The following is a 54,310-nucleotide window of genomic DNA, read 5'->3' on the forward strand; positions in this document are numbered from 1 at the left end:
ATCACGGGGAGGGCCATCCTCTCTTGGCCGGAGTACAGGGACTTCAGAGGGGAAGAGGGGAGATGCCGCTTCGTTGGCTGCTGTCTGCGGTAGGGGATACGCGATGGCTCCCGGCAGAGGGACGATGCCGGCGGGGCCGGGAAATTTTTAGATGGCCTGCATGGGTGCAGGATGCAGGACGTAAAAAAAGAGGAACGCTGCGGAGCGTCCCTCTTTTTTTATGCCTCATGCGCGGGCAGGGAAAGGTGGTTTCCCGCACGGCCCGCAGGCGTTGCGGTCAGGGCCGGATGACCTTGTCGGCCAGGGAAAGACTGGTCACCACGTCCATCATGTTGGTGGTCTCGCCCACCTGCTTGGCTTCCAGCAGGTTGAAGAAGTTCAGGCAGGTACCGCAGACAAGGATGCTGACGCCGTTGCTTTCCAGCTGCTTCAGGGTATCCAGGCACTTGCCTTCCGTGGCCGCCAGTTTGACGCCGCCGTTGAGCAGCACGATGCGCCACAGGGACGCCCCCAGTTCGGGCAGGCTGGCCAGGAAGTTTTCCATCAGGCGGGCGCCCAGTTCATCATCGCCGCGGCCCAGGGTATCGGTGGTGATGAGGACCAGGGTCTTGCGGCTTTCCGTGTCCGCTGCCGGGGCGGTGGCCGGGGCCTGTTCCGGAGCTTCCACCTGCGTGGCGCTGCTCAGGCCGTGCACTTCCCACAGTGCGCTTTCGGGCTGGCTGACGCTGACTTCAAAGCCGCTGCGGCGCAGGAAGCGGCTCACGTTCTCGCTGGCGGCGGCGTTGTCCACCAGGACGATCAGCTCCTGCGGCCGTCCCTGTTCCAGGGCGTCGCGGGTGCGCATCACAGGCTGGGGGCAGGCAAGGCCCCGACAATCCAGGGTTTTCATCTGTAACCTCCTATATTTTCGTTCCGGCATCGTGCCGGTGGTGCCAGTATGCCAGATGCGGCAGGCCGGGTCGAGAGGGGGGCGTACCGGGCGGACACCGCATGGCGGGGGACGGGGAGCGTCCGGGTTCTGCATCGCACAGGAGGCTTTTGGCAGGCTCCGTGCGGCATCTCCCGAGGCTGGCTTGGCCGGGCGGCCTTTCCTTTGCCTGTTTGGGGAAGGACCGGTGCGGTGCCTCCGGAGGAGGGGGAAAAGAAAAATTTTTTCCAGTGCCGGCGGGCGATCATGCGGTCGCGGGGGCCCTGTCCACTGCCGGAAAACTTCCGGGGCGGTTGACCTGATGCCGGTGGCAGGGTAGGATGGCGGCCAATGGCGGAATTCTCCGCCGCAAGGAGGCATCATGTTCATTGTCCGTTTGTGAAGTAGCCGGCTGAGGACGCGGGTTCGCGTCATTTCCGGCTGCGGCGCGGGCAATGGATGGCATGCCCACGCATAATCCCTCCCATTCCTTCCCCTCGCCGCATACTCCCCATTCGACCATGCATGGCCTTGGTCGTCCTTTGCTGTGGCATGCACCTCATGCAGTGGACGGCAGTCGGGGGAAGGCTCCGTGGCTGGAGCCTTCCATTTCATCTTGTGCGGTCTTTATGTTCGTTTATCTCATCCTGCAGACAGGAGGCACGTATGCGTATTGCCGTTGGTCTGGGCAAAAAAGGTGGGGAGGAGCGTCTGGCGCAACAGGGCGTCAGCCGTCGTGATTTTTTGAAATTCTGCACGGCCGTGGCCGTGACCATGGGCCTTGGGCCCAGCATGGCCACGGAAGTGGCCGCGGCGCTGACCAATCGCCGCGCCTCCGTGGTCTATCTGCACTGCGCTGAATGCACGGGCTGTTCCGAGGCCCTGCTGCGCACCTGCAAACCCTTTCTCGACACCCTGATCCTGGACACCATCTCCCTGGATTATCACGAAACCATCATGGCCGCCGCGGGCGAGGCCGCCGAGGCCGCGCTGGAACAGGCCATCAGCAATCCCGAAGGCTTCATCTGCGTGGTGGAAGGCGCCATCCCCACGGCCATGGACGGCAAGTACGGCTATGTGGGCGGCCACACCATGCTGGATCTGTGCAAGCGCGTGCTGCCCAAGGCCAAGGCCGTGGTCACCATGGGCACCTGTGCCGCTTACGGCGGCGTGCAGGCCGCCAAGCCCAACCCCACCGGCTCCGTGGGCGTCAATGACTGCTTCGCCAAGCTGGGCATGGACGTGAAGGCCATCAATATCCCGGGCTGCCCGCCCAACCCCCTGAACCTGGTGGGCACGCTGGTGGCCTTTTTGCAGAACAAGGAGATCAAGCTCGACGATCTGGGCCGTCCGCTCATGTTCTACGGCCAGTCCGTGCACGACCTGTGCGAACGCCGTGTCCATTTCGACGCGGGCGAGTTCGCGCCTTCCTTCGATTCCGAGGAAGCGCGCAAGGGCTGGTGCCTGTACGACCTGGGCTGCAAGGGGCCCAGCACCTACAACAACTGCCCCAAGGCCCTGTTCAACGAGACCAACTGGCCCGTGCGGGCCGGACATCCCTGCATCGGTTGCAGCGAGCCCAATTTCTGGGATGACCTGTCGCCTTTTTACCAGAACTAGGGAGCTGCCAGCATGAGCCAAGTTATGAAAACGCCCCAGAGCAATTTCTCCGGCCCCATCGTCGTTGACCCGCTGACCCGTATCGAAGGCCATTTGCGCATCGAGGTGGAAGTGGAGAACGGCCGCATCAAGGATGCCCGCAGCTGCGGCACCCTGTATCGCGGTCTGGAAGTGATCCTCAAGGGCCGTGACCCCCGCGATGCCCAGCACTTCACCCAGCGTACCTGCGGCGTGTGCACCTACACCCACGCCCTGGCCTCCACCCGCGCCCTGGAAGACGCCATGGGCCTGACCCTGCCCGCCAATGCCACCTATATCCGCAATCTGGTGCTGGGCCTGCTGTTCATGCACGACCACATGGTGCACTTCTATCATCTGCACGCCCTGGACTTCGTGGACGTGACCGCCGCCCTCAAGGCCGATCCGGCCAAGGCCGCGGCGCTGGCCTCGTCCATCTCGCCCCGCAAGGCTACGGCCGATGACTTCAAGGCCGTGCAGGCCCGCCTGAAGGCCTTTGTGGACAGCGGCCAGCTGGGCCCCTTCACCAACGCCTATTTCCTGGGCGGGCATCCGGCCTATTATCTGGATCCCGAAGCCAACCTCGTGGCCACGGCCCACTATCTGGAAGCCCTGCGCGTGCAGGTCAGCGCCGCCAAGGCCATGGCCGTGTTCGGCGCCAAGAACCCGCATCCCCAGTTCCTGATCCCCGGCGGCGTGACCTGTTACGAATCCCTGACGCCCGAGCGCATCAAGGAATTCCGCGACCTGTACCTGCAGGCCCGCAAATTCATCGAAGAAGTCTACATCCCCGACCTGCTGCTGGTGGCCGGTGCCTACAAGGACTGGGCCGCGCTGGGCTGCGGTTGCCGCAACTTCATGGCCTTTGGCGAATTCCCCGAAGTGGGCGGCGAACGCGACATCACCAAACGCTGGCTCAAGCCCGGCGTGCTGCTGGACGGCAAGCTGGATACCGTGCATCCCTTCGATGCCGGCAAGATCGCCGAGCATGTGCGCCACAGCTGGTATGAAGGCGAGGAGGCCCGCGCCCCCTATGATGGCGAGACCAAGCCCGCCTTCACCCGCATGGGCGATACGGACCGCTACTCCTGGCTCAAGGCGCCGCGTTATGACGGCCTGGCCATGGAGACCGGCCCGCTGGCCCAGATGCTGGTGTCCTATGCCCAGGGCCATGAAGCCGTGAAGCCCGCGGTGGACAAGGTCCTTGCCGCTCTGGGCGTGGGACCGGAAGCCCTGTTCTCCACCCTGGGCCGTACCGCCGCCCGCGGCGTCGAGACCCTGGTCATCGCCCAGCAGGTGGAAAAGTGGCTGGCCGAATACGAAGCCAACATCGCCGGCGGCGACAAGAAGATCGCCATGGAATGCAGCGTGCCCAAGGAAGGACGCGGCGTGGGCTTCGTCAATGCCCCGCGCGGCGGCCTGTCGCACTGGCTGCGCATCGAAGACGGCAAGATCGGCAACTTCCAGCTGGTGGTGCCCACCACCTGGAACCTGGGGCCCCGGGACGCCAAGCATGTGCTGAGCGCTGCCGAACAGGCTCTGGTGGGCACGCCCGTGGCTGATCCCAAGCGACCTGTGGAGATCCTGCGCACCATCCATTCCTTCGACCCCTGCATCGCCTGCGCCGTGCATGTCATCGACGGCGAGACCAATCAGGTGCACGCGTTCAAGGTCCTGTAATCCGTATCGACCGCTGGGGGAAGGGCCGTACGCAAGGGGCCCTTCCCCTTTTTCATGGGCCGTCCGCCGGGACGGCTGCCATCCGAGGAGGCTCCATGAGCGAGACCGTGGCCGCTCCCCGCGTACTGATCATGGGCGTGGGCAATATCCTGCTGCGCGACGAAGGCTTTGGCGTGGCTGCCGTGAACTATCTGGAAAAGGCCTACCACTGGCCGGAGAACGTGTGTTTGCAGGAAGGGGCCACACAGGGGCTTTTGCTCATGTCCGAACTGGAGGAGTGCGACCTGCTGGTGGTGCTGGACGTGGTGCTGGGCGGCAAGGAACCGGGCACGGTCTATCTGCTGGAGAATGAAGACCTGAGCCGCAGCCTGAGCTTTCAGGGCTCCATGCACCAGACGGATCTGCTCCAGACCCTGCAGGTCTGCGAGCTGGCCGGGTGCCGTCCGCAATGCCTGGCCTTTGGTCTCCAGCCCTTTGACTGGCGCACCATGCAGGTGGGCCTTTCGCCCGAGGCCGAGGCCATGCTGCCGGTCTTTGCGGAAAAAGTGGTGGCCGAACTGGCCCGGCGCGGCATCGTGGCCCGCCGGAAAGAAACGGCCTGAGCGGAAGTACCGGGGAAAGTCCCTGCCGCTCCGTCCGGAATCGGCAACATATGAAAAAAGCTCCCTGAAAAGGGAGCTTTTTGCGTTCAGCAGCAGAAAAAGCAGGGTACGGACAGGCGCACAGGGTCCACAGGCGGAACCGCGGCGGAAGGGGGGCAGAGAAGCCTTGTCTGCTGCGCTGTTGCCCTGCCTGTACGTTTGAAGCCTCTTGCCTTTCGCCTGCTCCATCCCAGGGCAGGGCGTGAAGTCCTTCCCAGCACGGCAGCGGCGGGGACCGGCGGAGCGACCGGAAAAAATGTTTTGGGAGAAAGGGCGCCCTTGTTCAAAAGGTGCCCTTTCCCCCGCAACAACAGGCCCGCAGCGGCAGGCGGGCCGGAAAGGGTTAGTCTTCCAGCTCCAGATAGGTGGCGGTCTGCGCGCCCTTTTCGCTGACGCTGACGCTGTGGACGCGCACATGACAGGCGCTCGCATCGGCGGCTAGGCGACGAGCCACGTTCTGGAAGATGTGGCGGGAGATGTTCTCCGACGATGGATTGATGCGGTCGAAGGGCGGCACCTCGTTGATGATCTGATGGTCGAGGAGGGCCAGTTCTTCCTTGAGGGCGCGCTTGAGGACCTTGAAGTCCAGCAGCAGCTCCACGTTCTCGGTGAGCTTGTCGCCTTCCACGGTCAGTTCCACGGCAAAGTTGTGGCCGTGCAGGCGCTCGCACTTGCCTTCGTAATGGCGCAGGGCATGGCCTGCGGAAATCTCATCGCGCACCGTAAGGCGCCAGATTTTCTTGGACATATCCTTTCCTTTGGCTGTTCTGGCCAGCCAGGGTTCATTCGTGATCCTTTCCCGGCGGGACACCGCCCCGGGAAGGCCTGTCGTCTGTCCTCCCTGTCCGGATAAAGCGCATTTGGGGGAGGATAGGGGGCCCGGGGGAAGGAACCCCCTTTGGGCGCTAGTTAAAGGGGGTCCTTCCCCCGGAAACGTTTTTTACCCGGCCCAGGCGGCCAGGGCCCTGTCCAGTTCGGGGCCGGGGCTGACGCGGAACTGCGGCCCCAGCGTGAGGTGGCAGCGCACGCCGTCCAGCAGGACCATGGCTTCGGCCTCCACATTGCCGGGGTGGGCTTCCAGGATGGCCTTGAGGGCCAGGATGTCTTCCTCGCCCAGGCGGTGGGCCGGTATCTGCACGCAGATGGGCGTATCGCTCTGGCCGCAGGCCTCGGAAAGCAGAGTTACGCTCTGGCCCAGCAGCTTGACCTCGCGGCTGGTCTCTTCGCCGTCCTCGTCGCTGTCGCGGGTCTCGTCCACCTGGCTGTCCACCGTGGCGCGCAGGCAAAGGGGCTGTTCGCTCTTGAGCAGCTCGCGGGCCTCGGCATAGGCGCGGGGGAAGAAGGTGACCTCGGCATGGCCGGTAAGGTCTTCCACGCCCACGAAGGCCATGCGCTCGCCCTTGGACTTGGTGATGACTTCCTTGAGGCTGACCACCAGCACGGCGGTGCTCAGTTCGGCCTTGGGGTAGAGGTCGCGGGCGTCTTCCAGCGTGGTCAGGCGCAGGCGGCGCATCTCGCGGCTGAAGGGCTGGAGGGGATGGCTGGTGAGGAAGAAGCCCAGGGCCTCTTTCTCGTTCTTGAGGCGCTGGTCCTCGTCCATCTCGGGGATGCCGGACTCGGGGCAGTCGAAGCCGATGCCGGGCTGGGGCTTGGCTTCCACCTGCGGGGCCATGGCCAGCAGGGATATCTGGTTGGAGTTCTTTTCCTTGGCCTTTTTCTGGGCGCGGGTGACCACCGTGTCCAGAGCGGCCAGCAGGGCCGCGCGCGAAACGCCGAAGCAGTCGCAGGCGCCGCCCTTGATGAGGGCTTCGAGCACGCGCTTGGTGACCTTGCGCAGGTCCACGCGGCAGCACATGTCGAAGAGGGAAACGTATTCGCCGTCCTTGCGGGCGTCCATGATCTCGGTGATGGCGCTGTCGCCCACGTTCTTGATGCCGCCCAGACCGAACACAACCTTGCCCTCGCGGGCCGAGAAGGAACGCTGGCTGGCATTGACCGAGGGCTGCACCACGTCGATGCCCATGTCCTTGCAGCAGGAGATGTACTTGAGCAGCTTTTCCTGGTTGCTCATTTCCGAGGTGAGCAGGGCGGCCATGAACTCCACGGTATGGTGCACCTTGAGGTAGGCCGTGAAGTAGGAGATCTGGGCATAGGCGGCGGAGTGCGACTTGTTGAAGCCGTATTCCGCGAATTTTTCCATCAAGTCGAAGATCTCGTCGGCCTTGGCCTTGTCCACGCCGTTCTTCTGCGCGCCTTCCACGAACTTGACGCGTTCCTTGGCCATGGCTTCGGGCTTTTTCTTGCCCATGGCGCGGCGCAGCAGGTCAGCGCCGCCCAGGGTGTAGCTGGCGATGATCTGGGCGATCTGCATGACCTGTTCCTGATAGACGATGACGCCGTAGGTATCGCGCAGGCAGTCGCTGAGGGACTCGTGCGGATAGACCACGGGCACCTGGCCGTGCTTGCGCTTGATGAATTCGTCCACCATGCCGGAGCCCAGCGGGCCGGGACGGTACAGGGCCAGCATGGCGATGACGTCCTCGAAGCACGAGGGCTTGAGCATGCGCAGGTACTGGCGCATGCCCGAGCTTTCCACCTGGAAGATGCCGTCGGTGTCGCCGCGGGCGTAAAGGTCGTAGGTGGCGGCGTCGGTGAGGGGCAGGTTGTCCAAGTCGGGCGGCGTCTTGCCCTGCAGGGTGATGTTGTCCAGGGTATCCTGGATGAGGGTCATGGTCTTGAGGCCCAGGAAGTCGAACTTCACCAGACCGGATTTTTCGGTCATGGGGCCGTCGAACTGGGTCACGAGTTCGCCGCGTTTGCCGGTATAGAGGGGCAGGAATTCGTCCATGGGCCGGGGCGAGACCACCAGACCGGCGGCGTGGGTGGAGGCGTGGCGCGACAGGCCTTCCAGGCGGCGGGCCGTATCCAGCAGCTTTTTGACCTGCGGGTCGGTATCATACAGGTTCTGGAGGTCGGGCTCGGCTTCCAGGGCCTTGTTGATGGTCATCTTGAGGTCGTCGGGCACCAGCTTGGCGATGCGGTCGGTCTCGGCAAAGCTCATGCCCAGGGCGCGGCCCACGTCACGCACCACGCCCTTGGCCTTCATGGTACCGAAGGTGGTGATCTGGGCCACGCTGTCCTTGCCGTAGGTATCCACCATATGCTGGATGACCTCGGTGCGGCGGCGTTCGCAGAAGTCCACGTCGATATCGGGCAGGGAGACGCGTTCGGCGTTGAGGAAGCGCTCGAAGAGCAGATTGTAGGGCAGGGGGTCCAGGTTGGTGATGCGCAGCGACCAAGCCACCAGCGAACCGGCGGCCGAACCGCGGCCCGGGCCCACGGGGATGCCGTGGTCCTTGGCCCAGTTGATGAACTCCTGCACGATGAGGAAGTAGCCGGGGAAGCCCATCTCGAGGATGACCTTGAGCTCGTACTGCAAGCGGTCGCGGTAGGCCTGCGGGTTGATGTTGGCGCGGTTGGGGTGCTTCTCCAGGCGGCGTTCCAGGCCTTCCTCGGCCAGACGGCGGAACTCGGAATCCAGGCTGGCGCCTTCGGGCAGCTTGTAGACCGGGAAATAGTGGTGGCCCATGTCCAGTTCCACGTTGCAGCGCTCGGCGATCTCGGCCGTGTTGCTCAGGGACTGGGGCAGGTGGCCGAACACGGCCTCCATCTCCTCGCCGGACTTGTAGTAGAGGTCATGGGTGCCGAAGCGCATGCGCTTCGGGTCGTCCATGGTGGTCTGGGTCTGGATGCAGAGCAGCACCTCGTGGGCGTCGGCGTCGTCGGCGTTGAGGTAGTGGCAGTCGTTGGTGGCCACGATGGGCAGCTTGAGGTGGTCGGCGATCTCCAGCAGGCCCTTGTTGGCGATCTCCTGCTCGGGCAGGCTGTTGGACTGCAGCTCCAAATAAAAGCGGTCCGGGTAGATGTCGGCGTATTCGCGGGCCAGGGCGATGGCGCCGTCCATGTCACCGGCGTTGAGGGCGCGCGGGATCTCGCCCGCGATGCAGGCCGAAAGGCAGATGAGGCCCTCGGAATACTGGCGCAGCATGGCCTTGTCCACGCGCGGCTTGTAGTGGAAGCCCTCCAGATAGCTGCGGCTCACCAGCTTGACCAGGTTGTGGTAGCCCTCGATGTTTTCCGAGAGCAGGATCAGGTGGTTACGCTTGCGGGCCAGCTCGGAGGTCTTGTCCAGGTGGTCGTGGCAGACGTAGACCTCGCAGCCGATGATGGGCTTGATGCCGAAGTCCTTGCAGGTCAGGAAGAATTTGGCCGCGCCGAACAGGTTGCCGTGGTCGGTGATGGCGCAGGCGGGCATGCCGAAATCCTTGGCACGGGAGCAGAGATCCTTGACGCGGATGGCGCCGTCGAGAAGGCTGTATTCGGTATGGCAGTGCAAGTGCACGAAATCGGACATGCGGGAACTCCGGGCCGTGGCGGCCGATGAAGGGAAGAGGGGGCCATGCGCGGCCGGGGCGGTACGGGACGACCGTGTCCGGCACCGGGAAGCGGATGCGGACGCAGGGCCCGCACACGGCGGAGCAGAAGTATATCAGGTTCGGGAGTGGGCCTCAAGGCTGCCGCTGACCTGTCCCGCGCAAGGACAGGCGGCATGTTGCCGCAGCATCCGCAAGGCCGGGCGCGGGCAGACGGCAAAGGAAACGGGGCGGCGATCGTCGGATCGTCGCCCCGTGGCGTATGGAAAAAGGTCCGCCCCACAGGCAGGTCGCGGCAGCAGAGGACAGCGCAGCCGCGGCCGGGACAGGGACGGGAGGCGCCTAGATGCGCAGCATGCCGCCCATCAGGGCCGGATCCACGGCGGGCGCTTCCGAGGCATCGGCAGCGGCGTCGCAGGCCAGGCAGCGTTCCTGCCAGTGGGCGGCCACGTTGACGAAATTGCCCACCCAGGTGCCCACATTGGCGTCGGTGAGCGCGGCCAGAGGCAGCGTGCCCTGCAGGGTCACGCCCGTATCTTCGCGGGCGGCCAGGGTGAAGCCCTGGGTCTGGTGGAAGAAGGTGTTGGCGTCCAGCAGCGCGGCGTAGAGCTCGTCACGCTTGCGCGCGGGCAGGGGGGCCACCACGGTGAAGATCATGACCTGGTCCGTAGAGAGGCAGCGCAGGCTGACCTCGAAGTCATCGATGCCCAGCAGGCAGGAGGGATCGTCGTCGCGGGTCTCGATGCCGGGCAGGTCCAGTTCGCGGGCCAGGGCGGCCAGCAGGGAAGAAAAAGCGGGGTTCATGGCAGGGGCTCCTTGTTAGGGAATCAGGCGTCCTGGGGCTGACGGGCCTGCATGCGGCAGGCCGTGAGCACGCCTTGGCCGTCCGGGGTGACAGTGTAGGTGAAGTCCGCATCCAGCGGCGACTGGGGCGGCGTGTGGTAACGCATGGTCACATCGCCGTTGGCCTCGCGGCGGATGTCGAGGTCCATGGGCGAGTGCTCGTCCAGCTGCACGCCGGTCCGGTTGCTGAGGGTGCGCACCAGGAAGACGCCGGACTGGCCCATGCTGAGGAGGACCTGCCGTGCCTGCACGTCATTGTCATCGCAGATCAGCCGGGCCCGGATGGCCAGATTGTGCGACATGGTGGACGGCCGGCCATGCTCGAAGTCGTTCTTGTCCTCGTCGGTCATGTAGGCGATGTCCTGGATATGGACGGTGCCCTCTGCCTCCGCCGGGATGCCCACACCGCCGAAACTGATGGTGGGCCGGTAACCGGGAAGGGCGTTTTGTGTGCCGCGGCGGTTCAGGTCTATGGCCATCTCCTTTTCCACATGGGCCATGTCGTCCAGGAGCGCCAGAGGCGTCAGCCTGGGCGGGAAGGCGAAGTCATTGAGGTCGAAGCGGGCGCCACCTTCGACGGCTTCCAGGGCCTTTTCCAGGCTCACACCGGCACTGAGCAGGAGCATGCCGGTGAAGGGGGCCGCGGGATCCTCCGTGCGGGCCTGGAACATGCCCAGGAGCTTTTCATACATGGCGCTGTTGAAATCGCGCTGGCTCTTGGCAGCCAGATCCTGCGGCATGGGCTCCTGGAAGCAGCCCTGCCACAGGGTCTCGCGGCTGAGGGGGCCCTGGGGCTGCTGGGCGCGCATCTCATCCATGTGCTGCATGGCCACCATGATGAGGGCGATACCGCCGCCCAGGTTCAGCTGGGAAGCCAGGGAGGCCATCTCGCCCACAGACTGACGGGGGGCCAAGTTCATGACATCACGGAGCGTGGCGTCCCTCAGGCCCGGCTTGCCGCAGGCAAAGGCAAAGCATTGCAGGGAGGTCTGGCTGGCCGTGGAAAGATCGCGGAAGAAGTCCGCGGGCGTGCCCTGACGCCCCGCCGCGCTTTCTTCCACCAGCACGCGGTCCATGAGCTGGCCCAGCTGGGCCTTGAGCTCGCCGTCCACACCAAGATGGGTGGCGCAGGCATCCAGGGCGGCGTCGCGGGTCAGCTGCGGATCGATGCCGCAGAGCATGTAGTCCGCGGGCCGGGACTGGAGGGTCTGCATGGTCACGGCATCGGCCATGTCCTGATAGGAGAGCAGCTTCTGGCTGTTGGCCGCCATATCGTTGATGATCCGCTCGAAGGCCTGACGCAGGGCCGGGGTGGGCTGGAGATTGTTCTTCGCATAGAAGTCCTGCAGGGCATGGTCCAGATTGCGGGTATCGCCCGCGCCGTTGTTGCCCAGCAGGAAGCGGCGGGCCATCTCGGCGTTGGCCGGGCCCAGGGCCTGCGACATGTCCGAGGCCTGGGCCAGGATGTCGCGGGCCACGCGGGCCTTGAGCGGCTTGCCCTGCTGGCGCATGGCGCTGAGCTGCGGGGCCAGGGCGTCGGCGATGCCGTCGCCGTACTTGTTGCGGATGGCACCGAGGAAGGCCTCGGCAGTGGCGCGATGGGTGGCCTTGGCGGTGAAGAAGGCACCGACCCTGCCGGACGTCTGGAAGCCGCCTTCGGCAGTAGCGACAAGGCGGTCGTGGTTGCCGGCCACGTCGGCCAGGCGGGTCAGAGAGGCAACGTTGACGCGATCGATATGGGGCATGGGATTCCTCCCGGAAGATGGTCGATAGGTGCGCTACGGGATGTACGGACAAATATTGTCCTGGATAAAGCAAGCTTCATGCCAGTCTCTGCCAGCCTACAGGGGAAAGCCGGAAGTGTCCATTTTTCTTCAGCCGGATGCGCTTGGGGGTGGCCGGGGCTGGAGGCCATGTTTCCTGACTGGCAACGATGTTGTCACCAGAGGCAACGGCAGAGGCTGATATGGGTCAAAAAGTGCCACGGCAGCCCCGAAGGACTGCCGTGATGCGGGCGGAAGGGATCTTTCAGCGCAGTTCCCCGGATGTCCCGGGCAACAGGCGGGATCAGCCTTCATAGATCTTGCGGCTGTCCAGCCACAACCAGCCCAGCAGGCAGGCCGTCCCCACCAGGATGGCCATGAGGGCCTGGGCCGCCACGGGGCCGGGCCAGACGGGCAGGGCGCAAAGCAGCATGGACAGGCTGCCGAACAGCAGGCCGCCGCTGTTGATGAGGGCCGTCAGGCTGCCGGTATCGTTACGCATCTGGTTGAGCATGAGCACCGTGGCCGGGGGGCGCAGGGCGCTGCCGCAAAAGCTGATGGGCGCGCAGAGCAGGGCGAAGATGAAGGGCCCCTGGTCCCCCACCAGCAGCAGGCCCAGTCCGGCCACCACGACGATGCCCAGATAGGCCGAAAAGAAGAGGCGCCGGGGCGCGGTGCGGAAAAAGCGCTCATGCGCCAGCGGGCCCAGCATGCTCATGCCCGCGTTGAAGGCGAAGAACAGGCTGTAGGCCTGGGGCGAGAGCCCGAACAGGCCCTGGAAGATATAGGAGGAAAGGGCCAGATAGGCCATGAACGGCATGCTGGTGGCGGAAAAGAGCAGCAGCAGGCAGCGGAAGCCCCGGTGGCGCAGGACGACCAGCAAACGGCCCAGCGTGCGGAAGGCATTGCCCTGCACCGGATCATGCATGGTCTCGCGCAGCAGCAGCGTCCCGGCACCGGCCAGCAGACCGCAGAGCAGCAGGCAGGCGAAGATGCCGCGCCAGTCGGTGACGGCCAGCAGGGCCCCGCCGATGACCGGGGCCAGCATGGGCGCCAGGATGGTGATGGTCTGGATCCAGGTGATGACTTTTTCCATGGCCCGGCCGCGCAGCACGTCCTTGACGATGGCCAGGGCCATGGCGCTGATGCCGCCGCTGCCGATGGCCTGCACGGCGCGCCAGAACAGCAGGGGCCAGATGGACTGGGCCAGGGCCAGGAACAGGCTGGAGAGCACATAGAGCAGGGCGCCCGCATAGAGCACGGGCTTGCGGCCGTATTTGTCGCTGAGCGGGCCCCAGAAAAGCATGGAGGCCCCGAAGAGCAGCAAAAAGCACGAGATGCTCAGGCTGGAGAGGGCGTCCGTGGTCTGCAGGGCCTGCGTCATGTGCGGCAGGGCGGGCAGGTACATGTCGGTGGAAAGGGGCGCGAAGGCGCTCAGGAAGGCCAGATAGGCAACCAGCCAGCGGTTGCCGGGTGCAAAGACTTTTTTGGGCATACGGGAACTCCATGCCTTCGTGTGAACGAAGACGTGCTCCCGTGCTAACCAAGATCCGTCCGATATGCAATGAAATCCGTTTTCGTCCAGAACAGGGACGTCAGCTTTTCCGCAGAGGACAGGCTTTTGGGTGAGGGCCGCGCCCGCCGTGCCTTTGCCGGAGGGCGGCGGACAGGATGTTGCCGGGACGGCACGGCCCGTAGGGTGGAGAGGACGCTTCGGGAGAAGCGAAGGCGGGCCCCGGTTCGCGTCCGGCAGCAGGCCAAAACAAAGGACGGGTCCCGCAAGCCGGGGCCCGTCCTTCAACATGCGGAACGAAGATGCCTAGCGCAGGGCGGACACGATGTCCGTGGCCGAAGGCGAGGTCAGCACCTTGCCGTCGGCGATGACGGCCGGGATGCGCTTCACGCCGTAATAACGGGAGATCTGCACGGCCTGGTACATGTTCACGTTGCCGGCATTGTAGCAGTAGCGGGCCACGTCCAGCTCCTGGCTGGAGGGCACGGCCGGACGCAGTTTGCCCATGTAGGCATAGTGGATGGGCAGGTCGGTGGGCTTGACCGTGGCGTCGTACTCGTTGGTGAAGGGCACGCTGCGCCCCTGCTTCTTGTGGGCGGCCTTGATGCGGTTCCACTCGCTGAGGGCGTGGCTCATGTAATCCATGGCCTGGCCTTTGCGCTCATAGCTGATCCAGATGCCCATGCCCATGAGGTCGGTACCGTAGTTTTCCGAATTTTTGGCAAAAACGGCGATCTTGGCGTCAGCGGGCGAAAGCTTGGCCGAGGCATCACGCACGGCCTGCCAGACACGGGCGCTGTCGGGCGAGGCAAAGTCCAGCAGCACGATGAGCTCGTGCGGGGCCGTCTTGTTGCCGAAGAACACGGGGTAGATCTCTTCGCGCCAGTGGGGACGGTAGGCGGCCTCGTCCTCGATGCTCTGGCGGTCGGCGCCCATGGCCTGCACCATGGCCATGCCTTCGGCGGACAGGGTACGGGTATTGGGCAGGCTCTTGTTCATCCAGGGGTTGAAGGCATTGGCTTTGGCAGCGGGGGCTGCCTGTGCCGCAGGCGTCAGGTCGGCGCTGCCGTTGCCCCCCATCAGACCACAGGCAGAGATCAGGCCGCAGACCAGCAGGGCCAGCGGCAGGCGCAGGACTTTCTTCACTTTTCCTCATCCTTTTTGACGGTTGGCAAGGCAGCTACGGCGTCTTCCAGATGCCGCAGCCAGATATCGGCAAAAGCGCGGTATTCGGCCGTGCCCCGCACCACGGGCGCACAGGCATGGCCGGCGGTTTCGATGCGGGAACGCCAGGAATCCGGCGCGTCCCCGGCCATGTCTTCCAGGGTATGGCGCCCCACCACGGAGAGCAGGGGCATGAGCCAGACACGGCGGGAGGTGAGGCGCGGCAGCAGGGCATCGAGCTCCAGGGCGCCGCTCATGGTGCCCACATGCACGCGGGCGTCCAGGGCCAGCACGGCCCCGGCAAGGGCCGCATACGCGGTCACGGCCTGTTGGCGGCTGCCGTGACCCATGAGCACCACGTCCTCGTCGGCCCGGCGTTCTTCCGGAAGATGGGCCAGCACGGCCCGTGCGGCGGCCCGGATGTCTTCGTCACAGGCCAGCAGGGGCGTCCCGATGCTCACATGCAGGCCGTCCAGGCGTCCGGCCTCGTCCGCATCGGCGCGCACGTCGGTATGTTCGCTGCCGGGGATGATCTGCAGGGGCTGCACGGCCACATGGGTGAAATTTTCCAGGCACAGGCGGCGCAGGGCCTTGAGCACGGAATCGTTTTTTTGCCGGGCACGTGTCAGACGGGTGCGCAGCAGCTCCGAAGAAAGGGCCCAGCGCACGCAAATGCCGGGAAAACGTTCGCGCACCCAGGCGTCGAACTGGCGCAGCGAGCCACGCCCCTGGGGGCTGCTCGTACCGTAGGCGACCAACAGGATAGCTGTTTTCATCCCTGTTGGTGTACGTCACTTGCCGCACGCTGGCAAGACGGCGGGCCTCACGGTTGACCATGGGCAGAGGGGAGGCTACAGTGCGCTATACTTTGGAGGATTGTTCGTGAAAGCATTGGTTCTGGAGGGCCGCACCGGACTGCTGGGGCAGGCCCTGCGCCATGTCCTGCTGGGGCGCGGCTGGTCGGTGGAATCGCTGGAACGCTCGGACGGTGACATCCTGGATGCAGACTTCCTGCAGGCCCGCCTGGACAGTTGCGCGCCGGATGTGGTGTTCAGCTCCCTTGGCTGGAACACGGTGGATGATGCCGAGGACCATCCCGACGAAGTCCTGCTTTACAACCGCACCCTGCCGCACACGCTGGCCTGCCTGCTCAAGACCCGCGGGCAGGGCCATCTGGTGCACTTCAGTTCCGGGCTGGTCTTCTCGGGCCAGCACGGCAGCCCCTGGCGCGAAGAAGATGCCACGGCCCCTCTCAACGTCTACGGCAAGACCCGTCTGGCCGGGGAGCAGGCCGTATTGCAGACCCTGCCCGAGCGGGCCTGCGTGGTGCGCACGGGCTGGCTGTTCGGGCCCGGCAAGCGCAACTTCGTGGACGACATCCTCAATGCCTGCCACCGGCGCGACAGCATCACCATCGTGGACGACCGCACGGGCTCGCCCACCTATTCGCTGGATCTGGCCCTGTGGAGCATCATGCTGGCCGAACGTCAGGCCACTGGCCTGTGGCATGCCGTCAACAGCGGGCAGGCCACCTGGTGCGAGCTGGCCTGCGAAGCCGTGGGACTGGCGGGCAACGAATGCCGCGTGGAGCCCATCCCTTCGTCGCAATGGCCGCAAAAAGCGCCGCGTCCTCCCTATACGGTACTGGACTGCGGCAAGCTTTCCGAGTATCTGGGGATGCATCCGCGCCCCTGGACCCAAGCCTTGCGGGAGCATTTCTTCTGCGACCCCTTCGATGCCTAAAAAAGCTCTGGAGCGGGGAAGGTCATCGCCAGGGCACGTTCCCGGGCAAAGACGAATCGGGAGCGGAAAGCAAAAAACGATGTTCGGCTGCTGTCTGACGCAGGGCGTCAGGCTTTTGCGGCAAAGATGATACGATGCCCTCCGCCTGTGGCAGAGGGACGACATATTTCCGGACTTGCATGGTTTGGATCTGAGAGGCCGCCTTCGGGCGGCCTTTCTTACAGACAGGGGGCTGCGGCTCCCTGTTTTTTGTTGGTGGGCCGACGATAGGCATGCACCGGGCCCGCCGTCCGGAGATGCCGGGCCATGATCCCGTATGGCAGGACAGGAAGAGCGACGGGGCCGTTCCGGCAGCTGATGGCGGCGGAGGCCGTGTCCGGCTCCCTCCAGCGCATGTATCGGCGGTGGCGTCCGGCTTTCCGCAACAGGGGAGAGGGACGCAGCTCTTTCGGCGGGGCGACCTGCTCCATCCCCCAAATATCAGGGGCGCGTGAGACGTGGTCCGCCTACAGCCGGACAGGGGCCACCCGTATCAGGGCGGCGGCTCCGGCCAGCAGGGTGCGGCGCTGTGCCGCTGCCAGCCCGGCAGCACGCAAACAGCCTTCCAGCCCGCCGCGTCGCAGCCAGATACGGGCGGGCGTCGCGGGCCCCCAGGGCAGGAAGCCGGGCAGGAGGCGCCGCAGCAGGGCCGCAGGCAGGCCCAGATTGCGCTCGGCCAGGATGAAGTCCGCCAGCCAGAGCTGCCGTGCCGCCAGGGCGCAGGCCCGCAGCAGGCTCACGGCATCGGGCCAGGGCAGGGAGAACAGCGCATAGCCCAGGCGCATCCCTTCCAGCGAGCCCGCGGGCAGATCCGGCAGGGCCGCGAAGGGAGCCTGCGCCGTCGTTCCGGGAAGGTCGGGCAGGACATTGCAGGGCAGGGCACGACTCTCGTCCGGCCAGGGCACCCGGCGGCACAGGGCGGCATACAGGCCGGGCGTTGGCGGGGCCGGGCGCAGGGTATGCAGGCGGGTCACGTCGGCAGCGGACAGGAGGTCGCGCAGCAGGGGCGCGCAGCCGGTCGCCGCTGAAGAGATGCAGGGGGCACTAGGACAGGCAGCCATCAGGGGCCTCCGGGATCGTTAGGGCGGCATCCAGACAGTGCAGCAGGTGGTCGCGGGCCGCGGCATAGGCTGGCGTGGCGGGCAGATCCGCCAGCAGGCGGCGGGCATGGCCTTCGGCCACGAAGCGGGCCCGGCTGGCCGGGAAGTGCATGTCGTAGAACCACGTCCCCAGCAGCACGCGGAAGTCGTTGACGCTTTTCAGATCGGCATAGGAAGCGACCCGACCGGCCAGGGCATCGTCCAGGACTTTGTCGCTATGGAGGGCGGGGTCATCGGGCAGGCTCAGGACCACGGTGGGACAGTACGGGCGCGGACCGGAAAGGTGTTCGTCCATGACACGCAGGATGTCCAGCTTGTCGGCATCGCGCACCGCATGGCAAATGCGGGCCATCCCTTCCGGCAGGCCCGCGGGCAGGGCAAAGCGGTTGTGCAGGCCCACGGCGGCGAGCACCAGCTTGCGGACGGCGGGATCTTCGTCCTTCAGGCGCCGCTCGCGTTTGAGGATGCGCACGCCCCACTGGCCGTGATTGCAGGATTCCCGGTCGCGGAAGGTATGCCAGCGCAGGTACTGTTCGAAGCGGGCAACGTCATGGTACAGGGCCGCCAGCAGGCAGGCGCGGTCCAGCGGCGGGGGGAACCCGCCGCCCGCGACGATGGCGCGGGCATGGGCCAGCACCTGCATGGTGTGGTGCAGTTTGAGATCCATGGGCGAGGGATCGCCGCCGTCACGACGGCATTCCTTCTCGCGCTCGCGGGCCGCGTAGGCGGCGAACCAGGCCTCATGGCAGCTGATGTCCGGCAGGACGGGGGATGCGGTGTTCATGTCTCTGGATGTACGCCCCGGCCGGGGACGAAGCAAGGGGCGGCAGTACGGGGCAGCGTCGCCCCTCTTCTTTTGCCCTCAGCGCCGGAATTGTCCGCTGGCCTGACGCCAGGCGGCGGCCTGTTCGGCGGCCTCGGCCACGCGGGCGTCCACGATGGTCTTGCCGATGGGGCACAGGGCCAGGGCCGCCAGCTTGACGTGCTGCCAGGCAAAGGGGATGCCGATGATGGTCACGGCGCAGGCCAGGGCCGAGAGCAGGTGCCCGCAGGCGATCCAGATGCCGCAGAGCAGCAGCCAGACGATGTTGCCCACGGTGCCCAGCGGGCCGGTGCCGATGTCGCCTTCACCGGTGAGGACATCGCGGGAGACCGGCATGCGGCCGAAGGGCATGAAGGCGAAACCGGCCATGACGAAACAGGCCCGGCCCCAGGGGATGCCGATGATGCTGATGAAACAGAGCACGCCCGCGATGCACCAGAGCAGACCGGTGCCCAGACCGAAGGGGAAGAACCAGAGGATATTGCCGAGACAACCCAGAGCTTGCATGGGAAACTCCTGAAAAGACGTGGATGGAGCGTCCATGCTACACGGGGGCGGGATGCCTGTCCATGCGCGGGAGAAAGGAAGGGCGAACCCCGCGGGGAGGTATACGCGCGGTATCCATGCCTCGTCCTCCACAGGGGGAGACCTCACTGAAGGAGAGGCGTCGGACAGGAGGGCAGGCAGGATCAGGCAATGATCCCGCACTGTCCACTCCGCGGCGGGGAAGGGAGGAAAGGACCGGGAGGCTAGAGTTCCGGCAGGAAGAAATGGAACGAGGCCAGCATGACGGCCAGCAGGCAGAGCTGGATCAGGACCACCAGCCAGCAGGTCTTGCGGAAGGCGACCAGACGGTCGCGGGCACGCCCGCACACGGCGCGGGCCTCGTCCCTCACCCGGCAGAGGGCCGTCCGTTCCTGTTCCGGAAGGGCGACGGACGCGGCATCAAGGGCCGTTCCCAGCGCGTCGAGCCGGGCACGGAGCGCGGCCTGTTCCTGCTCCAGCTCCCGCAGCGGCGATGCCGGACGGCGGGAGGCCTTGCGCCTGGCCTTTGCGGGGTCCGGGGCCTTGCGGGACAGGAGGCGCCCCAGCCATGCTTTTACGTTCATGTATGTCCTTTGCTAAGAAAAAAGGGGGAAGGCGACAGCCTTCCCCCTTGAGGATCGGATGCAGGACGAGGCTAGGCCTTGTCGAAGTTGACGACCACCTGTTCGCCGTCGCCGTTGCGGCGGGCGATGGTACCGATGGACCAGGCGGACATGCCGAAGGCCTGGATGCGGTTGATGGTCTCTTCCACCTGCTCTTCGGGCAGCACCAGCACGTAACCGATACCACCGTTGAAGATCTGCAGGATCTCGGGCCAGGAAAGTTCGCCCACTTCGTGCAGCCACTTGAAGACCGGGGGCATTTCCCAGCTGCCGAAGTCGATGTGGGCTTCCACCTGATTGGGCAGCACGCGCGGGATGTTGTCGTAGAAGCCGCCGCCGGTGATGTGGGCCATGCCGCGCACGTCCAGGTCGCGCAGCAGGGAGCGGACCACTTCCACATAGATCTGGGTGGGGGCCAGCAGCACGTCACGCACGGTGGCGCCGTCGGCACCCGGGAAGGGATCGTCCGGGCCCAGGCCGCTCTTGTCCAGGATCTTGCGGGCCAGCGAGAAGCCGTTGGAGTGCAGGCCCGTGGAGGCCAGACCCACGATCTTGTCGCCCACGCGGATTCCGGAACCGTCCACCAGCTTGGCGTTGTCCACGATGCCCACGCAGAAGCCGGCCAGGTCGTATTCGCCATCGCCGTACATGTCGGGCATCTCGGCGGTCTCGCCGCCCAGCAGGGCACAGGCGGACTGGCGACAGCCTTCGGCCACGCCGCTGATGACGGTGTGGGCGGTATCCACATCCAGCTTGCCGGTGGCGAAGTAATCAAGGAAGAACAGGGGGGTGGCCCCCTGGACCAGGATATCGTTGACGCTCATGGCCACGAGGTCGATGCCCACGGTATCGTGCTTGTTGAAGGCAAAGGCCAGTTTGAGCTTGGTGCCCACGCCGTCGGTGGACGAGACAAGCACGGGGTCGCTCATGTTGCCGATTTCAGGTCTGAACAGGCCCCCGAATCCCCCGATGTCGGAGATGACCCCCTTGGTATGCGTGCGCTGCACCAGATGCTTGATGCGCGCCACGAGATCATTGCCGGCCTGGATATCGACGCCGGCTTCGGTATATGCTTTTGCGCGATCTGTGGACATGAGTATCCTCCTTGGTGGGAGACACCCTAGCAAAAAATTTGCCGAATCCCAAGCAGCTTTTTGGGGGAAATCCCGGCAGGGGGAGATTTTCGGTCACCTTTTTTCTCATGGCAGCGGGGATCTTCCCCTGTTATACCAAGGGGGCAGGCCCCCCGTGCCGTTCGTACCGGGGCCAGGGCTTGCCTTGCGCACGGAGAGGCTCGGCCCCGGGCAGGCGGCATCACGATAGGGGAGGAGCAACGGCGGCACCGGTCGTCAAAGGTGGCCGGACAGGCCGCGAAGGAGAGCGCCTTATGGAAAGCATGCTGTGGACACGGCTGACGGACGGCAGATTACGCTGCGGGCTCTGTGCCCATGCCTGCGTGCTCGCGCCGGGGCAGCGGGGACGGTGCGGTGTGCGCTGTAACCACGAGGGGCGTCCGCTCTCGCTGGTGGACGGGCTGGTAACGGGCGTGCAGGCCGACCCGGTGGAAAAGAAACCCCTGTATCACTTCCTGCCCGGCAGCCGGACGTTTTCCGTGGGCAGTGCCGGATGCAATTTTTCCTGCCTTTTCTGCCAGAACCATCATATCTCCCGTGACCCGCTGGAGCAGGAGCGCATCCGCGGGCACGAAGCCACGCCCGATGTGCTGGTGGCGGCGGCCCTGCGCACCGCCTGCCGCAGCCTGGCCTTCACCTACAACGAACCCACGGTCTTCGTGGAGCTGCTGGCGGCCACGGCCGCGCTGGGCCAGGAACGGGGCCTGCCGTCCATTCTGGTGAGCAACGGTTTCATGAGCCCCGGCTGTCTGGAAGTACTGGGACCTTTGGTGCGGGCGGCCAATATAGACCTGAAGGCCTTCAGCGAGGATTTCTATCATCATTATTGCGGCGCCCGCCTGCGGCCCGTGCTGGACAATCTGGTGCGGATGCGTTCCCTGGGCTGGTGGCTGGAGGTGACGACCCTCATCCTGGAAGGTCTCAATGACGGAGAGGCGGAACTGCGGGCACTGGCACGCTTCATCCGCGACGAGCTGGGCGCGGACACGCCCTGGCATGTGACGGCCTTCCATCCTGCCTACCGCATGACGGATCATCCGGCCACGCGGGCGGAGACCTTGCGGCGTTGCCGGGACATCGGTCTGGAAGAGGGGCTGCACTTCGTATATACGGGCAATGTATTTTGTGCGGGCGGCGCTGATACGCTCTGCCCGCAGTGTGGAGAGCCCTGTCTGGAACGGCAGGGCTGGCAGGTCACCATGAGGACGGACACAGGTGTCTGTCCGCGATGCGGCAGTCAGCTGCCGGGAGTATGGAAATCATGATCATCGTCTATACGGGCAACGGCAAGGGCAAGACCAGCGCCTGCATCGGGCAGGCCATGCGGGCCCTGGGCCGGGATTTTGCCGTGGGTTTCGGCCAGTTCATGAAGCAGCCGGGCTGCGCCGGGGAACAGACCGTCCTCGCGCGCCTGCTGGGGGATGACTTTTTGGCCGGGGGCAAGGGCTTTTTGCGGCGTGAGGAAGACCGTCCCGCCCATCGGGAGGCGGCCCTGGCCACGCTGGACTGGGCCCGGCAGCGTCTGGAACGCCTGGACATGCTGGTGCTGGACGAGACGCTCTATGCCCTGAAAGCGGGCATCCTGGAGCGGAGCGAAGTGGAAGGTCTCATGGAGGCGGCGCGCCGGGACCGATGCCATCTGGTGCTTTCCGGTCGGGATGCGCCGGACTGGCTGGTGGAAGCCGCCGATCTTGTCACGGAGATGGGCGAGATCAAACACCCCTGGCGAGCGGGCATCAAGGCCGCGCCGGGCATAGAATTCTGAGGCGGGGCGCCGGCATCAGCCGCCCCGCGCCGTACGCACCAAAAGGAAAGGGCCCGTTCCATCGCTGGAGCGGGCCCTTCGTATGAAGGAAGATCGTTCATGACGGGGCCGGGCCCCGTCATCCTGGGGAGCTTGGGTTAGACGGCCCCGGCGGCCTCGTCACCCACCGGCGGCGGAGGCGGTGCCGTGGGCGGGGTCAGCTTGTGCGAGGAGTTGGCCGGCGGCATGGTGGGCACGTTCTGGGCCGCGGGCTGGGCGGCCGGTGCCGTGGACGGAGCCGCGGCGGGCGTGGCCGCCGGTTGCGTGCCCTGGCCCGCGCCGGGCACCACCTGGCCCTTGGGCACGGGCATGTCGGCCTGCTTCTGGGGCAGCATCAGATAGCTGATGACCTGCTTGACGCCCTCCACCTGACGTGCGGCACGGATGGCCAGCTTGCGTTCGGCCTCATCCTTGACCACACCCAGCAGCACCACGCGTCCGGCGTTGACTTCCGTGTCGATGCGGGTGGAGCTCAGGCCCGAGGTGCCGATGAGTTCCGTGCGCAGCTTGGTGGCCAGGACGAAGTCGCCGGTCTCGCTCTTGGCCGGGGTGAACCAGTGCGAGGTGACGGAGCGCACGCCCTTGTGTCGGCGGGCGATGCGGATGGCCTGGGAGCGCATCTTCTCGGGGGCCTCGCCCACCAGGAAGACATGGCCGTAATAGCAGTAGACCTTGATGCCCCAGCCCTGGGAAAGGTTGGCGTCCATAAGGTCGGACTTGATGCCCAGGGAGATCTCTTTGTCATCGGTGATGGTGCCGCTCAGGCGCTGGTCGTCGTACACGCCGTAGAGCGAGGCACAACCGCTGCTGAGCATGAGGCAGCAGAGGAGCAGCAGGGGGACGATGTAACGCATGTATCCTCCTTGCGCCGGAGCGCTATTCCTTTTCACGCCGGATGCGGGCACCCACGGCGTTGAGTTTGTTCTCGATGCGTTCGTAGCCGCGATCCAGATGGTAGATGCGCTGCACGTGGGTCGTGCCGTGCGCGGCCAGACCGGCCAGCACCAGCGAGGCGCTGGCGCGCAGGTCCGAGGCCATGACCGGGGCGCCGGTCAGACGGCTGACCCCGCGCACCATGGCCGTATGGCCGGAGATCTTGATGTCCGCGCCCATGCGCACCAGCTCCAGCACGTGCATGAAGCGGTTCTCGAAGATGCTTTCTTCCACCATGCTGGAGCCTTCGGCCAGGCACATCAGGGCCATGATCTGGGCCTGCATGTCGGTGGGGAAGCCGGGGTAGGGACGGGTCTTCACGTCCGCGCCGCGCAGCACGCCCTGGTAGCGGGCCAGCACGCCTTCGGGGCGCTGTTCGATGGCCAGGCCCATGCTTTCCAGCTTGGCGATGACGGATTCCAGCTCGGTGAAGGGGCAGTTTTTGAGCAGCAGCTCGCCGCCGGTGATGCCGGCCGCCACCAAAAAGGTGCCGGCCTCGATGCGGTCGGCCATGATGGCGTATTCCGTGCCACGCAGGCTGCTGACGCCCTTGATGCGGATGGTGCTGCTGCCGTGGCCTTCGATCTGCGCGCCGCAGGAGATGAGGAAGTTGGCCAGATCCACCACTTCGGGCTCACGGGCCGCGTTTTCCAGCGTGGTCTCGCCGTCGGCCAGCACGGCTGCCATGAGCAGGTTCTCCGTGCCGCCCACGGTGGGCATGTCGAAGGTGATGTGGGCGCCGCGCAGCTTGTCGCAATGGCCCATGATGTAGCCTTCTTCCAGCTCGAAGGTGGCGCCCATGAGTTCCAGGCCCTTCAGGTGCTGGTCCACGGGGCGGGCGCCGATGGCGCAGCCGCCGGGCAGGGCCACGCGGGCCTGACCGATGCGGGCCAGCAGCGGGCCCAGGCACAGCACGGAGGCACGCATGGTGCGCACCAGGTCATACGGGGCCTCGGGCAGCAGGCTGCCGGGCGTCAGCTCCACGCGATGGTCGTCATAGCCGCAGGTGCAGCCCAGCACGTTCAGGAGCTTGATGGTGGTATGGATGTCGCGCAGGTCGGGCACATTGGTGTAGACCATGGGCGCATCCAGCAGGATGCCGGCAAAAAGAATGGGCAGGGCGGCATTTTTGGAGCCGCTGATATCTATGGTCCCTTTGAGCGGCGTACCGCCTTCGATAATGAGCTTGTCCATCAGGATCCTCGTGCGGCCTGCAGGCCCTGGCCTGCGGCGCATGCTGGGGGTTGCGGCACCGGTCCCGTCCCTGTGGGGACTGGCCCGTGCTCCGGCAAAACATGGTGTTTGGAGCCGGTATCGGATGCTAGTTTTTTTTCTAAAAAAAATCCAGAAAGAGAAATGTAAATTTTTGCTTGCATATTTTTCGGGATGTGCGTATACACGTCTTCGTTACGGCGGAAGTAGCTCAGTTGGTAGAGCACCTGGTTGTGGCCCAGGTGGCCGTGGGTTCAAGTCCCATCTTTCGCCCCATAAGGAAATCCCCCCGCTTTCGAGCGGGGTTTTTCTTTTTCTGCCGCCAGGTTACCTGTCTGGAAAAGGGGCCAGCGCTCACGCCGATGGCCGTGGCCGGGAGCCCGGGCACGGATGAGCCCCTGCTCCTTTCCCGTGCGCAGGGAAGGGCAGGCATGGCCAGCTCCTTTTTGGGGGGAGGAAGGGCGCCCCTGTCCGCAGCCGGCACCCGCCCGGTGTGGAAGAAGGCCAAGGGGCCTTCCGTTACAGGATGGCGATCCCTCCCTTATGGAGGCAACGGCCCTTGCGGCCTCCGGACGGGCCGCCCTTGCCAAAGCAGGGCCTTTTGCGTACAAAACATCCCATCACGGAGCGTGGCGCAGCATGGTAGCGCACCTGCTTTGGGAGCAGGGGGTCGCTGGTTCGAATCCAGTCGCTCCGACCATAAAAAGATCAAGAGGTCATACCACGATGTGGTGTGACCTCTTTTTGTTTTTGCGGCCCATGGCGGCCATGCCGCAGGGAGTCCCCGCAGGCCTTGGGAAGCGCGTCCAATCTTTCCCTGCGGGCGTGCCTGGGGCGGAGAGGACGAGGCAGGGCGGCAAGGCCCCCACCTGCAAGGATAGGCAAGGCGGGTGCATGGGCCGTCAGGACAGGGCGCCTCATCCCCTCTTCCGGACAGGCAGCCATGCCGGGGCGGCCGTCCCCACACCGGACAGCCCGCGCCGGGGAAAACGGGTTTAGCGGCAGGCGGGTTTCTTGCGCCCGGCGATGATACGGTAGAGCTTTGCCCGGGAGATGCCGAGCGAAAGCGCAGCAAGGGCCTTGTTGCCTTTGTGCTGTTCCAGGCTGTCCATGACCGCTTTGAATGCGTAGTCCGCCATCATGTCGTCCAGTGTCCGGGAACCGCCGGAAGGATAGGTCGAGGCATCCAGAAGATACTGCGGAAGGTGGCGGCTTTCGATGATATTGCCGTCGATGATGTTGAACGCGTATTCGATGATGTTGCTCAACTCTCGAACATTGCCCGGCCAGTCGTAATTCATGAACAGATAGTAGACTTCCTTGGAAACGCCGCTGATATTTTTTTTGAATATCTGGGAATAGAGCCGCAAAAAATAAATGATGAGCGACTTGATGTCTTCTTTTCGTTCGCGCAATGGCGGGATGGTGATGGAGACGACGTTCAGGCGGAACAGCAGGTCACTGCGGAACCTGCCCTGCTTGACCAGCTGGAGCAGGTCCCTGTTCGTGGCCGCAACGATGCGGACGTCGAGCTGTTTGGAGCTTTGTCCGCCGATGCGCTGCACCTCGCGCTCCTGGATGATGCGCAGCAGCTTTGCCTGGAGGGAGAGGGACATCTCGCCCAGTTCGTCAAGAAAGATCGTTCCGGTATGTGCCTGTTCGAACAGGCCGGGGTTGCCGCTTTTCTTGGCCCCGGTGAACGCGCCGGAATCATAGCCGAACACTTCGGCTTCCAGCAGGGATTCCGGCAGGCTGGCGCAGTTGAGCTTGATGAACGGGCCGTCGGCCCGTTCGCTGAGTTCATGGAGCGAGCGGGCCAGCAGCTCCTTGCCCGTGCCGCTCTCGCTTTGCAGGAGCACGGTCGAGGAGGAGGGCGCCACCTTCTTGATGATGGCCTTGATGCGCAGGACCGATTTGCTTTGGCCGACGAAAGACTGGATGGAGGGCTTTTCGGCCCCTTTCCTGTTCCCAGCGGGCGGGTAGCGCAGTTCCGAAAGGGGTGTCTGGGCCGTTTTCAGGCTGTTTTTCAGGGGCTTTCCTTCCTCCGCCGATACGGCGGAAAAATAGATGAGGAAACCGTGCAGCCTCTCCCCTGATATCATGAGCTTTCTTTTTTCAGCCAGGAACGTCTGGCCTGTCTTCTCGTCCCTGTAGGAAGATTCCGACAGGGACGCCCCCTCTTCGTTCTCGGAAAAAATCCCCAGCAACAGTTCAAGATCCTTCAGGGTCCTGACGTCGTATTTTTTGTGCTGCGACGAGATGATGTCGTGCATGGTCGCGTTCATGAACACGACGCGTTCGAAGGCATCCGCAACGACGATGCCGTCGGTGATGCATTGCATGGACATCTTGAAGCGCAGCAGATGGGTGAACTGCTGGCTGAGGTCTTCGGCCATCTTTTTTACGTCGGTGATGTCCGAGAGCAGGATGACGAGATCTTCCCCGTCAAAAAAAGAGTCGATGATATAGGTGTGGTCAGCGATGTTCAGCTTGCGCAACTTGATCTCTGTCGCATCCCTTGCCTCAAGGACTTTGGGCAGGGAAAGCTCGGAAAACAGGATCTCCTTCAGTTTCTTGATGGATCTTCCGGTCAGCGAAAGGAGCTTCAGACCGGCACTATTGACGGCAAAAAGCTCTCCCTTGCGGGAAACGACAAGTATGGCTTCGGAAAGATGGTCAAGGAGAGCGCTCTTTTGCAAAGATACATGACGAGAAACAGTATCATTCATGGACTGTCACCATCCGCAAACAACATCATCGTCCCGGCAGGACGACATTCCTGATCGAAAGCCCGGCGGCCATGAAAGGGCCCTTCAGCGGAACCGGCATGATCCGGGACAGGAGTCCGTGCACGGTTTCCCTCCCTGTGGAGCACGCCATACCTGACTATTACATAGTTATCCGTAATGACAAACAAAAAATTCCCTGCCGTCTGAAGGGACGGAGTGTTTCAGAATAAGAAAAATGCTGTCTCAAAAATAAAGATATAACATATTGATATAACATATTTTTTGATATCAATATCTTTTTTGATCTCAAAAATGAGACAGCATCATTTTATTGTTTTGCTAATATAACGATATTTTTTGATATTTTTCATGGCATGGCTCTTGCTAATTAAATCACAAACGCAAGGAGCTGTAATGGAAGATACCACCCCTCAATTCATAGTGATCGGAGCCATGGACGGGGTCTCCTCCGGGGCCCTGTGTTCCGCGCTGGAGGAAAGTGGCCATACCGTGATCTACGCCATCAACCAGTTTTTCGTTTGAATGACCGCAGGCGCTATGGATCTGGAAGATCAATGGAAGCTGGCCAAGGTCATCGAACATGGCAACCATGCCAACCTGTACGTCCTTATTGGCTGCCCGGATGCGGAAAGCAGCCAGATCCAGGCGGAAACGGTCTCCACCGGGGACCCCTCCCTTTCGGGACCGCTGACGGGGAAGCAGTTGCGGCTCAAGGTGATGCATATCGTGGAGCCTGAAGCAGCAGCCTTTTTTTCTCCCCAGGCATTCGAGAAGTACATCCTTCCGTTCATCCACAGATTCGACAAGGAGGCAATCTGCCAGCGGATGAATGATCTCCGCAAAAAGAATATGTGACATATGCAATAGTTTTTCATGCATGCGTCAAGTGAACACGAGTGTGCATTTTGGTAAAGGAGTCAGTGATGGAATTGGAATTTTTTGATTTTCCTGTTCAGAATGTCGTATTCGGGGAAAAGACGGCTCTGGAAGGGACAGTGCTCACCATCAACCGGGAAGAGATGGCCCGGCAGATCGATCCGGACGGTTTTTTCTCCGACGTGCAGATAGACATCGCCCGTCCCGGTGAAGCCGTACGCATCATCAACATCATGGATGTCATGCAGCCGCGCTGCAAGGAATCGGATGCGGAAAGCCCCTACCCGGGCATGTTCTCTTCCATGCAGCTTGCCGGTACGGGGCGCACATATGTCCTCCAGGGGGTCAGCGTCATGCAGACGGGCAGACGCCAGGGCATACAGGAAGGCATCATCGACATGTCCGGGCCCGGCGCGGCGTATTCGCTGTTCAGTTCGCTCTGCAATGTCGTCCTGCGCTGCACGCCGGCGGATCCCAATGCCAGCAACAGTGATTTCGACGCCGCCACGCGCAAGTCCCTGCTGGCAGCGGCCCTGTATCTGGGGAAGACCGCACGGGGGCAGCAGCCGGGGAGCGTACGTACCTTCAGCACGGATACGCCCGTGGATCCCCATCTGCGCAAGGTCGTCTACATCTATTACCTGCAATCGCAGGGCCCGCTGCGCAATACCTTCCTTTACGGCAAGGACGTCACCAGCCTCCTGCCCACGCTGCTCCATCCCAACGAAGTCATGGATGGTGCCATCGTCAGCGGCAACTACATCATCGCCTGCCAGAAGAACCCCACGTATCTGCACCTCAACAATCCCGTCATCCGGGAATTGTATGCCCGCCATGGCAAGACCCTGGATTTTGCCGGTGTGGTCATCGCCAACGAGCACAGCACACTTTTCGACAAGCGGCGTACAGCCGAGTTCGCCGCCAAGCTGGCCCGCCAGATAGGTGCCGAGGGCGTCGTCATGACCCAGGAAGGCGGCGGCCATGCCGACTCCGACCTCATGTTCTGCACCCGGGCCTGCGCTGCCCAGGGCATCCCGTCAGTGATGCTCATCAATGAACTGGCCGGGCCCGAGGGGGACCAGCCCTCGCTGGTGGATACCACGCCGCTGGCCCGCCATGTCGTCAGTACGGGGAACAATGACCAGGTCATCGATCTGCCCGGCATGACCACGGTCCTTGGAGGGGACTGCCTGCTCAGGGTGCCGGATGCCTCCCGGCCGTTCTCCACGGCACTGGGGCGGATGTACACGGCCACGAACCAGCTGGGAGCCTACAGACTTTCCGCCACGGCATTCTGATGCTGCGGGACGCGCTCTGCAGAGCCGGCATTTTCAAGGCAACCCTTCAACCCACTGAGAGAACGCCATGATAAAGATCGTCCACTATCTCAATCAGTTCTTCGGACAGATAGGGGGAGAAGACAAGGCAGACATCCCGCCGCTCGTCAGGCACGAGCCCGTCGGGCCCGCCATGGCTTTTGCCGCGCAACTCAAGGACATCGCCACGGTCTCGGCCACCGTCATCTGCGGTGACAACTATATCGCGGGCAATCAGGAGCAGGCCATCGAGACCATCATGGGCTTCATCCGCGAGGAAAAGCCCGACCTGTTCATCGCCGGCCCGGCCTTCAATGCCGGACGCTATGGCCCGGCATGCGGCGCCGTTTGCGCGGCCGTGGCGGCGGAACTCCATATCCCGGTCATCACGGGCATGTATCCGGAGAACCCCGGCGCCGAACTGTACCGGGACAAGGCGCTCATCATCGAGACCGCCAATTCCGTGGCCGGCATGCGCCAGGCCGTGACCGCCATGAGCGCGCTTGCCAGAAAGATAGCCACGGGCGTCCCTGTCGGCCCCGCGGCGGCAGAGGGCTACCTGCCCACCGGACATCGCCGGAACATCTGGAGCGACAGGGACGGCGCCGAGCGCGCCGTGGACATGCTGCTTGCCGTGCTCGACGGCAAGGCCGAAGAGGTGGGCACGGAGCTGCCCATGCCGGTCTTTGACGAAGTCGCTCCGGCAGCGCCTTTGGCCGACCCCGCCAAGGCCCGCATCGCCCTCGTCACCGAAGGCGGGCTGGTGCCCAAGGGGAACCCGGACGGCCTTGAATCGTCCCGGGCGAGCAAGTACCTGCGGCTGTCGCTGGAGGGGCTCCGGACCCTTGCACCGGAATCCTTCCAGACCGTCCATGGCGGGTACAACAATGCCTTCGTCAATGCCGCGCCGTGCAGGCTGCTGCCTCTCGATGTCTGCCGTGAACTGGTGGCCGAGGGCGTCATCGGCGAGCTGGCCGACTACTGTTTCACCACCACGGGCAACGGCACCTCCTACAACAACAGCAAGGAATTCGGGAAGGCCATCGCTGCCGCTTTGAAGGCGGACAACGTGCAGGGGGTCATCCTTACCTCCACCTGAGGCACCGGTACTCGTTGCGGCGCAACGATCACCAAGGAAATCGAACGCATGGGCATCCCTACCGCCCAGATTTGCACCATCACTTCCATTGCTGCCTCCATCGGCGTTCCCCGCATCGTCCCCGGGGAGGGCATCCCCTTCCCGGTGGGCAATCCTTCCCTCGATGCCGCTGCGGAAAAGAAGCTGCGCAGGGGCCTTGTCCTGAAGGCCCTGCAGGCCATCAGCCAGCCGGCTTCCGGTCCCAGTCATCCTTAATCAGCAACCTTTGTGGGGGATCCCATGACTACTCTGCAAATATACGCACTGGTCTGGCTCGCCTTCGTCTTCGGCCTGAGCCTCTGGCAGCACATCAACCTCGGGCTGATCATGATCCCGGCCAGCTTCCTGCTGGCCCTGTTCACCGGCCTGCCCCTCAAGGAACTGTACGCCGCCTTCCCGGCCAAGCTCGTCCTGCTGGTCCTGGGGGTCATGTATCTGTGGAACCATGTGCAGGAGAGCGGTTTTGCGGGCATCATCGTCAAGAAGGCCGTGGCACTGGCCAGGGGCCGGGTCTACCTCCTGCCCTGGATCATCCACGTACTGGCAGCCCTCATCTGCGCTGTGGGTGCCCTGCCGGCCGCGGCCTTCGCCATCACCGTGCCGGTGGCCCTGGAGATCGCTAAGCGTGAGCGTATCAGCCCGACCATGATGGGGATCATCCTGATCCAGGGCTCGTGCGTGGGCGGTTTCACCCTGTTCAATCCCTGGGGCAACCTTGTGGCCGAACAGGCCGCGCATGCGGGCATCCCCATCGACCCGACCTGGCTTTTCCTCTCGCAGGGCGTGGTCGCCATCGCCGTGGCCGTGGTCGCCTTCTTCGTCTTCGGCGGCATGGAGCTGATCCGCCGTCCCGTGCAGCAGAACCGTGGCGGGGAAGAAGGGCAGGAGGCCACCGGGCCCCTGACGCCGTACCAGATCTGTTCCTTCATCGGCATGATCCTGTTCATCGTGCTGGCGCTCCTCAAGTATGACGTGGGCCTGACCGCCTTCACCATCGGCATGGTCCTGCAGATCGCTTTCCGCATCAAGTCCAAGGCCGCCCTGAGCAAGCTCCCCTGGGGCATCGCCATCATGATCGCCGGCGTCCTCATCTATGTGGGCCTGCTGGAAAAGCTGGGCGTGCTGCGGGTCATCGGTGACTACCTTGCCAGCATGGAAGATCCGTCCCTCGTGCGCTTCAGCGTCGCCATCGTGGGCACCATCCTGGCCAACTTCGAATCCTCGTCCATCGCTGTCCTCGGTCTGGTCATCCCCGTGGCCGTAAAGTCCATGGCCGGTTCCACGGCTGTCCTGGCCAACAGCATCTCGCTGGGCGTCTTGTCGGCCTGCCTGGTGGTCATGTGCGCCAGTCCCTTCCATATCGGCGGGGCGCTCATCCTGTCCGAGGCGGAAGACTACGACAAGACCTTCCGGCACCTGTTGTGGTGGGTCCTGGCACTGACGCTGATCATGCCGTTCCTTACCTTCCTGTTGTGATCACTGCGCGGGGCTGTCCGCGCCATGCTCCTCCACCTCCCCACGGTCGTGCCGGGTACCACATCTCCTCCGTCCTGCCCGGCACGGCCAGCAAACCAATGAGGCTTTCATGGAAAGACATGAGCTTGTCATCATAGGTGCAGGTCCTGCCGGTCTTTCGGCCGCCATCTACGCCAGGCGCGCGGGTATCGAGACCCTCGTCCTGGAAAAGGGGCGCCCCGGTGGGCAGATCCTGACGACCAGCAGGATCGAGAACTATCCCGGTCTGCCCGAAGCCACCGGGGCTTCCCTTGCCGAGGCGCTCCGGGCACATGCCCTGAGCTTTGCGCCCCGGTTCATGACCGGTTCCGTGCAGAAGCTGTCCTGTTGCGGCGATGACAAGGTCATCGAACTCAAGGACGGCAGCCGGATCGCGGCCCGGGCCGTCATCATCGCCAGCGGTGCGGGTTTTCGCAGGCAGGGGTGCCCCGGTGAGGGCAAGTATACCGGTCTTGGCGTATCCTATTGTGCCGTATGCGATGCCGCTTTTTTTGAAGGTCTGGAAGTCGCCGTCATCGGTGGCGGCAATACCGCCGTGGAGGAGGCCGTGTATCTTACCGGTTTCGCTTCTAGGGTCTATCTCGTCCACCGGCGCGACACCTTCCGGGCCGACAGCCTCGCTGTGGAGCGGGCACTGGCCAATCCCCGGATCGTTCCGGTCATGGAGAGCGTGCTCGAAGCCATCGAGGGCAGTGATATCGTCGAAAAGATCCGGGTCAGGAACGTCAAGAGCGGTGAACAGCGCTGCATCCCCGTCAGCGGGGTATTCATCTTCATCGGCACGCTTCCCCATACGGAATTTTTGGAAGAGGGCCTGCTGCAGACGAAGGAAGGCGGCTGGATCGTCACGGACGAGAGCATGCGCACGTCCGTCCCCGGCATCTTTGCCGCGGGCGACGTACGGGACACCCCCTTGCGGCAGGTGATCACCGCGGCGGGGGACGGGGCCCGGGCCGCCATGGCCGCCTACGGCTATCTGCACGGCTGAGCCGCCTGCCGCCCGTAAGGACGGCTCTGTCGCAAACTTCCCAACGGAAACAAGGAAGGCACCATGAATACTGTCGGCATCAAGGCCACGGCCTACTGCCTGAATTTTGCTCCCGAGCTGGCGCTGCACTATGGCGGGACGCCGGTCCAGGAACGCCGCTCCGGGCGTGATCCGGGCTTTTTGCAGGCGCTGGAGGCGCAGGCCCAGACCTATGAACAGGCGCAGGCCTACGCGCCCAACAAGACCTATATCGGTGCCATGAGCATCGATGAGCTGCAGGCAGCGCCCCGTCCCTGGACGGAACATCCCTGCGAGCCTGCCCGCTTCGGAAAGTTCGGCGAGATCATGCCCGAGGACGAGCTGCTCGGGCTCATGGACATCTGTGACGTCTTCGACCTCATCTGGCTGGAAGAAGGCTTTGCCGCCCGGATCGCCCAGCGTCTTGCCCAAGATCCCGTGCTGGGGCCGGAACAGCTGGGACGTCTGGAAAAGGGCCATCCGGCCGCGGAGATCGCGGAGATGGTGGAACAGCACCATGCCCTGCCGCTCTATCATAAAGGCCGGGTCGTGGGCTGCTGCCGCCGCGCCCATGACACGGACGAGAACCTGTCCGCCGACATCATGCTGGAGAACCTGGCCTGCAAGGCCAGCGGCGTGCTGTCCCTGCTCCATCTGATCAGGAACGCTGGCCTTGCGCCCGGCGACATAGATTTTGTGGTGGAATGTTCTGAAGAAGCCGTGGGCGACGCCCTGCAACGCGGCGGCGGCAACATGGCCAAGGCCGTTGCCGAGATCTGCGGCTGCGGCAATGCCAGCGGCTTCGACATCCGGGGCTTCTGTGCCGGGCCCGTGGCTTCGGTCATCGCCGCCGCCAGCATGGTGGCCAGCGGGACACGGGCCAATGTGGCCGTCATCAGCGGCGGTTCGGTGCCCAAGCTGTACATGAACGCCCGGGACCACATCAGGAAGGGGACCGTCCCGCTGGAAAACTGCATCGGCAGCTTCGCCCTGTTGCTCACGCCCGATGACGGGACGTGCCCGGTCATCCGCCTGGACTGCCTGGGCAAGCATTCCGTGGCTGCCGGTGCCGCGCCGCAGGCCATCACCGCCGCCCTGACTTTCGAGCCGCTCGCCCGCGCGGGCCTCACGCTCACCGATGTGGACAAGTATGCGCCCGAGCTGCACAACGCGGAGATAACCCTCCCGGCAGGCGCGGGCAACGTACCGGAAGCCAACTACAAGATGATCGCGGCCCTGGCCGTCATGAAGGGCCAGCTTGCCCGTGAGGATCTTGGCCGCTTCGTGGCGGAGCGCGGCATGCCGGGTTTCGTCGCGACCCAGGGGCACATCCCCTCCGGCGTCCCCTATATGGGCCATGCCCTGGAAGCTTTCAGGGCCGGGACGCTGCGGCGGGCCATGATCATCGGCAAGGGGAGCCTCTTCCTCGGGCGCCTGACGAACCTGGCCGACGGTGCCTCTTTCATCATGGAACGGCCCTGTGACAGGCAGGCGGACCAGGGGGCCCCCGGCAGAGAGGACGTGCTGGAAGTCCTGCTGGGCGCACTGGAAGATCTGGCCGTCACCCTCCAGAAGGCATAGGAGGCCCTATGGCTAGGCAAGACAATACGCGTGCCGCCATCGGCAAGGCCCTTGAAGAGGTCGTCATGCGGGCCCGATGCGGGAAGAAGCCCTGCCGCCTCGGCCTGATGGCCGCCGGCAGCGAGTTGCCTCTCCAGGAATTCCTTTGCGCGGCCCGGGACGCCATGGATGCCGATCCCGCCCTGCGTATCACGGGCATAGGCCCGCTGCCTGACGGGCCGCTGCCCGACGGCCTGGACTGGCAGGAGACGGAAAACAGCGGCGATGCTGCTGCGGCCGTCATGGAATCCCTCCTCGACGAGGGCAGGATCGAGGGCGCGGTGGCACTGCATTATCCTTTCCCCATGGGCGTGACCACCATAGGCCGCATGCGCTGCCCCGCCAGCGGCCGCCCCATGTTCATGGCGTCCAGTACGGGCATGAGCGCTCCCCGGCGGGCCGAGGCCATGCTCCGCAACGCGGTCCTCGGTGCCGGTGTGGCCAGGGCCTTGGGCCTGCCGCTGCCGGTGCTGGGAGTGCTGAACTTGGAGGCTGCTCCCCAGGTGGTCCGTGCCCTGTCGCACATGGTGGACAAGGGCTATCCCGTGCGGCTGGGCGAGAGCATCCGCCGGGACGGCGGCGCCCTGCTGCGCGGCAACGACCTGCTGTGCGGAGCCGTGGATGTCTGCGTCACGGATACCCTGACCGGGAATGCCCTCATGAAGGTCTTTGCATCCTTCACGTCCGGGGGGAGCCGTGAGACCTGCGGCTGGGGCTATGGGCCCTCTGTGGGCGAAGGCTGGGACAAGGTCATCAGCATCGTTTCCAGAGCGTCGGGTGCGCCGGTCATCACCGGGGCGCTGCTCTATACGGCCCGGGCGGTGCGGGCAGGTCTGCCCGGGAAGATCCGGGAGGAGTTCCGCCTTGCCGCTGCCGCGGGCCTGGAAGCTGAGATCGCGGCCCTGGCTCCCGCACCTGTGCAGGAAGAGGCCGGGCCGCCGCCGGCCGTCCCCACCGATGCGGAACTGCACGGTATCGACGTGCTGGATCTTGAGGCGGCCGTCCACTGTTTGTGGCGGAACGACATCTACGCCGAGGCGGCCATGGGCTGCACGGGGCCTGTCATCAAATTGCCCGCCCACAGCCGGGATGCTGCGCGGCAGCTCCTTACGGACGCGGGCTATCTGTAAAGCATAGCATTCTGTCAATCCCGAGACGAGGTGAACCCATGATCAGCGTGAACAAGGAAAATTTCGAGGCTGAAGTCCTGCAAAGCGATATGCCCTGCGTCGTGGATCTCTGGGGGCCGCAGTGCGGTCCCTGTCTGGCCCTGATGCCCGAGGTCGAGAAGCTGGCCGGAGAATTTGAAGGCCGCATCAAGTTTTGCAAGCTCAATGTGGCCGAAAACCGCCGCCTGGTGATCGGGCTGCGCGTCATGGCCGTCCCCACCATCCTGTTCTACAAGGGGGGCGAGAACACGGCCCGCCTGACGGGAGAGGGCGTCTCCATCGAGAGCATCAGGGAAGAAGCCGAAAAGCTGCTGTGAACGCCGCCGTCGTGCTGTGCGACTGTCATGCGATCACTACATACAAACATGTTGAGGTAATATCATGAGCAAGCTCAAGGGCAAGAAGCTTCTGCTGCTGGGTGAGCGGGACGGTATCCCCGGCCCGGCTATGGCAGATGTGTTCGCCAATTCGGGCGCAGAGGTGCTGTTCTCTGCCACCGAATGTTTCGTCTGAACCGCCGCCGGTGCCATGGATCTGGAAAATCAGCAGCGCGTCAAGGACGCTGCTGAGAAGTACGGTGTGGAAGACCTGATCGTCGTTCTTGGTTCTTCGGATCCCGAAGGGGCCGAAATCTATGCCGAGACCGTCACCATGGGCGACCCCACCTTTGCCGGCCCCCTGGCAGGAGCCTCGTTGGGGCTCTGCGTCTATCATGTGCTGGAACCCGAGATGAAGGCCGAGGCCGATCCCCAGAAGTGGGAAGAGCAGATAGGCATGATGGAGATGGTGCTCAATGGCGATGCGCTGGCGGAAGCCGTGCGCAAGATGCGTGAAGCCAACAGCAAGGTGACCTTGTAATACGGAAAAGGCGGGAGGCTGTCCCGCCGGACCCCTATGGACGAAGTACGGCCCCGGAACGGATGTTCCGGGGCCGTTTCGTATCCGGCAGACGGCTCCGGGCCGGCCCGGTGAGGATGGGGCGAGGAGATGCACCGGGAGGCCCGGGAGAAGGAGGCCTGTCTGCCGCTACGGCTGGCGGGAGCAGGGATCCAGGGCGATGGCGGGACCGGGATCAGGGCGGACCGGTCAGGCTTCAGGCCAGGAAATATTCAGATGCCCCGTGCTGTCGAAGACGAGCGGGCTTTCTTCCTTCCAGATGTCCCCCAGCATGTCGGGATGCGTCGCGCGCAGTTCGTCCAGCAGGGGGCGGGTCAGGAGGATGTGTCCGAGGTCACGCGTGGAGCGGATGACGGCCGCCCGGACAAATTCCGTCCGGGGCTGCCAGCAGATCTTCAGACCGGCCTGGATGGCCTCCCGTTCGCTGGCGAAAGCCGGGGGCAGCTTGACGCGATCCATGCAGCAGGAGGTAAGGGCGTTGATCCACATGGCTTCCAGATCCAGACCGTTGATGGTCTCTGTCGTGGTCACGTCCGCGATGCCGATGCCGATGCCGTTACCGCCGGAGGCGGCCGTCACGCGCAGGACCGCGATGGTATTGATGAAGGGGTGCCCGTAGGGCTCGCCGAAGCCTACCCGGCCCACGACCTTGGAATCCATGCCGGTGCCGCTGATGTCCTTGCCGATCTCTTCCACGACCAGCATGTCCAGTTGTTCGAAGGGCAGCACGGCCTTGAGCTTCTTGGCCCTGGCCAGCAGTTCCCGGTCGGCCTTGAGCATGTCCGCGGCTTCGACGCCTTCCACGAGGCAGATGCGGCTCTCGGCATTTTCCACCACGGCCAGCCCGAAGGCCACAGGCGCATGGGCGATCATGTGTTCGGCCAGGCGGGGGATGTATTCCACCAGCCCCTTGCGGCCGTAGATATGGGCATTCTTGGCGCCCAGATCCTTGCCGAGGCCCACGGTGAGCATCTTGCACAGGCCGCTTTCGATGTCTGACGTGAAATTGGTATGGGCCTTGACCCTGACCACGGTCATGATGGCATCGGCTTCAAAGGCATCACGGGAAATGTGGCAGTTCACGCCGGGGGCCACGCAGCCCAGGTCCACCGTTTCCATGGAGGAGACGACCGGAGCCCCGACGCTCTCCTCCGTGACGCCCAGGTGATGCAGCAGCATGCGCTGTCCTTCGGCATCGGCACCGCCGTGGCTGCCCATGGCGGGCACGATGAACGGCGTGAGCCCCATGCCGCGCAGGGCCGTGATGCAGCCGCGTACCAGCAGGGGGAGCCGGTCGATGCCCCGGCTGCCCACGGCCACGGTCACGCGGGCGCCGGAAGGCAGGGCCCGCAGGGATGGGGAGCCCATGACCTTTGCCTGTGCCAGGCTTTCGACATCGGCACAGGCCGGTGCGGACGGGGGACGCAGCCGGACACCGGTGAAGGCGGGGATCGTGACGGGAGAGACGAGCTTGAAGCTGCGCGGTCTGAAAGTGGCGATGCTGCTGTCCATGGAGCGACCTCAGGAAAAAGGAGGGGACAGGGGGCCCGGGCCCCCTGTCCCCGGTGCGGTTACATGTATTTCTTGGAACGGGTCACAGTGATGATGTTGCACTTCTTGATGGTCTCGGGCGTCAGTTCCTGGCCGATGCCGGGCTTGTCCGGGATGGCGTAGCGGCCGTTGACCGGCTGGTAGTCATAGAGGCAGGTCTCGCGGCTTTCGGGGTTCAGGGCGCGCTGATGGTGCTCGTGGATGAGGAAGTTGGGGATGACGGCTTCGATCTGCAGGGCGGCCGCCTTGGAGATGGGGCTGCCGCAGACGTGGATCTGCACGGCGCAGTCATAGGTGTGGCCCATGTCGCAGATCTTTTTGGCTTCGGTGATGCCGCCGCACAGGCAGATGTCCGGCTGGATGACCTGCAGGGCGCGGGCCTCGAAGAAAGGCCGGTAACCATAGCGGGTGTAGATGCGTTCACCGGAGGCGATGGGGATGTTCACCCTGTTCTTCACTTCCACCATGTTCTGGACGTTGAGGGGATGGCAGGGCTCCTCGAAGTAGAAGATGCGCAGGTCCTCCAGCGCCTTGCCCATCTGGATGGCCGAGGTGGTGTCGGTGTTGGAGTGGTTCTCGATGATGATGTCCAGATCGTCGCCGCCGGCTTCGCGCATGGCGGCCACACGGTCATAGACGGTCTTGATGACTTTGTGCTCCAGCGGACCGGTGATCTTCCAGGGGCCCTTGCCGTCAGGCTGGTTGCTGAAGATGATGGGGTCCACCTTGATGGCATCATAGCCTTCGGCCATGGCCACGCGGGTGACCTCCGCGTATTCTTCGGGGGTGATGAGTTTCTGCTTGTCCAGTTTGGTGCCCCAGTTGAACTGCAACTGGCTGGCGTAGACGCGCAGGTTGTCGTTGGTCTTGCCGCCCAGCAGCTGCCACACAGGCTGGTTCAGGGCCTTGCCCTTGATGTCCCACAGGGCGATGTCGATGCCGCTCATGCCGGCATAGACCACGGTACCGCCGCCCATGCCCCAGAAAGTCTTGCGGAAGATGGTCTCCCAGATGTGTTCGATATTCATGGGGTCTTCGCCGATGATGACCTCGGCGAAGTCCTGCACCATACCCAGACCGGCACGCCAGCCCTTGCCGTAGGCGAGGCCGACTTCGCCGAAACCGCTGATGCCTTCATCGGTGTTGATGCGTACGATGACGGGGGACCAGTCGCCGCGGGATGCCCCGGCGTTGCCGCTGGGCACCTGCATGACGTCGACGCTGACAATCTTCATGATGTTCTCCTTTATACGTACCGTGACCAGAGGGCGCGTGTACGGTTCAAAATCGGTTCGAAAACTGTCCCTTTCCCGTTACTTCGCGGCCTTCTTGCGCATATTGTAGAGGGAGTAGGCCACAGACAGGATGGAGATGGCGATAAAGAACATGGCGATGGGGCTGTCCAGGAAGGCCGCGGGCGTACCATGGCCCAGCGTGATGCTGATGCGCAGCTGGCTTTCCGCCATGCGGCCCAGCATGAGGCCCAGCACCAGCGGCAGGAGCGGGAAGTTGAGCGCCGCCATGACCGTGCCCAGGATGCCCATGCCGAAGAAGACCCAGACGTCGAACATGCTGCTGTTGAGGGCGTAGCAGCCGATGACGCAGAGCATCACGATGATGGGGAAGAGGATCTCGCGCGGCAGGCTCAGGGCCTTCACCATAAGGCGGATGCCGTAGATGAGCATCAGCAGCATGAGGATGACGCTGATGAAGAAGGCCAGGTAGATGAGCATGATCAGCTCGGGATTGTCGCGCATCAGCAGGGGACCAGGCTGCAGGCCCTGCAGCATGAAGGCGCCGAGCATCATCATGGTGGTGGCGTCGCCGGGGATGCCCAGCGTCAGCAGCGGGATCATGGCACCGCCGGTGGAAGCGCAGCTGGCCACTTCCGAAGCGATGATGCCGTTGGGGTTGCCGGTACCGAAGGTCTCGGGTTCCTTGGACGCGGCCTTGGCTTGGGAGTAGGCCACGATATTGGACAGGCCGGGGCCCACGCCGGGCAGGATGCCGATGCCCGTACCGATCAGGGCGGAGCGGATGACGTTCTTCCAGTGCCGGAATACGTCCAGGGCCACACGCCAGAATTCACGCTGCGTGAATGTGGTGTTCATGATGGTGTAGGGTTCGCGGATGCTGCGGACCTCGATCAGGATCTGCGAGACGGCGAACATACCGATGAGCACCGGCATGACGCTGAAGCCGGACTGGAGGTCGGCGATGCCGAAGTCGAAACGCGGCATGCCGTCGGTCTCACTCAGGCCCACGCAGGAAAGCAGCAGGCCCAGTGCGGCAGAGATGAAGCCCTTGATCAGCGACTTGTGGGAAATGGAGACGATGCAGCTCAGGGTGAACAGCACGAGCGAGAAATATTCGCAGGGGCCGAAGTCCAGGGCAAAGGTGCTCAACGGAGGTGCCAGGAGCACCAGGCAGAAGAAGGAGAAGATACCGCCGAGGAAGGCCGAGAAAATGCCGTAGGACAGGGCCCTGCCGGCCAGGCCTTTCTTGGCCATGGGGTATGCGTCAAAGGTGGTGGCCACACTGGCGGGCGTGCCGGGGATGTTCAGCAGCGAGGCCGAGACCAGGCCGCCGGCGATGCCGCCGATATAGACGGACACCAGCAGGATCAGGCCGTGGTTCACGTCCATGCCGTAGGTGATGGGCACCAGCAGGGCCACAGCCATGGTGGAAGTCAGTCCGGGAAGAGCGCCGACGATCAGGCCGCCGAAAACCCCGCAAACCATCAGCATGATGGTAAATAAATCAAAGTTGCCTATGATTGCGCCTAATTGTGAAAGCATAGCAGCTCCTTGTCCCGGACTCGTCATGCAGCAGCGGAATTCGGGATCATGATGTTTGCAGCCAGGGCAATGACAGCAGGGGCGTGCCCCGTGCCGTCCTGTGCGGAAGATTAGGGAAGGAACAGAAGCATGACCTTAGCAAAGATGTAGTAGATGAATGCCGTCATGCCGATCGTGGAACAGATGTAGATGATATACCACTTCGTACTGCCTCGCTGGCCGAGATAGATCATATTGACGATAAGATAGATGAGAGTAGCAGGGATATAGCCGGCATAGGGAAGTGCGATAAGATAGATGAAGAAAAGAGCGATGAATACGGTCTGATCTTTCGTTGTGCAGAATATCTTTTCCGGTGCTGCCTTCTTTTCTTCGCTTGCGGGCGAGAAGGAGATGCTCTTGAACAAAAGAGCCACGGACAGGATCGCGATGACGATGACCATCAGGTGCGGGAAGAACAGAGGACCAAGATCGACGCCGCCCTGGGTATCGATGCGGGTGGATTCCACATAGAATCCCAGCATCCCGAGCAGCAGGACGATCGAGGCTAAGAAATCCCTTTTGTTGACGATGTGCATAACGGCCTCCTGGCCTTGAACGTTGGATACGGCCCTGCGGGGGCAGGGGGAAAAGGCCGGGAGCCTGGGCTCCCGGCCCGGCGGTTAGCGGATCATCTTGTTGGCCTTGGCAAGGCGGAGGTAGAGGGCGGATTCCTTTTCCCACACGGCGTTGGTGGCGGCGCTGTCCTTGTACTGGGCCACGATGCCCTGCTTCTTCAGCAGTTCGACGACTTCAGGATCCTGCAGGGCCTTCTGGACGGCGGCCTGGAACTTGGAAATGATGGCCTGGGGAGTCCCCTTGGGGAATTCGGCGGAATAGAGGAAGACGCTTTCGGCGTTGATGCCCTGTTCGATCAGGGTAGGATACTGGGGGGCCAGGACGCTGCGCTGGGGCGAAGCCATGGCCAGGATCTTCACGTCACCGGATTCCACATAGGGGGCGACGGCGGCATAACCGGCCGTGGTGATGTCGCACACGCCGCCCATGACGTTGATGATACGGGTCTTGTCGCCGGCGCCGGGGATCTGCATGATCTTCAGGCCGCCCATGGATTCGCTGATGGCCAGGAAGGTGAAGTGGGAGGCGGAGTTGACGCCCAGGCTCCACTTGATCTTGCCGGGGTTGGCCTTGATGTCATCGATGACTTCCTTCATGGAGTTCCACTTGGCGTCCTTCTTGACGAAGATGGCGATGTCGCTGGTACCGATGGAGCAGGCCATCTCAAAGTCTTTCCAGGTATACTTGGCCTTGCCGATGACGGGGGCGATGGCCAGATTGGCGGGGTGTTCCCACAGGATGGTGTAACCGTCAGGAGCCGCACGGTTGACGCGCAGGGCCCCGTTCAGGCCGGCAGCACCGGAGATATTGGTGATGACCACGGGCTGGCCGAGGATATTCGCTACCTTGTCCATGACGATACGGGCGGAAAGGTCGCTGCCACCACCGGGAGCCCAGGGGACGATGACCTGAATGCTTTTTTCCGGCCAGTTGTCACCGGCATGTGCCGGGAGCCCCCACAGCATGAGTGCCGCGACCAGGATGCAGAAAAGATTTTTCTTCATATCATTGCCTCCTTGATGGATTTGTAATTTGAACAGCAAATATCGGGCCAGATTGGCTGTTTTTGTAACATGGCAAAATAGAATACTATTTTTATAATTCCCTACCTTTTGATGTGTTTCATTTTGGATAGAAAAGTTTCATTTTAGGATTCCCGCTGTTCGGGGCGGCCCCAGGCGGCAAGCGCACACAGCAGCGAGACGATCGACAGGACAAGGTAGAGCGACAGGGCCACCGCATAGTCGTGCGGGCCATAGCTGCCCCCGGCATCGCCGCAGCTTGCCAGGATCAGCCCCGTCAGGGGTTGGAGGAGCAGGACGACCAGGGAAGGCAGGGTGTTGAGCAGACCGCTGGCGGTTCCCAGCAGCGCGCTGCCGAAGATGCCCGGCATGCAGGCAAAACCCGCGGACAGCGAGCCCATCCCGAAAAAGGCGAGCAGGAAGAACCAGGCGCACAGGACGGGGATGGAGAAGCCGGCGCCCCAGAAGATGAGGACGGCAAAAAGCAGGACATACGCTGCCGCGGCTATGGGCATCATGGTGCGCGGCGTGCGGAAAAAACGGTCACACAGCCAGGCATTGGCCAGCGAACCGAGGAGGGTGCCTATGCCCAGCATGTTCAGCACGTTGCCCGTGGTGACCGTATCCAGATGGTGGATGGCCCGCAGGTACTGGCCTCCCCACAGCCCGCCGAAAGCATTGTGCAGGCTGAACTGGCAGCAGAACCAGCCGGCGATGAACAGGAACTGCCGGTTGCGCAGTATGTGTCCCAGCAGGGCCAGGGGGGCAGCCCCGGCCCTGCCTGCAGGGGTAGGGCGGCTGGCGTGCCCGGGCGTATCCCGGACGATCCAGGCCAGTGCGAGGGCAAAGCAAAAAGTGATGAGCGCCACGATCAGATGGCTCGTCCGCCAGCCCAGGCCGTCACACAGGTACCCCATGCCGCCGGAGCCGATGACGAGCCCCAGGCCGCCCATGCCCAGCAGCAGGCCGTTCAGGCGCGCATAGACCGTGGGCGGGAACCAGGCGTTGAAAAGCTTCAGGCCGGAAACGAAGATGACGGACGTCCCGAAACCGATGATCGCCCGGCCCAGCAGCAGGCCGGGGGCGGAGGTGGAAAGAGCGAACAGGGCGGTGCCCGCCGTCGCCGCCAGCAGGAAGCAGGGCAGGATCCTGCGCGGGCCATAGCTGTCGACCAGGAGTCCGCCGACCATCTGCATGATACCGAACGTCAGGAACAGGATGGAGGACAGGAAGCCGATCATGACCGGCCCCATGCCCGTTTCGGACATGATGGCGGCGGACATGATGGATGGGGTCATCCTGTGGAAGGGGATCAGCAGGTAGGCGGTGCAGATCAGGGCGAGGATCAGCAGGGCACGGGAGGAATCAGCCTTGTTCATCAATGGTTCCTTGCCGGAGGGGCGTTCCGGCGTTCATGTCTGGGGCAAGGGGCCGGCAGGGGGCCGGCCCCTTGCCGGCTGGCGGTAGCGGACATCCTTACGGCAAGGGAGAGAGGAGGAGCCGGGGATGTCCGCTACCGCCGTGGAGCATGGCTACAGGCAGGGTCCCTGCAGATAGAGCTCCACCGGTTCGCGCACATTGAGGGTCTCGACCTTGGTCATCCTGCCGGAGGCAATGTCGCAGATATGGCGGATGAGCTTTTCCCCGGTCTCCTCAATGCTGGCTTTTTCCGAGATGACGACGCCGGAGTTGAAATCGATCTCCAGTTTGCCGTGGTCATAGGCGCGGGGGTTGCCCGTGGCGAAAAGGATGGGAGCCACGACGCCGGTATCGGCCACCGGCATCATGCACTTGTCGGGCATGGCGCCGCCGCCGAACTGGAAGATGTTGAGCACGGCCCCTGCGGAGGAGAAGCCCGCGAACAGGGCGGACGAGGACATCCAGGAGTCCATGTAGTTCAGGCCCGGGGCAGAGGGGCTTTCACCGTAGCGCACGCACTGCATGATGGGCTTGGTGCCGGCCTTGGCGATGGCACCAAGGGACTTCTCTTCCAGCGTGGTCAGGCCGGCTTCGATATTGGCGGGGATGGGATTGATGCTGCGGATGTCCTGGCCGGTGGCCTTGGCTTCTTCCTCGACCTTGCGCACGCAGGAAAGGAAGACATCGCGCTGTCCGGCATCGGCAAAACGGCGGGCGACGATCTCTTCGGCGCCGATGACTTCGGTGGTTTCCGAGAAAATGGCCGTACCGCCGGCATCGCACAGGCGGTCGAAGACATAGCCGATGACGGGGTTGCCGGCCATGCCCGACGTAGCGTCGGAATAGCCGCATTTGACCGCGATGCACAGTTTGCCCCAGTCCACTTCCTCGCGGCGCTGGGCACTGCACAGTTCGGCCAGATGGCGGGCTTTCTGGATGCCGAGGCCGATGCAGGCGGCATGGCCGCCGTCACGGCTGATGAAAAGGGTCTCCACGGGCTTGCCGGAGGCCATGATGTTTTCCACGATGTTTTCGTAGGTGAATTCGGCATAGCCGCCATCAGGCTTGTTGCCCACCAGGAGCACGCCGCCCACGTTGGGGTTTTTGGCCAGGCCGGTGATGACCCGGGCCATGGTCTCACGGTCATCACGGCTGCGCCCGTTTTCGTTGGGGCCCACATACAGGCGCGTGCCGCGCACGGAGCTGGCGATCATATAGGCCAGTGTCGCGACGTTACGGGTGATGCCCACCACAAGGACATGGTTGCGGATGCCCACTTTGCCGTTTTCGCGTACGAATCCCCAGAATTTCATGCTAGTCCCCCTTCTTGTCGCCGCGGCCGCGGGTACCTTCGACATTGTGGATATGGACGGACTGTCCAGGTTCGATATCTTGTGATGCGACACCGATGACGCAGCCGTATTTGATGATCTGCTCTCCTTTCTGGATTTTTTTGATGGCGACCTTGAAACCGAACTTTATATTGTCGATAGCGGTGAGGGTATATGAGTCCTTTCCTACCGAGAAAGCGAACTGCTCGCCGGCCGGTATGTCGTCGAGTGCGTTGGCAACGTTGTCATTGCTGTTGACTACAAGAGCATGGTTCATGAGTTCCTCCTTGCGTCGGGTATTTGTTGCCCTTTCTACAGCAAAGTCCGTGCCAATATTTAACTAGTTTGTTTTGTTGATGAAAAAAATTTTTTATGAAAAAATGCCCCCAAGATATTTCATTTTAAAACTATTTTGTTCAATATGAACCACAAAGAATCCCGTCCCTGGAGGCATCATGAAACCCATCGCTGTGATCGCTCCTTACCCGGAGCTGGGCGCCATGTTCGAGCGGATGAAGTCTTTGCACGATATAGATTTTGATATCTATAATGCGTTATGCGATGAGGCGATCCCCCTGACGCAAAAACTGATCGATGAAGGATGCAAGATCATCATCAGCCGTGGTGAAACGGCAACGATGATCAAAAATCAGCTCAATCTGAGGGATTCTTACATCCTTGAGATCCCCATCACAGATTGTGACCGCCTCTCCATGCTGACAAAAGCCCTCGAATACGGGAACAGGATCGCCGTGGTCGGCTTTGGTGCGACCATGAACACCTCAAAGTTCATCAGCGGCATCATCAGCAAGGACGTATTCATCAAATTCTACAGGATAACAAGCGCTTCCGAGGTGGAGAACATCTGCAAGACCATCACGGACGACGGCTTCAGGATCATCGCCGGCACACCGCGAGCCACGGCCTATGCCGCCCGTTTCGGTGCCATAGGCATTCCCTTGCTCACGGAGTTTTCGACTGTGGAATCGGTATTTTCCGATGCCATCAAACTGATGGAGATATTCGATACCAAAGAGATCGTCCAGAAAGCACCGGAAGAGATATATAAGGTAAACTCTATCGTATTTGACTTTAATAACAATATCATATCAGACACGATAAAGATAGACAGCGCATCGAAGAAAAAAATCATCGCAAATGCCCGTCTTGTGAAAAAAGGGATGAATTCCTACGGGACGATACGCACAGCTTCAGGAAAGCTCCACTATATCATCAATTATGTGGGGAATACGGAAAAGAATGTGGCTTCGTGCTGCTATGTGTCCGAAGACAACCGGGCGCCTTCGGTAGCCAGGTTGAACACGTTCACCTTCGACGGCTTCGTCACCAATTCACCGCGTCTGAAAGAGACCATCGCCTATATGAAAGGCGTGGCGGCGAGCAATTCCACGCTCATCATCTATGGGGACACCGGCACGGGAAAAAGCGTCCTTGCGGCGGCCATCCATGATGCCAGCCCGCGCCGGGACAAGCCCTTCATCAGCTTCAACTGTGCCACCATCCCGGAGACGCTGATCGAGAGCGAACTGTTCGGCTATTATGGCGGTGCGTTCACCGGGGCGAACAAAAAAGGCAAGAAAGGGTATTTCGAGCTCGCGCACGGGGGGACCATCTTTCTGGACGAGGTCAACGAGCTTTCCCAGTCGGCACAGACCAAGATCCTCAAATTCCTGGAGGACAGGACCTTCATCCCCATCGGTTCCGAGGAATCGGTGAGCGTGGACGTGCGCGTCATCTGCGCCACCAATGGCCGTTTGCGGCAACTCATGGAGCAGGGGGCCTTCCGCAAGGACCTGTATTACAGGCTCAGCGTGTTCGAGTTCATCATCCCGCCGCTGCGGGAGCGCCCGGAGGATATCGCCCCCATCGCCTCGAAATTCGTGGCGGAATTCAACAGGGTGCACCAGCACAACTTCCGGCTGACGCCCGCCCTGATCCGTCGATTGCGGGATCATGACTATCCCGGCAACGTGCGGCAGCTGCGCAACGTCATCGAGCGGCTCGTGGTCATCTCCAAGCTGGGCATGCCGCTCGATTTCGCCTTCCGGGTCCCGGACCGGCAGGCCAGGCCGCCCCAGCAGGAGGCGAAGGACATGCCCATGGAACTGCGGCTGGTGGAACGGCAGCATATCGCGCGGGTGCTGGAACTGGCCGGGCACAACAAGGACAAGGCCGCACGGATGCTCGGCATCTCCAAGTCCACGCTCTGGCGCAAATGTCACGAGATGCAGCTTGGGCAGGAAAATCCGGCCTGATGGCCGGAAACGGGACTAGCGAAGCTGGGAACGTTCTCCCGGCAGGCACAGGGGCTGTACGGGGGATGTCCCGCCGTCCGGCAGCGCCCCCCGGACGGTCGGCAGGGGCCGCTGCATGATTGCCCCGGCAGAAAGATCCCCTCTGTGACGGATCAGGAGAGGCCGGACAGGGCATAGGGATCCGCGATCCCGTTTGCTCAGCCCTCCAGACCTTTCAGCTTCTCGTGCAGCAGGGCCGCCCTGGAAGCCCCGATGCCGGGCAGGCGGCGCAGGTCGTCAACACCGGCGGCCCGCATGGCCTCCAGGCTGCCGAAGGTCTCCCAGAGCAGGCGCGCCGTGGCCGGGCCGATGCCGGGCAGACGCATGAGTTCGCCGGAAAGGGCGGCCTGACCGCGTGCCTTGCGGTGACGGCCGATGGCGAAGCGGTGGGTGGCGTCGCGCACGTTCTGCAAAAAGAGCAGTTCCGCGCAGCCTTCGCGCAGGGGCAGGGGATTGCTGCGGCCGGGCAGGAAGATGCGGTCGGCCACGTTGCCCGCGCGCCGGTCGGCATGACCTGCCTCGTCCCGGGCCTTGGCGATGGCCGCCAGCGGGAAGAAGTCCGGCTTGCCCGCGTCGTTCAGGGCGCGTTCCACCACGGCCAGCTGGCCGCGGCCCCCGTCGATGAGCATCAGGTCGGGCCAGGGCGGGCCGCTTTCCAGACGCCGGGCCACCCAGTCATAAAGCGTACCGTAATCGTCGCCGCCGTCGGGCATGGCATAGGCCCGGTACTGGTCGGGGCTGGGGCGACCGTCCTCATAGACCACCATGCCCACGCGGGTCTGGCGGCCGCCGGTATGGGACACGTCCACGCATTCGATGCGCCGGGGCACGTCCGGCAGATGCAGGGCCCGCGCCAGCCGTTCCAGCAGGGGCGTTTCTTCCAGCTTTTCGCGCCGCCGAGCCTCTTCGCGGGCATTGGACTGGGCCACGTCCACCAGACGGTTGTCGGCCGGGTTCTGCGGCGCCACCAGCCGCACCGGGCCGCCGCGCCGCTCGGAAAGGGCCTGTTCCAGCAGGCTGCGTTCGTCGGGGGCCTCGTCCGTGCCGCCGTCCTCCCCGTCAGTCTCCTGCACGGCCGCGGGCAGCCAGGGCAGCAGGATGCGCGGCGGCGGGGTGAGCTGTTCGTAATACTGGCCCACGAAGGAGAAGAGCAGCTCCGGCGCGTCGTCGAAGGTCAGGCCCGGCCAGTAGAAGGCCCGGCCGTCGGTCATGGCGCCGCCGCGCACGAAGACCAGCCCCAGGGCCAGGCCCCGTTCCGCCTGGAACAGCCCCAGCACGTCCATGTCGCCGCCGCCGGGCAGGACCGTGGCCTGTCGTTCCACGGTTTTTTCCACGGCGCGGATCTGGTCGCGCAGCACAGCGGCCTGTTCGAATTCCAGCGCTTCCGCAGCGGCTTCCATGCGGCCGTGCAATTCCTTGAGCAGGGGATCGGCCTTGCCCTGCAAAAGGTCGCAGACGCGGCGCACGCCTTCGAAATAGTCCTCGGCCGTGACCAGTCCCATGCAGGGGGCCGGGCACTGGCCCATATGATGGTAGAGGCAGGGGCGCACGCGGTTCTTCATGGCCCGGTCGGAGCAGCGGCGCAGGGGGAAGGCCCGGTGCAGCAGCTTCCAGGTCTCGCGGGCGGCCAGTGAGGAGGTGAAGGGGCCAAAATAGCGGGCCCCGTCCCGCCGGGCCTTGCGCACCACCTCCAGACGGGGGAAGGGGTGCTTGATGTTCACGCGGAAGAGCACGTACTGCTTGTCGTCACGCAGCACGATATTGTAATGCGGCCGGTATTTTTTGATGAGGCTGGCTTCCAGCAGCAGGGCTTCTTTTTCCGTGGTGGTGGTCAGGAATTCGATGCTCTGCGCGTGGGCCAGCATGGCCTTGGTTTTGGCGGGCAGGCCTTCGGGGCGGAAATAGGAGAGCACGCGGCGGCGCAGGATGCGCGCCTTGCCCACATAGATGACCTGGCCTTTGCCGTCCCGGTACAGATAGACACCGGGCGAGAGCGGGATGGAAGAAGGATCGGGTTTCTGCATGGCCCCATGCTACAGGCGGGCACGGGGCAGGGCAAGCCATGGCAGGATGCGGGGAGCAGGGGGCATCCCCCGCTCCCCATAAAGATACTGCCTACGGACAGCTGATGACGCCCTCGGACCACAGGCAGCCGCCGCAGGTGGGGGCATCGTTGCCGAAGCAGTCGGTAAGGCCCTGTTCCCAGTTCTCGCACAGGCTGCAGCGGTAGCAGGGCGAGAATTCGAAATTGCGCACCCGGCGGCGGAAGTCGATATAGTCCGGGGCGTTCCAGATCTCGTCCAGCCCCTGTTCCGCCAGATCGCCGAAAAAGTGGCTGCGGGTCTCGCGCTGTTTCTGGCGCCAGTAAAGGGTGGCGTTGCGCAGCAGGGACATGCAGGGGCTGACATGGCCGTCGAATTTGACGAAGGCCATGCCCTCGTCGATGAAGCGGCAGTGCCGGGCCGCCCGGCTGACGCGCTGGCCGGACAGGTAGACGCTGCACATGGACGTGGAGAGCAGGCTGCGCAGGCCTTCCTGGGCCGCCGGATCCTGCCAGTCCATGAGCGGCAGGTGGATGCGCGGCGAGCTCTCCATGGGCGCGGGGTCGCCCAGGCCCCAGTCCACCACGTTGTTGTAGAGCACTTCCGAGGCCGTATGCTCGTCCGTGGGGATGACGTTGGAGATGTTGACCTCGTTCACCTTGTAATAGGTGGAGAAATAGGGCAGCAGGGCCAGCTCGTGGGCATTGCTCTTCATGACCACGAAGGCCACGCCCAGACGTACGGTCCTGTCCAGGCGGGCGCGCTGGCGGTTGAACTCCACGATATGTTCCTTGACCAGCGCCAGCTGGCTGTTGCGGCGGATCTGGGCATAGCGGCCGTCGTCCAGGGCGTCGATGGACAGCCAGAGCATGTCCAGACCGGCATCCAGCAGCTCGGCCGTACGCCGGGCATCCAGCAGGGTCCCGTTGCTCAGCAGTTCCACGCGTTTGCCCAGCGAGGAGGCCGTGCGCACCATCTCCACGATGTCCGGGTGGGCCAGGGGCTCGCCCATGCCGCCGAAAAAGACGGTCTCCACGCTGTCGGGCATGGTCGTCATGGCCTTGTGGAAGGTCTCCGGCCGCATGTCGCCGATGACCTCGTTCTTCCAGCTGTTGCGGAAACACATCTTGCAGCGCAGGTTGCAGCGCGCTGTGGGTTCTATGTAGAGCTTTTTCAGACAGTCATCGGACGGCATGGACTTCTCCTGCTGTGCGCGGGCCGGGAAGGCGGGCGCCGGTTGGGCGACGGTCTTTCCGACATAGCACAGTCCGGGCAAAAGGTCGATGCGGCGTGCTCCGGGACAGGGAAGTTGTTCCTTTTGGCACATGCGGCGGGCAGGGAGAGGGCAGATGGCATGGAGAGGCTTCCGTCCCCGTGGATACACCGGCCTGCGGAGGCGCATCGGGCATCGCGTCATGAGCGTATCCTTGGGGAACAAGGGCCGTTGCCCCTTTCGGCAGGGGCGGATATCCCGCCTCCTTTGTCCGCATGGTGGATGCCTGCGGAGCGGCAGGCGCGGCATCCCTCCAGTCATTGGGCCTTGCCGTGGGGCAGACTGGCGAGGGAGGAGGGGGCATCATCCCGCCGGGATGGCAGGAGAATGCCCATTCTTGTCTTGCCGCCGGAGGCAAAGCCCTGTATGAGCCATGACGGCGGCAGGGGCACGGCTCCATGCCGGGGCGAAAAAGGAGGATGCCATGCCCGATGCACTTGATATCTTTGTTTTTGTCTGCTGGTTCGCCGGTGGTTTCGTTTCCGGTGTCAGCGGCATCGGCGGCACCATGTTCGCCTTCCCCTTCCTGGCGCTGGCCATCCCCATGCATGCCCTCATCCCTTTGAGCTGCCTAGTCTGCTTTTTCAAGGATGCCTGCATGATCGCCATGCATGTGCGCTTTTGCCGTTTCGATGCCATGCCCTGGCTGCTGCTGGGCGCGGTGCCCGGCTCCTTTGCGGGCGTCTATCTGTTGCAGATCTGCTCCGGTGCCGTGCTGCAAGGCATCGTGGGCATCCTGCTGCTGTTCTTCGTGTACTGGCAGCTCTATGTGCATGGCGGGCGCGGCGGCGGGGCCCGCTTGCAGCCGGTGGGCGTGGCCTGCGGCTTCGGTGCCGGCCTGCTGGGCACGGGCATCGCCCTGGACGGGCCGCCCATGGCCGCCTTTGGCCTGGCCGTGGGCTGGGAACCGCGCGTCTTTCTGGGCACGGTGAGCGTCTTCTTCATGCTGCGCGGCATCATTACCCTGGTACTGCAATGGTGGCACGGCTTCTTCACGCCCGAGGTATTGGGCATGGCCATGTACGGGACGCCCGGCGTGATGCTGGGTAGCCTGGCGGCCTTCCCTGTGGTCAAGCGCATCAACGTGCTTCTGTTCCGCCGTGTCCTGCTGGGCATCATCGCCATCTGCGGTGTGGTCTGCCTGGTGCGCTCCATCTGGTAGACGCCGGACAGCGGGAAAGGCAGTCGGGGATCGGGCGGCCGCGGCGGATGTTTTTTGTTCCTTGCAAAAAAAAATTGCAGATTCCAAAATTTTTGCTTGACCTCCGACAGCATTTCCCATACATAAAACGAGTTCGATGCGTCCCCATCGTCTAGCCGGCCCAGGACAACGGCCTTTCACGCCGTCGACAGGGGTTCAAATCCCCTTGGGGACGCCAACAAGAGATTAAGGCACCTGCAGTGATGCGGGTGCTTTTTTCGTTTCAGCCCTTGCGGGAGGCCGCAAGGGCTTTTTTGTTCAGGACATATTTGCGCGAGCGTCCACGGGGAATTGGCGTTGCCTCAGGCAAGGTCACGTGCCTGTGACGGAAATCTGGTTTTCGAACAGAACAGCCGCCGCATCGGGGCATCCCGGACGGACGGCGGCTGCGAAAAGCGGAGCTCCAGTCTGCGGTCTAGAATTTGTAGATGAAACTCACGTTCATGTTCCAGGCATCCTCGGTGCTGTTGGCAGCGTAGCGGCGTCCTCCGGCGTGGTAGCCGCCCCAGACGTCCGTGCTGTTGTCCAGCCACAGGGCGATGTAATTGGCCTCCACCAGAAGTTTCAGGTTTTCATGGAGGGCATAGCTGCTCATGATGCCCACTTCCATGGCCCGGTCCCTGTCGGTCAGGTACAGTCCGTAGTAATTGGCCGTATTGAAGTCCGGCCCGTTGGGACGGACGATGTCCGGGCCGCCGGCCCCCTTGATGTGGCGGGCCATGCCGGCGCTGTTGGTGCCCTGATAATAGTTGATATGGATGGTGTGACGCAGGTCTTCGAAAAAGCTGATGTCGCACACACGCAGGCCCAGGCCCCAGGTGCCCACCAGCGTGGATCCCAGCAGGGTGTCCCGGCCCAGGGTCCAGGTGCCCAGGGTGCCGAAGCTGGCCACGCTGCTGGTGCTCTCGTTGTTGGCCTCGATGGTGGGCATGCGCTCGGAACCGTTGGCGGGATCACCGTCATCGCCGCTGCTGTACCAGCCGTAGATGCCGGGAGTGCCCCAGTCCAGCGCGTACTCGGCCAGGGCCGAGGCATACCAGCCGTGACGGTCGAGGGCGGCATCCCCTGTGGCAACGCTGCCCCAGGCCGCGCTCCAGGCCAGACGCAGCGGCCGGGCCGCCGTTATCTCGCCGGTGAGGCCCGCCCAGAAGGCCGTGGCGTGGGCCAGGCTGCTCTCGCGGCCATCGAAGCGATAGGCGGACGGGGACAGACCGATGCCGTAGCTCCCTTCGCTGTTGCGGCTGTAGAAGTGTCCGTTGCCGTGGCGGAACGCGTTCTTGCCGATCGTCCCCAGCAGGGCCCAGGGGGTGAGGCGCATGTCTTCGGACGTCACCGGCAGCAGCAGGCCGAAAAAGTCCGCATTGTCCAGCCAGCCGCTCCGGCTGCCATCGGGGGCGGCCCAGTTGTCGTTGAAGGCCCGCGCCCAAAAGGCCGTCAGGGACAGATGCTCCGTGAGCGGAGCGGCAACGCTGATCCCGGCCACGTCGGCATCGAAGACCTGCGAGGCATCCGTGACGAAGTCGGGCAGGAAGATGCGCTGCAGGCCCATGCGTGTCTTGATCCCCGTGCCGGGGAGGCTCCAGTCCAGATAGCTGTGCTTGATCTTGACGATCTGCCCGTCGGCGCCCAGGGCCCCGCCGTTGCGGGCACGGCCCCAGGTGGCCCCGCCTATCTCGAAATAGACGCTGCCGGAAAGGGCATCGGACACCGCGGCATCCAGTTGCAGGCGCACGCGGTTCTTGGCCTCGAAACGGTCCTCGCCCCAGCGGCCCCAGCCCTGCACGTTTTTTCCTTCCCGGTCCTTGCGGACAAAGCTGCCGCCATCCCCGTATTCGAGCATGGCGATCCAGACCCCTTTGACACGAAAGTCCACGGCGTGGGCTTCGGGCGCGGTCATGAGTCCCCCCAGCAGGGCCCCGGCCAGCAATGCGCTTGC

Annotated in this window: 45 protein-coding genes and 3 tRNA genes; 21 read left to right on the top strand and 27 right to left on the bottom strand. The window is 63.6% G+C overall.

Going from position 1 to position 54,310, the window contains the following annotated elements; genetic code table 11:
- Window positions 1-277: 277 nt before the first annotated feature.
- Entirely contained in the window at window positions 278-889 is a 612-nt protein-coding gene (gene yedF / locus DESPIG_RS10035) for a sulfurtransferase-like selenium metabolism protein YedF (RefSeq protein WP_040369809.1), read from the bottom strand.
- 684 nt (window positions 890-1,573) lie between these two features.
- Between yedF and DESPIG_RS10040 the strand changes: the two genes are divergently transcribed.
- From DESPIG_RS10040 to DESPIG_RS10050, 3 genes are all read left to right on the top strand, one after another.
- Window positions 1,574-2,527: a hydrogenase small subunit gene (locus DESPIG_RS10040; protein WP_006008216.1), complete on the top strand. Its 954-nt coding sequence runs from the start codon at window positions 1,574-1,576 to the stop codon at window positions 2,525-2,527.
- 12 nt (window positions 2,528-2,539) lie between these two features.
- Window positions 2,540-4,225: a nickel-dependent hydrogenase large subunit gene (locus DESPIG_RS10045; RefSeq protein WP_006008218.1), complete on the top strand. Its 1,686-nt coding sequence runs from the start codon at window positions 2,540-2,542 to the stop codon at window positions 4,223-4,225.
- Between the two features lie 95 nt (window positions 4,226-4,320).
- On the top strand, window positions 4,321-4,827 hold the full coding sequence (locus tag DESPIG_RS10050; protein ID WP_006008219.1) for a HyaD/HybD family hydrogenase maturation endopeptidase: 507 nt from the start codon (window positions 4,321-4,323) through the stop codon (window positions 4,825-4,827).
- Between the two features lie 382 nt (window positions 4,828-5,209).
- Here DESPIG_RS10050 and queD read toward each other — a convergent pair whose 3' ends face one another.
- From queD to DESPIG_RS10085, 7 genes are all read right to left on the bottom strand, one after another.
- Complete coding sequence (queD, locus tag DESPIG_RS10055) at window positions 5,210-5,614, bottom strand: 6-carboxytetrahydropterin synthase QueD (RefSeq protein ID WP_006008223.1); 405 nt, start codon at window positions 5,612-5,614, stop codon at window positions 5,210-5,212.
- 192 nt (window positions 5,615-5,806) lie between these two features.
- Complete coding sequence (gene dnaE, locus DESPIG_RS10060; protein ID WP_006008224.1) at window positions 5,807-9,280, bottom strand: DNA polymerase III subunit alpha; 3,474 nt, start codon at window positions 9,278-9,280, stop codon at window positions 5,807-5,809.
- A 361-nt stretch (window positions 9,281-9,641) separates the two neighbouring features.
- A complete protein-coding gene (locus tag DESPIG_RS10065) occupies window positions 9,642-10,103 on the bottom strand; it encodes a type III secretion system chaperone (RefSeq protein ID WP_006008225.1) in 462 nt (153 codons plus the stop codon).
- Between the two features lie 23 nt (window positions 10,104-10,126).
- Complete coding sequence (locus tag DESPIG_RS10070) at window positions 10,127-11,887, bottom strand: hypothetical protein (protein WP_006008226.1); 1,761 nt, start codon at window positions 11,885-11,887, stop codon at window positions 10,127-10,129.
- 322 nt (window positions 11,888-12,209) lie between these two features.
- Complete coding sequence (locus DESPIG_RS10075; protein WP_006008231.1) at window positions 12,210-13,400, bottom strand: MFS transporter; 1,191 nt, start codon at window positions 13,398-13,400, stop codon at window positions 12,210-12,212.
- A gap of 324 nt (window positions 13,401-13,724) precedes the next feature.
- Window positions 13,725-14,564: a hypothetical protein gene (locus DESPIG_RS10080; RefSeq protein ID WP_006008234.1), complete on the bottom strand. Its 840-nt coding sequence runs from the start codon at window positions 14,562-14,564 to the stop codon at window positions 13,725-13,727.
- Window positions 14,561-15,358, bottom strand: a complete 798-nt coding sequence (locus DESPIG_RS10085) for a sirohydrochlorin cobaltochelatase (RefSeq protein ID WP_006008236.1) — start codon at window positions 15,356-15,358, stop codon at window positions 14,561-14,563. The genes DESPIG_RS10080 and DESPIG_RS10085 overlap by 4 nt, the downstream gene beginning before the upstream one ends.
- A gap of 106 nt (window positions 15,359-15,464) precedes the next feature.
- Here DESPIG_RS10085 and DESPIG_RS10090 point away from each other — a divergent pair, with 106 nt between their 5' ends.
- On the top strand, window positions 15,465-16,325 hold the full coding sequence (locus DESPIG_RS10090; RefSeq protein ID WP_147589018.1) for an SDR family oxidoreductase: 861 nt from the start codon (window positions 15,465-15,467) through the stop codon (window positions 16,323-16,325).
- A gap of 506 nt (window positions 16,326-16,831) precedes the next feature.
- Here the strand turns inward: DESPIG_RS10090 and DESPIG_RS12925 are convergent.
- The 5 genes from DESPIG_RS12925 to purM all read right to left on the bottom strand — a co-directional run bounded on the left by DESPIG_RS12925 (window position 16,832) and on the right by purM (window position 20,529).
- Window positions 16,832-17,425, bottom strand: coding sequence for a hypothetical protein (locus tag DESPIG_RS12925; RefSeq protein WP_006008243.1), 594 nt, complete (start codon window positions 17,423-17,425; stop codon window positions 16,832-16,834).
- A complete protein-coding gene (locus DESPIG_RS10100; RefSeq protein ID WP_006008245.1) occupies window positions 17,409-18,248 on the bottom strand; it encodes an HD domain-containing protein in 840 nt (279 codons plus the stop codon). Before DESPIG_RS10100 ends, DESPIG_RS12925 begins: the two co-directional genes overlap by 17 nt.
- 78 nt (window positions 18,249-18,326) lie before the next feature.
- Window positions 18,327-18,794, bottom strand: coding sequence for a YccF domain-containing protein (locus tag DESPIG_RS10105; protein ID WP_040369811.1), 468 nt, complete (start codon window positions 18,792-18,794; stop codon window positions 18,327-18,329).
- Between the two features lie 242 nt (window positions 18,795-19,036).
- On the bottom strand, window positions 19,037-19,396 hold the full coding sequence (locus DESPIG_RS10110; RefSeq protein ID WP_006008251.1) for a hypothetical protein: 360 nt from the start codon (window positions 19,394-19,396) through the stop codon (window positions 19,037-19,039).
- A 71-nt stretch (window positions 19,397-19,467) separates the two neighbouring features.
- Window positions 19,468-20,529: a phosphoribosylformylglycinamidine cyclo-ligase gene (gene purM / locus DESPIG_RS10115; RefSeq protein ID WP_006008254.1), complete on the bottom strand. Its 1,062-nt coding sequence runs from the start codon at window positions 20,527-20,529 to the stop codon at window positions 19,468-19,470.
- Window positions 20,530-20,822: 293 nt separating this feature from the next.
- On the opposite strand from purM, the gene amrS reads away from it, so the two are divergent.
- Together amrS and DESPIG_RS10125 are read left to right on the top strand one after the other, a co-directional pair.
- Entirely contained in the window at window positions 20,823-21,833 is a 1,011-nt protein-coding gene (amrS, locus tag DESPIG_RS10120; RefSeq protein ID WP_006008258.1) for an AmmeMemoRadiSam system radical SAM enzyme, read from the top strand.
- Window positions 21,830-22,333 (top strand): cob(I)yrinic acid a,c-diamide adenosyltransferase, encoded by a 504-nt coding sequence (locus tag DESPIG_RS10125; RefSeq protein ID WP_040369812.1) that lies wholly within the window; start codon window positions 21,830-21,832, stop codon window positions 22,331-22,333. Before amrS ends, DESPIG_RS10125 begins: the two co-directional genes overlap by 4 nt.
- 137 nt (window positions 22,334-22,470) lie before the next feature.
- On the opposite strand, the gene DESPIG_RS10130 is transcribed toward DESPIG_RS10125, so the two are convergent.
- Window positions 22,471-23,226 carry a BON domain-containing protein gene (locus tag DESPIG_RS10130; protein ID WP_006008262.1) on the bottom strand — a complete coding sequence of 252 codons (756 nt, stop codon included), beginning with the start codon at window positions 23,224-23,226 and terminating at the stop codon, window positions 22,471-22,473.
- 22 nt (window positions 23,227-23,248) lie between these two features.
- The gene (gene murA / locus DESPIG_RS10135) at window positions 23,249-24,499 is read right to left on the bottom strand and encodes a UDP-N-acetylglucosamine 1-carboxyvinyltransferase (protein WP_006008263.1); all 1,251 of its coding nucleotides are present in this window, start codon (window positions 24,497-24,499) and stop codon (window positions 23,249-23,251) included.
- Window positions 24,500-24,717: 218 nt separating this feature from the next.
- Here murA and DESPIG_RS10140 point away from each other — a divergent pair.
- Together DESPIG_RS10140 and DESPIG_RS10145 are read left to right on the top strand one after the other, a co-directional pair.
- Window positions 24,718-24,793, top strand: a tRNA-His gene (locus tag DESPIG_RS10140).
- A gap of 347 nt (window positions 24,794-25,140) precedes the next feature.
- Window positions 25,141-25,217 (top strand) — tRNA-Pro (locus DESPIG_RS10145).
- 295 nt (window positions 25,218-25,512) lie between these two features.
- Here DESPIG_RS10145 and DESPIG_RS12930 read toward each other — a convergent pair.
- A complete protein-coding gene (locus DESPIG_RS12930; protein ID WP_081446870.1) occupies window positions 25,513-27,246 on the bottom strand; it encodes a sigma 54-interacting transcriptional regulator in 1,734 nt (577 codons plus the stop codon).
- A 414-nt stretch (window positions 27,247-27,660) separates the two neighbouring features.
- Between DESPIG_RS12930 and DESPIG_RS14480 the strand changes: the two genes are divergently transcribed.
- From DESPIG_RS14480 to grdA, 10 genes are all read left to right on the top strand, one after another.
- Entirely contained in the window at window positions 27,661-27,789 is a 129-nt protein-coding gene (locus DESPIG_RS14480; RefSeq protein ID WP_006008268.1) for a hypothetical protein, read from the top strand.
- Between the two features lie 15 nt (window positions 27,790-27,804).
- On the top strand, window positions 27,805-28,122 hold the full coding sequence (locus tag DESPIG_RS10155; RefSeq protein ID WP_040369813.1) for a hypothetical protein: 318 nt from the start codon (window positions 27,805-27,807) through the stop codon (window positions 28,120-28,122).
- Window positions 28,123-28,190: 68 nt separating this feature from the next.
- On the top strand, window positions 28,191-29,441 hold the full coding sequence (locus DESPIG_RS10160) for a glycine/sarcosine/betaine reductase component B subunit (protein WP_006008272.1): 1,251 nt from the start codon (window positions 28,191-28,193) through the stop codon (window positions 29,439-29,441).
- Window positions 29,442-29,508: 67 nt separating this feature from the next.
- The gene (locus tag DESPIG_RS10165) at window positions 29,509-30,813 is read left to right on the top strand and encodes a glycine/betaine/sarcosine/D-proline family reductase selenoprotein B (RefSeq protein ID WP_081446871.1); all 1,305 of its coding nucleotides are present in this window, start codon (window positions 29,509-29,511) and stop codon (window positions 30,811-30,813) included.
- Window positions 30,814-30,837: 24 nt separating this feature from the next.
- A complete protein-coding gene (locus DESPIG_RS10175; RefSeq protein WP_006008278.1) occupies window positions 30,838-32,073 on the top strand; it encodes an SLC13 family permease in 1,236 nt (411 codons plus the stop codon).
- Between the two features lie 109 nt (window positions 32,074-32,182).
- Window positions 32,183-33,100, top strand: a complete 918-nt coding sequence (gene trxB, locus DESPIG_RS10180; RefSeq protein WP_006008282.1) for a thioredoxin-disulfide reductase — start codon at window positions 32,183-32,185, stop codon at window positions 33,098-33,100.
- 63 nt (window positions 33,101-33,163) lie between these two features.
- The gene (grdC, locus tag DESPIG_RS10185; RefSeq protein ID WP_006008284.1) at window positions 33,164-34,699 is read left to right on the top strand and encodes a glycine/sarcosine/betaine reductase complex component C subunit beta; all 1,536 of its coding nucleotides are present in this window, start codon (window positions 33,164-33,166) and stop codon (window positions 34,697-34,699) included.
- An 8-nt stretch (window positions 34,700-34,707) separates the two neighbouring features.
- Window positions 34,708-35,868, top strand: a complete 1,161-nt coding sequence (gene grdD, locus DESPIG_RS10190; protein ID WP_006008286.1) for a glycine/sarcosine/betaine reductase complex component C subunit alpha — start codon at window positions 34,708-34,710, stop codon at window positions 35,866-35,868.
- A gap of 38 nt (window positions 35,869-35,906) precedes the next feature.
- A complete protein-coding gene (locus DESPIG_RS10195; RefSeq protein ID WP_006008287.1) occupies window positions 35,907-36,224 on the top strand; it encodes a thioredoxin family protein in 318 nt (105 codons plus the stop codon).
- Between the two features lie 64 nt (window positions 36,225-36,288).
- Window positions 36,289-36,765 carry a glycine/sarcosine/betaine reductase complex selenoprotein A gene (gene grdA, locus DESPIG_RS10205; protein ID WP_081446872.1) on the top strand — a complete coding sequence of 159 codons (477 nt, stop codon included), beginning with the start codon at window positions 36,289-36,291 and terminating at the stop codon, window positions 36,763-36,765.
- Between the two features lie 228 nt (window positions 36,766-36,993).
- Here the strand turns inward: grdA and DESPIG_RS10210 are convergent, their stop codons facing one another.
- From DESPIG_RS10210 to DESPIG_RS10245, 8 genes are all read right to left on the bottom strand, one after another.
- On the bottom strand, window positions 36,994-38,316 hold the full coding sequence (locus tag DESPIG_RS10210) for a nickel pincer cofactor-dependent isomerase, group 22 (RefSeq protein ID WP_006008293.1): 1,323 nt from the start codon (window positions 38,314-38,316) through the stop codon (window positions 36,994-36,996).
- Window positions 38,317-38,375: 59 nt separating this feature from the next.
- The gene (locus DESPIG_RS10215) at window positions 38,376-39,590 is read right to left on the bottom strand and encodes a mandelate racemase/muconate lactonizing enzyme family protein (protein ID WP_006008295.1); all 1,215 of its coding nucleotides are present in this window, start codon (window positions 39,588-39,590) and stop codon (window positions 38,376-38,378) included.
- 78 nt (window positions 39,591-39,668) lie between these two features.
- Window positions 39,669-41,153: a tripartite tricarboxylate transporter permease gene (locus DESPIG_RS10220; protein ID WP_006008298.1), complete on the bottom strand. Its 1,485-nt coding sequence runs from the start codon at window positions 41,151-41,153 to the stop codon at window positions 39,669-39,671.
- Between the two features lie 110 nt (window positions 41,154-41,263).
- Window positions 41,264-41,731 (bottom strand): tripartite tricarboxylate transporter TctB family protein, encoded by a 468-nt coding sequence (locus DESPIG_RS10225; protein ID WP_006008300.1) that lies wholly within the window; start codon window positions 41,729-41,731, stop codon window positions 41,264-41,266.
- A gap of 84 nt (window positions 41,732-41,815) precedes the next feature.
- Entirely contained in the window at window positions 41,816-42,775 is a 960-nt protein-coding gene (locus tag DESPIG_RS10230) for a Bug family tripartite tricarboxylate transporter substrate binding protein (protein ID WP_006008302.1), read from the bottom strand.
- Between the two features lie 143 nt (window positions 42,776-42,918).
- Window positions 42,919-44,172, bottom strand: a complete 1,254-nt coding sequence (locus DESPIG_RS10235; protein ID WP_006008304.1) for an MFS transporter — start codon at window positions 44,170-44,172, stop codon at window positions 42,919-42,921.
- A gap of 153 nt (window positions 44,173-44,325) precedes the next feature.
- Complete coding sequence (locus tag DESPIG_RS10240) at window positions 44,326-45,525, bottom strand: UxaA family hydrolase (protein WP_006008306.1); 1,200 nt, start codon at window positions 45,523-45,525, stop codon at window positions 44,326-44,328.
- Between the two features lies 1 nt (window position 45,526).
- The gene (locus tag DESPIG_RS10245; protein ID WP_006008308.1) at window positions 45,527-45,820 is read right to left on the bottom strand and encodes a UxaA family hydrolase; all 294 of its coding nucleotides are present in this window, start codon (window positions 45,818-45,820) and stop codon (window positions 45,527-45,529) included.
- A gap of 178 nt (window positions 45,821-45,998) precedes the next feature.
- On the opposite strand from DESPIG_RS10245, the gene DESPIG_RS12935 reads away from it, so the two are divergent.
- The gene (locus DESPIG_RS12935) at window positions 45,999-47,819 is read left to right on the top strand and encodes a sigma 54-interacting transcriptional regulator (protein ID WP_006008310.1); all 1,821 of its coding nucleotides are present in this window, start codon (window positions 45,999-46,001) and stop codon (window positions 47,817-47,819) included.
- Window positions 47,820-48,016: 197 nt separating this feature from the next.
- Here the strand turns inward: DESPIG_RS12935 and uvrC are convergent, their stop codons facing one another.
- Window positions 48,017-49,882 (bottom strand): excinuclease ABC subunit UvrC, encoded by a 1,866-nt coding sequence (uvrC, locus tag DESPIG_RS10255; RefSeq protein WP_006008311.1) that lies wholly within the window; start codon window positions 49,880-49,882, stop codon window positions 48,017-48,019.
- A gap of 91 nt (window positions 49,883-49,973) precedes the next feature.
- Window positions 49,974-51,095, bottom strand: coding sequence for a radical SAM protein (locus DESPIG_RS10260; RefSeq protein WP_040369815.1), 1,122 nt, complete (start codon window positions 51,093-51,095; stop codon window positions 49,974-49,976).
- Window positions 51,096-51,597: 502 nt separating this feature from the next.
- Between DESPIG_RS10260 and DESPIG_RS10265 the strand changes: the two genes are divergently transcribed.
- Window positions 51,598-52,335: a sulfite exporter TauE/SafE family protein gene (locus tag DESPIG_RS10265; RefSeq protein ID WP_040369816.1), complete on the top strand. Its 738-nt coding sequence runs from the start codon at window positions 51,598-51,600 to the stop codon at window positions 52,333-52,335.
- Between the two features lie 140 nt (window positions 52,336-52,475).
- Window positions 52,476-52,552: transfer RNA gene (locus DESPIG_RS10270), tRNA-Glu, on the top strand.
- 237 nt (window positions 52,553-52,789) lie between these two features.
- Here the strand turns inward: DESPIG_RS10270 and DESPIG_RS10275 are convergent.
- A partial coding sequence (locus tag DESPIG_RS10275) for an outer membrane homotrimeric porin (protein WP_006008319.1) occupies window positions 52,790-54,310 on the bottom strand: 1,521 nt, incomplete at its 5' end.

Origin of the sequence: Desulfovibrio piger ATCC 29098, from assembly GCF_000156375.1 — a bacterium.
GTDB lineage: Bacteria > Desulfobacterota > Desulfovibrionia > Desulfovibrionales > Desulfovibrionaceae > Desulfovibrio > Desulfovibrio piger.

Bases quoted from the DNA above. Each gene is read 5' to 3' on its own strand.
- DESPIG_RS10070 (WP_006008226.1), bottom strand. From the start codon at position 11,887: ATGCCCCATATCGATCGCGTCAACGTTGCCTCTCTGACCCGCCTGGCC.
- DESPIG_RS10100 (WP_006008245.1), bottom strand. From the start codon at position 18,248: ATGAACACCGCATCCCCCGTCCTGCCGGACATCAGCTGCCATGAGGCC.
- trxB (WP_006008282.1), top strand. From the start codon at position 32,183: ATGGAAAGACATGAGCTTGTCATCATAGGTGCAGGTCCTGCCGGTCTT.
- DESPIG_RS12925 (WP_006008243.1), bottom strand. From the start codon at position 17,425: ATGGCTGCCTGTCCTAGTGCCCCCTGCATCTCTTCAGCGGCGACCGGC.
- DESPIG_RS10075 (WP_006008231.1), bottom strand. From the start codon at position 13,400: ATGCCCAAAAAAGTCTTTGCACCCGGCAACCGCTGGCTGGTTGCCTAT.
- DESPIG_RS10220 (WP_006008298.1), bottom strand. From the start codon at position 41,153: ATGCTTTCACAATTAGGCGCAATCATAGGCAACTTTGATTTATTTACC.
- DESPIG_RS10230 (WP_006008302.1), bottom strand. From the start codon at position 42,775: ATGAAGAAAAATCTTTTCTGCATCCTGGTCGCGGCACTCATGCTGTGG.
- DESPIG_RS10265 (WP_040369816.1), top strand. From the start codon at position 51,598: ATGCCCGATGCACTTGATATCTTTGTTTTTGTCTGCTGGTTCGCCGGT.
- DESPIG_RS10130 (WP_006008262.1), bottom strand. From the start codon at position 23,226: ATGCGTTACATCGTCCCCCTGCTGCTCCTCTGCTGCCTCATGCTCAGC.
- DESPIG_RS10240 (WP_006008306.1), bottom strand. From the start codon at position 45,525: ATGAAATTCTGGGGATTCGTACGCGAAAACGGCAAAGTGGGCATCCGC.
- DESPIG_RS10155 (WP_040369813.1), top strand. From the start codon at position 27,805: ATGGATCTGGAAGATCAATGGAAGCTGGCCAAGGTCATCGAACATGGC.
- DESPIG_RS10245 (WP_006008308.1), bottom strand. From the start codon at position 45,820: ATGAACCATGCTCTTGTAGTCAACAGCAATGACAACGTTGCCAACGCA.
- DESPIG_RS10065 (WP_006008225.1), bottom strand. From the start codon at position 10,103: ATGAACCCCGCTTTTTCTTCCCTGCTGGCCGCCCTGGCCCGCGAACTG.
- DESPIG_RS10160 (WP_006008272.1), top strand. From the start codon at position 28,191: ATGGAATTGGAATTTTTTGATTTTCCTGTTCAGAATGTCGTATTCGGG.
- grdD (WP_006008286.1), top strand. From the start codon at position 34,708: ATGGCTAGGCAAGACAATACGCGTGCCGCCATCGGCAAGGCCCTTGAA.
- DESPIG_RS10235 (WP_006008304.1), bottom strand. From the start codon at position 44,172: ATGAACAAGGCTGATTCCTCCCGTGCCCTGCTGATCCTCGCCCTGATC.
- DESPIG_RS10210 (WP_006008293.1), bottom strand. From the start codon at position 38,316: ATGGACAGCAGCATCGCCACTTTCAGACCGCGCAGCTTCAAGCTCGTC.
- DESPIG_RS10105 (WP_040369811.1), bottom strand. From the start codon at position 18,794: ATGCAAGCTCTGGGTTGTCTCGGCAATATCCTCTGGTTCTTCCCCTTC.
- DESPIG_RS10045 (WP_006008218.1), top strand. From the start codon at position 2,540: ATGAGCCAAGTTATGAAAACGCCCCAGAGCAATTTCTCCGGCCCCATC.
- dnaE (WP_006008224.1), bottom strand. From the start codon at position 9,280: ATGTCCGATTTCGTGCACTTGCACTGCCATACCGAATACAGCCTTCTC.
- murA (WP_006008263.1), bottom strand. From the start codon at position 24,499: ATGGACAAGCTCATTATCGAAGGCGGTACGCCGCTCAAAGGGACCATA.
- DESPIG_RS14480 (WP_006008268.1), top strand. From the start codon at position 27,661: ATGGAAGATACCACCCCTCAATTCATAGTGATCGGAGCCATGGACGGG.
- DESPIG_RS12930 (WP_081446870.1), bottom strand. From the start codon at position 27,246: ATGAATGATACTGTTTCTCGTCATGTATCTTTGCAAAAGAGCGCTCTC.
- DESPIG_RS10175 (WP_006008278.1), top strand. From the start codon at position 30,838: ATGACTACTCTGCAAATATACGCACTGGTCTGGCTCGCCTTCGTCTTC.
- DESPIG_RS12935 (WP_006008310.1), top strand. From the start codon at position 45,999: ATGAAACCCATCGCTGTGATCGCTCCTTACCCGGAGCTGGGCGCCATG.
- queD (WP_006008223.1), bottom strand. From the start codon at position 5,614: ATGTCCAAGAAAATCTGGCGCCTTACGGTGCGCGATGAGATTTCCGCA.
- uvrC (WP_006008311.1), bottom strand. From the start codon at position 49,882: ATGCAGAAACCCGATCCTTCTTCCATCCCGCTCTCGCCCGGTGTCTAT.
- amrS (WP_006008258.1), top strand. From the start codon at position 20,823: ATGGAAAGCATGCTGTGGACACGGCTGACGGACGGCAGATTACGCTGC.
- grdC (WP_006008284.1), top strand. From the start codon at position 33,164: ATGAATACTGTCGGCATCAAGGCCACGGCCTACTGCCTGAATTTTGCT.
- DESPIG_RS10215 (WP_006008295.1), bottom strand. From the start codon at position 39,590: ATGAAGATTGTCAGCGTCGACGTCATGCAGGTGCCCAGCGGCAACGCC.
- DESPIG_RS10195 (WP_006008287.1), top strand. From the start codon at position 35,907: ATGATCAGCGTGAACAAGGAAAATTTCGAGGCTGAAGTCCTGCAAAGC.
- DESPIG_RS10225 (WP_006008300.1), bottom strand. From the start codon at position 41,731: ATGCACATCGTCAACAAAAGGGATTTCTTAGCCTCGATCGTCCTGCTG.
- yedF (WP_040369809.1), bottom strand. From the start codon at position 889: ATGAAAACCCTGGATTGTCGGGGCCTTGCCTGCCCCCAGCCTGTGATG.
- DESPIG_RS10260 (WP_040369815.1), bottom strand. From the start codon at position 51,095: ATGCCGTCCGATGACTGTCTGAAAAAGCTCTACATAGAACCCACAGCG.
- purM (WP_006008254.1), bottom strand. From the start codon at position 20,529: ATGTCCACAGATCGCGCAAAAGCATATACCGAAGCCGGCGTCGATATC.
- DESPIG_RS10110 (WP_006008251.1), bottom strand. From the start codon at position 19,396: ATGAACGTAAAAGCATGGCTGGGGCGCCTCCTGTCCCGCAAGGCCCCG.
- DESPIG_RS10050 (WP_006008219.1), top strand. From the start codon at position 4,321: ATGAGCGAGACCGTGGCCGCTCCCCGCGTACTGATCATGGGCGTGGGC.
- DESPIG_RS10085 (WP_006008236.1), bottom strand. From the start codon at position 15,358: ATGAAAACAGCTATCCTGTTGGTCGCCTACGGTACGAGCAGCCCCCAG.
- DESPIG_RS10040 (WP_006008216.1), top strand. From the start codon at position 1,574: ATGCGTATTGCCGTTGGTCTGGGCAAAAAAGGTGGGGAGGAGCGTCTG.
- DESPIG_RS10125 (WP_040369812.1), top strand. From the start codon at position 21,830: ATGATCATCGTCTATACGGGCAACGGCAAGGGCAAGACCAGCGCCTGC.